42 protein-coding genes (1 of these 42 running past the window's edge) are annotated in these 57,671 nt (G+C 56.7%); 13 read left to right on the top strand and 29 right to left on the bottom strand.

All coding sequences use genetic code 11. The features are described from left to right. On the top strand, nucleotides 1-6,933 hold the 3' portion of the coding sequence (locus HNQ64_RS18455) for a GEVED domain-containing protein (RefSeq protein WP_184211425.1). Its footprint begins 5,472 nt before the window's first position; the window shows 6,933 of its 12,405 coding nt (coding positions 5,473-12,405); its start codon lies beyond the left edge, outside the window; it ends in the stop codon at nucleotides 6,931-6,933. Between the two features lie 18 nt (nucleotides 6,934-6,951). On the opposite strand, the gene HNQ64_RS18450 is transcribed toward HNQ64_RS18455, so the two are convergent. The 3 genes from HNQ64_RS18450 to HNQ64_RS18440 form a co-directional block, all read right to left on the bottom strand. Further along, nucleotides 6,952-7,908: an FAD:protein FMN transferase gene (locus HNQ64_RS18450; protein ID WP_184211423.1), complete on the bottom strand. Its 957-nt coding sequence runs from the start codon at nucleotides 7,906-7,908 to the stop codon at nucleotides 6,952-6,954. A gap of 13 nt (nucleotides 7,909-7,921) precedes the next feature. Next, nucleotides 7,922-9,193 carry an adenylosuccinate synthase gene (locus tag HNQ64_RS18445; RefSeq protein WP_184211778.1) on the bottom strand — a complete coding sequence of 424 codons (1,272 nt, stop codon included), beginning with the start codon at nucleotides 9,191-9,193 and terminating at the stop codon, nucleotides 7,922-7,924. Between the two features lie 123 nt (nucleotides 9,194-9,316). Continuing rightward, complete coding sequence (locus HNQ64_RS18440; RefSeq protein WP_184211421.1) at nucleotides 9,317-9,811, bottom strand: FHA domain-containing protein; 495 nt, start codon at nucleotides 9,809-9,811, stop codon at nucleotides 9,317-9,319. 107 nt (nucleotides 9,812-9,918) lie between these two features. Here HNQ64_RS18440 and HNQ64_RS24360 point away from each other — a divergent pair, with 107 nt between their 5' ends. Next, nucleotides 9,919-10,923 carry an SAM-dependent methyltransferase gene (locus tag HNQ64_RS24360; RefSeq protein WP_184211419.1) on the top strand — a complete coding sequence of 335 codons (1,005 nt, stop codon included), beginning with the start codon at nucleotides 9,919-9,921 and terminating at the stop codon, nucleotides 10,921-10,923. Nucleotides 10,924-10,975: 52 nt separating this feature from the next. Here the strand turns inward: HNQ64_RS24360 and HNQ64_RS18430 are convergent, their stop codons facing one another. From HNQ64_RS18430 to HNQ64_RS18395, 8 genes are all read right to left on the bottom strand, one after another. Next, nucleotides 10,976-12,271, bottom strand: coding sequence for a DUF1501 domain-containing protein (locus HNQ64_RS18430; protein WP_184211417.1), 1,296 nt, complete (start codon nucleotides 12,269-12,271; stop codon nucleotides 10,976-10,978). A gap of 97 nt (nucleotides 12,272-12,368) precedes the next feature. Then, nucleotides 12,369-12,986, bottom strand: coding sequence for a hypothetical protein (locus tag HNQ64_RS18425; RefSeq protein ID WP_184211415.1), 618 nt, complete (start codon nucleotides 12,984-12,986; stop codon nucleotides 12,369-12,371). An 11-nt stretch (nucleotides 12,987-12,997) separates the two neighbouring features. Further along, on the bottom strand, nucleotides 12,998-13,354 hold the full coding sequence (locus HNQ64_RS18420) for a hypothetical protein (protein ID WP_184211413.1): 357 nt from the start codon (nucleotides 13,352-13,354) through the stop codon (nucleotides 12,998-13,000). A 97-nt stretch (nucleotides 13,355-13,451) separates the two neighbouring features. Next, the gene (locus HNQ64_RS18415; RefSeq protein ID WP_184211411.1) at nucleotides 13,452-13,940 is read right to left on the bottom strand and encodes a hypothetical protein; all 489 of its coding nucleotides are present in this window, start codon (nucleotides 13,938-13,940) and stop codon (nucleotides 13,452-13,454) included. A 26-nt stretch (nucleotides 13,941-13,966) separates the two neighbouring features. Further along, nucleotides 13,967-14,719 (bottom strand): metallophosphoesterase, encoded by a 753-nt coding sequence (locus tag HNQ64_RS18410; RefSeq protein WP_184211410.1) that lies wholly within the window; start codon nucleotides 14,717-14,719, stop codon nucleotides 13,967-13,969. A gap of 378 nt (nucleotides 14,720-15,097) precedes the next feature. Next, on the bottom strand, nucleotides 15,098-16,312 hold the full coding sequence (locus HNQ64_RS18405; protein ID WP_184211408.1) for a PepSY-associated TM helix domain-containing protein: 1,215 nt from the start codon (nucleotides 16,310-16,312) through the stop codon (nucleotides 15,098-15,100). A gap of 79 nt (nucleotides 16,313-16,391) precedes the next feature. Further along, the gene (locus HNQ64_RS18400) at nucleotides 16,392-17,084 is read right to left on the bottom strand and encodes a Fe2+-dependent dioxygenase (RefSeq protein WP_184211406.1); all 693 of its coding nucleotides are present in this window, start codon (nucleotides 17,082-17,084) and stop codon (nucleotides 16,392-16,394) included. Nucleotides 17,085-17,166: 82 nt separating this feature from the next. Beyond that, nucleotides 17,167-19,437, bottom strand: coding sequence for a TonB-dependent receptor (locus HNQ64_RS18395; protein WP_184211404.1), 2,271 nt, complete (start codon nucleotides 19,435-19,437; stop codon nucleotides 17,167-17,169). A 355-nt stretch (nucleotides 19,438-19,792) separates the two neighbouring features. Between HNQ64_RS18395 and HNQ64_RS18390 the strand changes: the two genes are divergently transcribed. Together HNQ64_RS18390 and HNQ64_RS18385 are read left to right on the top strand one after the other, a co-directional pair. Further along, complete coding sequence (locus HNQ64_RS18390; protein WP_184211402.1) at nucleotides 19,793-21,592, top strand: PEP-CTERM sorting domain-containing protein; 1,800 nt, start codon at nucleotides 19,793-19,795, stop codon at nucleotides 21,590-21,592. Between the two features lie 37 nt (nucleotides 21,593-21,629). After that, the gene (locus tag HNQ64_RS18385) at nucleotides 21,630-22,901 is read left to right on the top strand and encodes a phospholipase D-like domain-containing protein (protein ID WP_184211395.1); all 1,272 of its coding nucleotides are present in this window, start codon (nucleotides 21,630-21,632) and stop codon (nucleotides 22,899-22,901) included. Between the two features lie 6 nt (nucleotides 22,902-22,907). On the opposite strand, the gene HNQ64_RS18380 is transcribed toward HNQ64_RS18385, so the two are convergent. Together HNQ64_RS18380 and HNQ64_RS18375 are read right to left on the bottom strand one after the other, a co-directional pair. Then, nucleotides 22,908-24,929: a cation:proton antiporter domain-containing protein gene (locus HNQ64_RS18380; RefSeq protein ID WP_184211393.1), complete on the bottom strand. Its 2,022-nt coding sequence runs from the start codon at nucleotides 24,927-24,929 to the stop codon at nucleotides 22,908-22,910. Between the two features lie 120 nt (nucleotides 24,930-25,049). Further along, nucleotides 25,050-26,099, bottom strand: coding sequence for a hypothetical protein (locus tag HNQ64_RS18375; RefSeq protein ID WP_184211391.1), 1,050 nt, complete (start codon nucleotides 26,097-26,099; stop codon nucleotides 25,050-25,052). A 105-nt stretch (nucleotides 26,100-26,204) separates the two neighbouring features. Here HNQ64_RS18375 and HNQ64_RS18370 point away from each other — a divergent pair, with 105 nt between their 5' ends. The 4 genes from HNQ64_RS18370 to HNQ64_RS18355 all read left to right on the top strand — a co-directional run bounded on the left by HNQ64_RS18370 (nucleotide 26,205) and on the right by HNQ64_RS18355 (nucleotide 28,875). Next, entirely contained in the window at nucleotides 26,205-27,080 is an 876-nt protein-coding gene (locus HNQ64_RS18370; RefSeq protein WP_184211389.1) for an energy transducer TonB, read from the top strand. A gap of 83 nt (nucleotides 27,081-27,163) precedes the next feature. Next, a complete protein-coding gene (locus HNQ64_RS18365; RefSeq protein ID WP_184211387.1) occupies nucleotides 27,164-27,814 on the top strand; it encodes a MotA/TolQ/ExbB proton channel family protein in 651 nt (216 codons plus the stop codon). A gap of 72 nt (nucleotides 27,815-27,886) precedes the next feature. Continuing rightward, a complete protein-coding gene (locus tag HNQ64_RS18360) occupies nucleotides 27,887-28,330 on the top strand; it encodes a biopolymer transporter ExbD (protein WP_184211385.1) in 444 nt (147 codons plus the stop codon). After that, entirely contained in the window at nucleotides 28,327-28,875 is a 549-nt protein-coding gene (locus tag HNQ64_RS18355) for a hypothetical protein (RefSeq protein WP_184211383.1), read from the top strand. The genes HNQ64_RS18360 and HNQ64_RS18355 overlap by 4 nt, the downstream gene beginning before the upstream one ends. Before the next feature lie 51 nt (nucleotides 28,876-28,926). Here HNQ64_RS18355 and HNQ64_RS18350 read toward each other — a convergent pair whose 3' ends face one another. The 5 genes from HNQ64_RS18350 to HNQ64_RS18330 all read right to left on the bottom strand — a co-directional run bounded on the left by HNQ64_RS18350 (nucleotide 28,927) and on the right by HNQ64_RS18330 (nucleotide 37,804). After that, the gene (locus HNQ64_RS18350) at nucleotides 28,927-31,428 is read right to left on the bottom strand and encodes a protein kinase domain-containing protein (protein ID WP_184211381.1); all 2,502 of its coding nucleotides are present in this window, start codon (nucleotides 31,426-31,428) and stop codon (nucleotides 28,927-28,929) included. A 115-nt stretch (nucleotides 31,429-31,543) separates the two neighbouring features. Next, a complete protein-coding gene (locus tag HNQ64_RS18345) occupies nucleotides 31,544-32,623 on the bottom strand; it encodes an ABC transporter ATP-binding protein (protein WP_184211379.1) in 1,080 nt (359 codons plus the stop codon). Between the two features lie 104 nt (nucleotides 32,624-32,727). Next, nucleotides 32,728-32,913 (bottom strand): hypothetical protein, encoded by a 186-nt coding sequence (locus tag HNQ64_RS18340; RefSeq protein ID WP_184211378.1) that lies wholly within the window; start codon nucleotides 32,911-32,913, stop codon nucleotides 32,728-32,730. A gap of 22 nt (nucleotides 32,914-32,935) precedes the next feature. Beyond that, nucleotides 32,936-34,882 carry a biosynthetic arginine decarboxylase gene (speA, locus tag HNQ64_RS18335; protein ID WP_184211376.1) on the bottom strand — a complete coding sequence of 649 codons (1,947 nt, stop codon included), beginning with the start codon at nucleotides 34,880-34,882 and terminating at the stop codon, nucleotides 32,936-32,938. A 186-nt stretch (nucleotides 34,883-35,068) separates the two neighbouring features. After that, the gene (locus tag HNQ64_RS18330) at nucleotides 35,069-37,804 is read right to left on the bottom strand and encodes a PVC-type heme-binding CxxCH protein (RefSeq protein ID WP_221305496.1); all 2,736 of its coding nucleotides are present in this window, start codon (nucleotides 37,802-37,804) and stop codon (nucleotides 35,069-35,071) included. Nucleotides 37,805-37,950: 146 nt separating this feature from the next. Between HNQ64_RS18330 and dnaB the strand changes: the two genes are divergently transcribed. Continuing rightward, on the top strand, nucleotides 37,951-39,486 hold the full coding sequence (gene dnaB, locus HNQ64_RS18325) for a replicative DNA helicase (protein ID WP_184211374.1): 1,536 nt from the start codon (nucleotides 37,951-37,953) through the stop codon (nucleotides 39,484-39,486). Nucleotides 39,487-39,572: 86 nt separating this feature from the next. On the opposite strand, the gene HNQ64_RS18320 is transcribed toward dnaB, so the two are convergent. After that, nucleotides 39,573-40,070, bottom strand: a complete 498-nt coding sequence (locus HNQ64_RS18320; RefSeq protein WP_184211372.1) for a hypothetical protein — start codon at nucleotides 40,068-40,070, stop codon at nucleotides 39,573-39,575. Nucleotides 40,071-40,158: 88 nt separating this feature from the next. Continuing rightward, a complete protein-coding gene (locus tag HNQ64_RS18315) occupies nucleotides 40,159-40,860 on the bottom strand; it encodes a YwaF family protein (RefSeq protein WP_184211370.1) in 702 nt (233 codons plus the stop codon). Between the two features lie 220 nt (nucleotides 40,861-41,080). Here HNQ64_RS18315 and HNQ64_RS18310 point away from each other — a divergent pair, with 220 nt between their 5' ends. From HNQ64_RS18310 to HNQ64_RS18295, 4 genes are all read left to right on the top strand, one after another. After that, on the top strand, nucleotides 41,081-42,919 hold the full coding sequence (locus tag HNQ64_RS18310) for a DUF3592 domain-containing protein (protein WP_184211368.1): 1,839 nt from the start codon (nucleotides 41,081-41,083) through the stop codon (nucleotides 42,917-42,919). A 32-nt stretch (nucleotides 42,920-42,951) separates the two neighbouring features. Beyond that, nucleotides 42,952-44,112 (top strand): M20 family metallopeptidase, encoded by a 1,161-nt coding sequence (locus HNQ64_RS18305; RefSeq protein ID WP_184211366.1) that lies wholly within the window; start codon nucleotides 42,952-42,954, stop codon nucleotides 44,110-44,112. A gap of 110 nt (nucleotides 44,113-44,222) precedes the next feature. Then, nucleotides 44,223-44,615: a hypothetical protein gene (locus tag HNQ64_RS18300; RefSeq protein ID WP_184211364.1), complete on the top strand. Its 393-nt coding sequence runs from the start codon at nucleotides 44,223-44,225 to the stop codon at nucleotides 44,613-44,615. Between the two features lie 226 nt (nucleotides 44,616-44,841). Continuing rightward, on the top strand, nucleotides 44,842-45,309 hold the full coding sequence (locus HNQ64_RS18295) for a 3D domain-containing protein (RefSeq protein ID WP_184211362.1): 468 nt from the start codon (nucleotides 44,842-44,844) through the stop codon (nucleotides 45,307-45,309). Between the two features lie 173 nt (nucleotides 45,310-45,482). Here the strand turns inward: HNQ64_RS18295 and HNQ64_RS18290 are convergent, their stop codons facing one another. From HNQ64_RS18290 to HNQ64_RS18250, 9 genes are all read right to left on the bottom strand, one after another. Beyond that, on the bottom strand, nucleotides 45,483-46,289 hold the full coding sequence (locus HNQ64_RS18290; protein ID WP_184211360.1) for a ThuA domain-containing protein: 807 nt from the start codon (nucleotides 46,287-46,289) through the stop codon (nucleotides 45,483-45,485). Nucleotides 46,290-46,346: 57 nt separating this feature from the next. After that, entirely contained in the window at nucleotides 46,347-47,642 is a 1,296-nt protein-coding gene (locus HNQ64_RS18285; protein WP_184211358.1) for an RsmB/NOP family class I SAM-dependent RNA methyltransferase, read from the bottom strand. A 150-nt stretch (nucleotides 47,643-47,792) separates the two neighbouring features. Next, entirely contained in the window at nucleotides 47,793-48,845 is a 1,053-nt protein-coding gene (locus tag HNQ64_RS18280) for an Mrp/NBP35 family ATP-binding protein (protein WP_184211356.1), read from the bottom strand. Between the two features lie 193 nt (nucleotides 48,846-49,038). Then, nucleotides 49,039-50,796, bottom strand: coding sequence for a phosphoenolpyruvate--protein phosphotransferase (gene ptsP / locus HNQ64_RS18275; RefSeq protein ID WP_184211354.1), 1,758 nt, complete (start codon nucleotides 50,794-50,796; stop codon nucleotides 49,039-49,041). A gap of 64 nt (nucleotides 50,797-50,860) precedes the next feature. Beyond that, a complete protein-coding gene (locus tag HNQ64_RS18270) occupies nucleotides 50,861-52,279 on the bottom strand; it encodes an aldehyde dehydrogenase family protein (RefSeq protein ID WP_184211352.1) in 1,419 nt (472 codons plus the stop codon). Nucleotides 52,280-52,291: 12 nt separating this feature from the next. Continuing rightward, complete coding sequence (locus tag HNQ64_RS18265) at nucleotides 52,292-53,350, bottom strand: zinc-binding dehydrogenase (RefSeq protein WP_184211350.1); 1,059 nt, start codon at nucleotides 53,348-53,350, stop codon at nucleotides 52,292-52,294. Continuing rightward, nucleotides 53,347-54,624 carry an MFS transporter gene (locus HNQ64_RS18260; protein ID WP_184211348.1) on the bottom strand — a complete coding sequence of 426 codons (1,278 nt, stop codon included), beginning with the start codon at nucleotides 54,622-54,624 and terminating at the stop codon, nucleotides 53,347-53,349. The genes HNQ64_RS18265 and HNQ64_RS18260 overlap by 4 nt, the downstream gene beginning before the upstream one ends. Next, nucleotides 54,621-55,868 carry a phosphonoacetate hydrolase gene (gene phnA, locus HNQ64_RS18255; RefSeq protein WP_184211346.1) on the bottom strand — a complete coding sequence of 416 codons (1,248 nt, stop codon included), beginning with the start codon at nucleotides 55,866-55,868 and terminating at the stop codon, nucleotides 54,621-54,623. The genes HNQ64_RS18260 and phnA overlap by 4 nt, the downstream gene beginning before the upstream one ends. Nucleotides 55,869-55,874: 6 nt before the next feature. Beyond that, complete coding sequence (locus HNQ64_RS18250; RefSeq protein ID WP_184211344.1) at nucleotides 55,875-57,032, bottom strand: alkaline phosphatase D family protein; 1,158 nt, start codon at nucleotides 57,030-57,032, stop codon at nucleotides 55,875-55,877. Nucleotides 57,033-57,671: the final 639 nt, after the last annotated feature.

Genomic DNA, 57,671 nt, shown 5'->3' with positions numbered 1-57,671 from the left:
ACGAATTCCAGCCTGGCAAGCAACACCGTGGATGGGGTGCAGAACCTGAGTCTAACGATCCCAGCTAATGCAGTCACAGGCACTGCGATAGGGGCGCGATTCCGCATTTCACAACTGGCCAGTCCTGGCACGGGCGGCGCTGGGGGGACGGGTGAGGTGGAAGACTATGTCGTCACGATTGATGCGCCTACGACCGATTTTGGGGATTTCTCTTTGTTTGGTTCGGCCAGCAGCAATCGCCTGGCGGGACTGCGTCTTGGTGCGGTGATTGATACCGAGTATTCGGCCACGGTGAATGCGGCTGCTACCGGTGATGATAGCACCGGGGCCGATGATGAAGACGGGGTGGCGTTTTCTTCCATGATCGCGGGGGCTCCTGCGGTCATGACAGCCACGGTGACGAATACGACAGGTGCAGTGGCCTACATCAATGCATGGATTGATTTTAATGGCAATGGGGTGGTGACAGATGCCGGAGAACAGGTGATCACCAATGCAGTGGTGAACGCAGGCGTGACGGATGCTGTGATGAATTTAAACTACAGCGTGCCAGCGACGAGTCTGACGGGGGTCAATCTAGGATCGCGAGTGCGATTGACGGATGTGTCGGGCGCGGTTTCTGTAGGAAGCGTCGGCAACGGCGAGGTGGAGGATGGGGTGGTGATGGTAGCTGCGCCAACGACTGATTTTGGGGACTACAGTGGTTTTGCGGATGCTTCTCAGGGGGTAAGTCCAAGCCTGAGAATGGGACTAACCATTGATGCTGAATTTGCCTCCACTCGCGATGGCACGGCGACTGGAGATGATGTCACCGGCGCAGACGATGAGGATGGTGTCACACTGCCTGCTTTCACGGCTGGAGGACCTGTGGCTGCTAGCGTGCTGGTGACGAATACGACGGGCGCGCTGGGCTACCTGAATGCGTGGGTGGACTTTAACAACAATGGTCTTTTGACCGATCCTGGTGAGCAGGTGGCGAGTAACATCAATGTGGTGACTGGAACGAGCAATGGAACGATTCCCATCAACTTCACGGTGCCTGCCAATGCGATTACCGGGGTAAAGGTAGGGGTGCGTTTTCGTCTCTCGGCACCACTTTCGCCGGGGCCCGTGGGAGCCAACTTGGCCGTGGGGGAACTGGAGGACTATGCCGTCACGATTGCACCTCCCACGACTGATTTTGGAGACTATGCCAGCTTTTTACCCGCGAGCAGCACGGTCGAGACAACTTTGAAAATGGGAGCTCTCGTGGACGCGGAATTCGCTGGCAGCACGAATGCTGCGGCCACGGGCGATGACACGACGGGCAGTGATGATGAAGATGGGGTTACGCTGCCTGCTATAGCGGCGGGGGGGACCTACACCATCCCAGTCGTCATCACGAATAATCGTGGGTCCAGTGCGTTTCTAAATGCCTGGGCGGACTTCAATAACAACGGTTCTTTGACGGATGCGGGGGAACAAATTGCAACTAATGTGGTGGTGGCAAATGGCAGCAATAATGTGACCTTTAATTTGACTGGCACGGTGCCGCTCAGTGCTACCACGGGCGTCAATGTGGGGCTTCGGTTCCGCCTCACTTCCGTCAGTTCACCAAATGCGGTTGGCACTGCAGGGGCCGGGGAGGTGGAGGACTATGTGTCTAACATCATCGCGCCGACGCATGATTTTGGTGACTGGAGTGGGCTGGGCGATGCCTCGAATGGCATGAGTAATAATTTGAAGTTAGGGGCACTGGTGGATGCTGAAATCGTCTCCAACCGGAATGCCACAGCGACGGGGGATGACACGGTGGGGGTGGATGATGAAGATGGAGTGGTGCTACCCTCCATGACCGCAGGTGAGACGGTGGTAATTCCATTGACCGTTACCAATACGACTGGATCTGGTGCTTTCCTGAATGCGTGGATTGATCTGAATAACAATGGGGTGCTGACGGATGCCGGAGAGCAATTTCTGGTGAACCGCGCGGTGGTTACGGGCAGCAACGGCAGTGTGATCAATCTGAACCTAGCTATCCCACCCACGGCTGCCACAGGAACGCCATTGGGACTGCGGTTCCGCCTGACGACTACGGCCTCGCCGGGTGTCACCGGGAGCGCGGGTGGTGTGGGCGAAGTGGAAGATTATGTCGTGACGATCCAGGCTCCGACGACTGATTTTGGAGATTACTCCGGGCTTGCATCCGCAGTCAGCACCCGAGATACAAACTTGCGGTTAGGCGCTTTGACCGATGCTGAGTTTTTAGTGATCAGCAATGCGGCTGCGAATGCGGACGACCTTGCTGGTGAGGATGATGAAGATGGTGCGATTATCCCGCTCCTGATGGCTGGTGCTCCAGCGACGATTCCCGTGCAAGTGACCAATAACCGTGGTGTGCCCGCTTATTTGAATGCCTGGATTGATTACAATGCCGATCAGGATGTGCTGGATGCGGGTGAGCAAATCGCGACTAACATTGTGATCCCCACAGGCACGACAAATGCCATTCAAAATCTGACTTTCACCGTGCCAGCAGGTGCTGTGACGACCACGACGCTCGGGGTGAGATTCCGCCTGACGGATGTGCAAAGCCCGGCTCCCGTTGGGGCCGCTGGTGTGGGGGAGGTGGAAGATTATGTCGTGCTGATCTCAGTGCCACCGTCTGACTTTGGCGACTGGAGCGGTGCTGGGGATGCCTTTTCCACCGTCAATGAAGGTTTGCGACTGGGTTACCTGACGGATACGGAATATGTCTCGACGCTGAATGCCACTGCGACTGGGGATGACAATACGGGCGCGGATGATGAAGATGGGGCAACGCTGCCTGCCTTTGTGGCGGGTGCGCCTGCGACGATTCCCGTCGTGGTGACGAATCTTTTCCGAGATAACGCCTACCTGAATGTGTGGATGGACTTCAACAACAACGGCAATTTTACCGATGCGGGGGAGCAGGTGGCGACCAATGTGCTGTTTGTGACTGGGCAGTCGAACATCACCCACAATGTGGCACTGACCGTGCCTGCCACAGCGGTGACAGGCTCGACGATTGGGATCCGAGTCCGCCTGACGGATGTTTCAAATGCGGCGAGCACGGGTGCGGCTGGCTTTGGTGAGGTGGAGGATTACACCACCACCATCGCAGTGCCGACGACTGACTTTGGTGACTGGGACGGAGCAGCAGATGCGTCTAGCATCGCCAGTAGCAACCTGCGTCTGGGTGCGTTAGCGGATACAGAGTATGTTTCCACACGAAATTCAGCCGCCACAGGTGATGATGCGACAGGCAGTGATGATGAAGATGGGGTGACGGTGCCTAGCAGTTTAAATCAGGGGGCCAGTGGCACGATCACGGCCATGTTGACCAACAATCTTGGTGCCAGCGCTTATCTAAATGCGTGGGTGGACTTCAATGGCAACGGCAGCTTTGCCGATGCGGGGGAACAAATCGCCACGAATACCCTGATCTCTACGGGCTCCAATGGGTTGGTTCGTAACTTAGATTTCACGACGCCTGCGGCCGCCAAACCAGGACTGCGCGGTGTGCGTGTGCGATTGACCAATGTACAGAATCCTGGCCCAACGGGAGCCGCAGGGACGGGTGAAGTGGAAGATACGTTGGTTAGGGTGAACTGCCCCACTTTGACCATGACTCCGGCTACCTTGGCCGTGCCTGTGGTGGGCATGACGTATGAGCAAGGCATCTCGATTACCGGAGGTGCGGCCCCTTACACTTTCAATCTCATGCTGGGTGCCCTTCCTGCGGGCATCACCTTGAGTCCTGCGGGTGTCCTGCAAGGAAAAGCCACGAACACGACTCCTGCCAGTTTCACGCTGCTGGCTACCGATGCCAATGGTTGCCTGTTGACTCGGGAATATTCTCTGGCTCCTGTCTGCCCTGCAATTGTGGTGGGGCCCACGACTTTGCCAGCGCCAGTGGTGGGCAGCGCCTACAGTCAATCCATCACGGCAACAGGTGGCACGGCAGGCTACACGTTTGCTCTTGCCAGTGGGACGCTGCCAACGGGGCTGGCCCTTGCTACGGACACGGGATTGATCTCAGGGACAACCACACAGGCGGGTGCCGTGTCTTTCGTGGTGCGGGTGACAGATCTCTATGGATGTGTCGCCACTCAAAGTTATACGGTCACTCCCACGTGCCCGGCGATCACGCTCACTCCTTCTTCCCTGCCCGCACCTGTAACAGGGGTGTTTTATAATCAAAGCGTGAGTGCTTCCGGCGGTGTGGCTGGTTATACCTATACCTTGAGTTCTGGGGCCCTGCCTCAAGGGCTAAGTTTGGGGAACGGCGGCGTCATCAGTGGAACGCCAGTTTCGATAAGCTCTTCGACCTTTATTGTTAGGGTGGTGGATTCACGTGGCTGCACAGGCACTCGCGCTTTTGCGCTCACTCCTGTTTGTCCGGCAGTCGTCGTTCAAACGACGAGCCTACCTTTGGGGTATCTGGGGACTGCCTACAATGTCACGTTGAGTGCTGGTTCAGGGACGGCACCTTATCAGTGGTCGGTTACTTCGGGCTCTCTGCCAGCAGGGCTAACTTTGAGCCCTGAAGGGCTGCTCTCAGGTGTGCCGACGGCTCAAACAGGCAGCACTTTCACAGTGCAGGCCCGAGACGCGAATGGCTGTGTTGCCACGAGGTCGCTTTCCTTTGTCATGGGCGGGCTTTCGTTGGGGAATCGTGTGTGGCTGGATAACAATAATAATGGTCTGCTGGAAGCTGGCGAAAATGGCGTGCCGGGGGCTACTGTGCAGTTATTTAGACCAGGGACGGACAATGCGATCGGCGGCACGGGTGGTGCTGCGGATACGCAGGTAGGATCAAGCCTGACCACGCTGGCCAATGGAGCCTACAGTTTTACGAATCTCCCTCCTGGAAACTACTATGTGAAAGTCACCCCACCTGTGGGATACACTCACAGTGGTGGGGTGCCTGCCACATCTGATAACAATGTGGATGGTAACAATGACGGTGCACAGCCTGGGGGAGTGGGCACGGCTTTATTCAGCCCTATCATCGCGCTGCAACCTGGAAGCGAATCTGTGGCCGATGGGGATCTGGACGCGGATACCAACTACACGGTGGACTTTGGTCTATGGGCTCCCTTGGCTATCGGTAACCGTGTATTCATGGACATCAATGGTGATGGCCGGATGAATCCAAATGAAGGTATCGAATACGCCTACGTGCAGATCTTTAAAGCAGGGGCAGACGTGAATGTGGACGAAGCGGTAAGTGCGACCATCTCTGATGAAGGTGGCCGTTACTTGCTGACGGATTTAAATCCCGGTTCTTACTTCCTGCATCTGGCCGCTATTCAGTTTGAATACGGTGGAGTCTTGCAGTGGGCCACGCCCTTGTCAGAGGTCAGTTCCGGGGATGATAATTTGGGGCAGAAGCTGCTCTACAATAACTCGCCCGTGACCAATGGCGCGAGCACAGCCGTTTTCACCATCGTGCCAGGGCAACTCGCAGCGGGCACGGCTGAATCAGGGGCGGACGGCATGGCGGATGATGAAGGCCTGGATGCGAATACGGATCTCACCTTTGACCTTGGGTTGGAGTGTCTAGATTGCTCGAGCTTTAATTTGGCAATGCGTGAAAGCGCCCCTCCACCCGTGGAGACGGTTGTCTTGGAGACGGACCTTTCTGCTGGCGTAACAACCTTTGCCTCATGGGAGGAAGTTTATGGTCTGGGTGACCAAGGTGGACCGATGGACAATCCAGACGCTGACCTCTACCCCAATCTTCTGGAGTATGCGCTGGGTACAGACCCTGCCAGCGGTGCGAGTGGTGCAGGTCGGTTTAAACTGGAAACTCAGCCTGCGACGGGGGCTGTGGATGTGGTGGTGACACTGCCGATGTCCGGGCGGCGTGACATAAAGCTGACTCTGGAGGTGAGTGAAGATGCAAAGACTTGGTCGGCGGTAGGTGTTTCTCCCGAAGGCTCGTTTAATTCACAAGGTGAACAAACCCTTCGTTATGCTCAGGTGGATAACCGTTTATTTGCCGGAGCTGCCAGAGGCTTGGTTCGTTTGAAGGTTTCTTTGGATGCGAATCTGGATGGGCAAGCGGAAGCTGCTGCAGTGACGCCTGGGTGGATGTTCAGTCGTGAAACTTTGGGGAAAGGCACTCGCAGTTTCTCCATGCCGCTTCAGCAGCCGGAGTTGTATGCAGGGCTTGTCAATGAGGCCGTGGGGGATCGCAGCCTGCGCTTAAAAACACTTTCAGGAATTGCCCTAGAAGCTGCTGCTGTACTGGAAGTTCTGGATGGCCCTCATGGGGGGGATCAGTTTGCCGTGACGCAGGTTGATGGGGACCGGGTGACGGTGGCGGCTCCCTTGCCTGCGGGGATGCAGGGCGCTCGGGTGGCCCTGCGTGCTGTGTGGAGTCTGGATGCGTTGCTGCCCGTGGATCTTTTTGCTCAAGGCAGCTCTGTGGACACCACAGATCGAGTTCTGAGGTATGATGCCGTCAGTCATGATTTTGTGCCTGTTCTACCAGGCGCGGCAGGCTGGACCGAAGCTCTGGGACAAACCGTGACGCTGGGCCACGATGAAGCTGTGCTGGTGCAGGTGCGCGCCCAGGACGTGAGTGTGGTGGTGGCGGGACAAGTGCCTGTCATAACCTCAGCTCTCAGGCCTGAATCTGGGGCTCGATTCATCGGCTCTCAGCGCGTGGTGGATACAACTCTGGTGGAGTTGGGACTGACCGCTGATGCTGGGTTCCCAATGGCAGCAGAGCCGGCGGTTGCAACTCGGATACGGTTATTGATGTCAGACGCTGACCGTGCGCAGTCGGGTTACGATAACCTCTATCTTCAGATGTCTCCGACAGGAGCCTCGTGGCTGCGCGAGGGCGATACCGCCGCTGCGGACCTGGGCCAGGAAAAACTGTTGGAGCCTTTCCGTGGCTTCTTCCTAGTGCAGCCTTAAGTCGGTCTTTCTAAAAGCTCACTTGGACTGCGGTTGGGCAAAACGAACTTCCACGCCTGGGATCGTCTTGGCTAGAGCGGTGCCTTTTTCAGGGCCTAGTACACACATGGCAGTGGCGAGTGCATCGGTGGTGGTGCAATCATCGGCAATGACGGAGCAGGCGATGCTTTGAGTTAGGCCAAGTCCTGTCTTCAAAGACAGGATGTGGGAATATCGGATACCTTCGATTTCGATGAATTGATAAAGGTCACCCGAAGTGGAAACCGCGCGATTCGCTAGCGTGATGGAAGTGAGATCATCCTCACCTTCACGCCGTTTGAAAGTGCGCAGTTTAATTTCCCATCCGGGTTTGCCGGGAGGTGCATCCCCCACAGCGGTATCGCCACCGGCGATGACGACTGCGCGCCCAAGGCCGTACTGACGCAGAACACGAAGGCAGTCATCGGCAGCGTAGCCTTTGGCAATGCCGCCGAGGTCTAAGAGTGTACCGGGTTTGAGGGTGATTTGCTGCTTGGGCGGGTCAATCTGGATGCGTCGCCAATCGGTGGCCGCAATCGCAGCCTGGAGGCGAGGTGTGGGGGGCAGCTTTCCTTGCCTACGGGTGCGGCGCCAGAGCTGGGTGAGGTGGCCACAGGTTGGGTCAAAGGCACCGTCTGTGAGTTTCGCGAAATCAACGGAGCGTTCCAGGAGCTCCAGCATCGGTGGGCTAACTTTCACGGGATAAACGGCCTCCGGTGCACAAAGGCGCATGAGCTCGCTGGTGGGATCGTAGTCGGTAAAAATCTGGTTCAGTTCCGCGATGCGGGCGAAGCAGGCCGTCGTGGCTTTTTCAGCCTGCTCGCGACTTTCAGCATAACAAGAGATGCGAAAAGTGGTGGCCATCCCCGGGCCGCTGAAGTCAAAACGCTGCGGCGTGGCAGCGGATAATGAAAGCGCCCCGAATGCCAGGAAGCAGACGGGGCGCAGAAGATTCATGACCGAGGTACCGTTAGGCCACCAGAGTCTGGTCACGGGAAGGGCCGACGCCGAGGAGGCTGACGCGGGCACCGGTCAGTTCTTCGAGACGCTTGAGGTAGGCCTTAGCCAGTTCTGGCAGGTCTGCGAAGTTTTTGATCTGGCTGAGATCCTGTTTCCAACCCTGGTGGGTTTCGTAAACGGGCTCGCAGGCTTCGATGTCTTCGATGGTGCTCGGCGGGTAGTGGATGGTCTCACCGCGCAGCTTGTAGGCGGTGCAGATCTGGATGGTATCCAGACCGTCCAGGCCGTCCAGGTTTGTGATGGCCAGTTCGTCAGCACCATTGATCATGACGGCATAGCGCACCAGCACGGCATCCAGCCAGCCGCAACGGCGAGCACGGCCGGTGGTGGCACCGTACTCACGACCCATGTTGTGCAGCATGTCACCGATGTCTTCATTCTCTGTGATGAAGGGACCGGAGCCGACACGGGTGGTGTAGGCTTTTGCCACAGCGACGACTTTGTCAATCATGCGGGGAGGCACGCCGGAACCTGTGCAAGCACCTCCTGAGGTGGTGTTGGAACTGGTGACGAAGGGATAGGTGCCGTGGTCAATGTCTAGGTATGTGCCTTGGGCACCTTCAAAGAGCAGGCTCTTGCCAGCGCGGATGGCCTCGTGGCAATAGACGGCGGTGTTGGTGATGTGCGGGGCCAGCACTTTGGCGGCAGCCAGCACGGCGGTGATGGTTTCTTCCACCGGCACCTCTGCCACGCCGACGGCGCGGAAGGTCTCGTTGTGCATGAGGATGCGGCTGCGCAGTTCTTTTTCGAGCTGCTCTGGGCGAGTCAGGAGGATGGCGCGCAGACCACCGCGCTCTACTTTGTCCGCATAAGCCGGGCCGATGCCGCGACCGGTGGTGCCGATTTTTTTGTCACCCAGTTTTGCTTCGCGTGCCTGATCCAGACCTTTGTGATAAGGCAGGACGAGGTGAGCGGTCTCACTGATCTTGAGATTTTCCGGAGTGATCTTGACGCCTTGCGCCCGGAGTTTGGCCATCTCTTCCAGCAGGCCGAGGATGTCCATGACCACACCGTTGCCGATGACGCACATCTTATCTTCCCAGAGGATGCCGCTGGGGATGAGGTGCAGGATGTACTTGGTGCCGTTGTTGATGACGGTATGGCCGGCGTTGTTCCCGCCTGCGGCGCGTACGACGACATCTGTGTGTTCTGTGAGGTAATCAACGATCTTACCTTTTCCTTCATCGCCCCACTGGGCACCGACAACAATGGTATTGGACATTACTTGAGCTTCTTCGCGGCGCATGGAGGCCGCATCCTTGTTTGGTTGTTTATGACAAAAATCCATGTTGGCGGCAGGTCATGCCGCCAGGGATCGCGATGGAGCGATCACCGGACCGAGGATTTAGGCGGTCATCTGAGTAAATGAGAATGCGGCATAAGCGCAGACCAGGAGGGCCAATGCACCGAGGCCGAAGAGGGGACCGTAACCGTTGCTCTTCGGTTTGCCTTTAGGGCCGAAGCCTGTGCGGCGATTACGATCAATAGGGGCTGCGCCATAACCACTGCTGGACATGGTGCGGGTGGGGGCGCTGTAGGCAGGGGCTTCTTCGAAATCCCCGATGAAAACGCAATCCACGTGGCCAAGGGTAAAGCTGCCACCGTGGCCGAGTTCCAGGCGTTCCACGCGCTCACCGCCGATTTTGGTGCCATTGGTGGAACCGAGGTCGGTAAAGACCCAGGCATCCCCTTCGATGGCGACTTCACCATGATGGCTGGAAACCGAGTCATGAGAGATGACGATCTGATTGTCATCTGCGCGGCCCAGCGTCATACGCTCAGCGGTCAGCTCAACTTCGCCAGTGGTGCCTTCGGGGGTGGTGTACTGAATTTTTGCCATAGCGTGGGAGGATTTAGCAGGCTAGCGCCCGACTGGCAAGCCGCAATCCTCACCCAGGGCTGGGGGATTTTGTCGCGCAGGGGAGCGGAGTGTGCCAATAAGGGGTCGTGATACCCCCGACCTTTGTTTTTGCCACCTGCCGTCCTGGCGCTGAAGCTGCCCTCAAAAGAGAGGTGGCTACCCGTCATGGAGGCCTGCTGACCCCGGCCTTCATGAGGCCGCAGCTCATTACTTGGAAGGTGCAGGGAGAGTTGCCAGGGCATTTTCGCCTCGGGGCTTGGTTGGCTCAGGTCTCTGGGTTTTCCCTGGGGATGGCAAAAACTCCGCAGGAAGTGGCGGAGCGTGCTGCCGTGGTCAATGCGGCGGTTTTAAATGTAATTCCCCGCGAGGTTTCTGAAGAGGGTGCTGATCCTGAAACCTGGGCCCGGGTAGATGCCACGGGGGTGGAAGTGCGGGGTCTGCTGGATTTATCCCCGAAGAGGCTGCCGAACCCTGGAGATACCGTGGTGAGTGTAATCATGGGAGCTGAGGGCGAACCCATGCTGGTGGGCTACCACCGCCATCAGCCAGGCGATCTGGCCGATCCTGTCGCGCTTCTGCGTCTATCTTTACCTCCGGAGGCACCCTCACGAGCGTGGATGAAAATGGAGCAGGCGCTGGATTGGTTAGGCATCCAAAAAGATATTCAAGGGCGGACGGTGCTGGAGCTGGGCTCCGCACCCGGTGGCGCTTCTCACTCGCTTTTGTCTCGAGGAGCCACGGTGTTTGGGGTAGATACGGGGGCGATGGATGCCCGGGTATTGGCGCATCCTGCCTTTCATCATCTCAAGGTCGCTGCCGGGGATCTGAGGCCTGGTATGGTGCCAGATCAGGTGGACCTGCTGGTTTCCGACATGAATCTGGAGCCGCGTGTGGTCTGCCAATACGTGGAGAAATTTGCCTCCCGCCTTCGCCCCTTGGGGCTCATTTTGACTCTGAAAATCAACTCGGCCAAAGTCGAGGCTGAGTTGCCGGACCTCATCCACCGCATCCGCGACTGGGCTCCGGGTCCGGTCTATGTGCGGCAGCTCCCAGCCAATCGCCAGGAAGTGACCCTCGTTTCCTGGCAATAAAAAGCCCCGGGCATGTCTGGACACACCTGGGGCTGAAGTCAGAGGCTCGAAATCAGCCGAAAAGCTGGGTTAGAGGTTTGCCCTTGTCGGCAATGGTGAAGGGACGCTTCGTTGAGGAATAAAGCACCTGATCCAACGGCAGGCCTAGGGCATAACCGATGGTGGCGTTCAGGTCCGGGATGGTGGTGGATCCATCCACCACTTTATCCCCTCTCTCATCGGTGGCTCCATAGACTTGGCCGCCACGGATGCCGCCCCCAGCTAGCACGCAACTAAACCCGGCAGGGTGGTGGTCGCGGCCATCGTTGGCATTGACTTCAGGCGTGCGGCCAAATTCGGTAGCCAGCACAATGAGGGTGTCATTCAGCATGCCTCGGGCCTCAAGATCGCTGATGAGGGTGCTCATGGCGGAGTCCAGCTCGTCGCAGAGTTCCGGCACGCGGGTGAAGTTGGCATTGTGGGTATCCCAGTTGCCAAAGCTGACCTCTACGTGACGCACGCCATGCTCCACCAGACGGCGGGCCAGCAGACAGCCCTGGCCGAAACGGTCGCGTCCGTATTTTTCGCGGAGGGCATCAGGCTCGGCATCCAGGTCGAAGGCTTTCAGCTCTTCGCTCTTCATCATTTTCACCGCATCATCATACATGTCGCTGTAGGCGCGCACGTTTTTAACGTCGTAGGTGGCGGCGAATTTTTTATCGAGCTGTTTGGCGATGCTCAGGCGGCTGGCGAAACGCTCCTCGGTGAACCATTCGTTAGGCCGTACGTTGGAGATGCCGCTTTCCGGATCATTGATCATCAGTGGGGCAAAGCGGGATTCAAAGAAGCCTGCGCCGGGATGGCGGCTGTCATTGCCGATCATCACACTGCCGGGGAGCGTGGGATTGCCACGGTCCTGGAATTTCTGCAGCCACGCGCCCATGGAAGGGTGGCGGATGCTGCTGCGCAGCGTGTAGCTGGTGTGCATGAAGTAGTTACCCTGCTCATGCGCACCCTGGGTGGAGTTCATGCCGCGGATGACGGCCAGCTTGTCCGCCTGACGGGCCAGGAGGGGGATGTTCTCACTGAGGCGCATGCCATCCACCTTGGTATCCAGCGTTTTGGTGAGGCCCATGACGTCGCCGTTGTCAGGCTTTGGATCCCAGGTGTCCAGGTGGCTCATCCCTCCCGTCATGTAGAGGTAGATGACACTGCGCGCCGTGGGCACCTGCTTCAGCGGGCTGGTATTTTCCCCTGGGATGGCAAAGGCCTTGCCGCCGAGCTGGCTCAGCGCGGTGACGCCTAGAAAGGACTGCGCCGCGCCGGCGATGAACTGGCGACGGCCAAAGGGGGTAGAGGTGGGATTCATGAGGGGAGCAGGGGTAACTTGGCTTTCTACCGCCGAAACGAAGCCACATAATTCGACCTTGCAGAAATTTTCCGGCATTTCCCAGCGGCGGACCCGCTCAAGCCGTGCGGCGCACGATCCTCAGCGAGTAGATGCCGGAGGTTTTTTCTGACAGGCGTCTCGGTTCTTTCTCCGTCTCGGTCGGATCGTAGATGAGGTAATCCTGGCCTTCCTTGCTCACCACGATGACCCAATGGGGGATGCCCATGGGCAGGAAGAACTTCACCACCGAATACTGTCCGGCTTCCAGCGCACGATCCATCGCTTCATGAGAAGGGCTGCTGAGGACATTCACCTCGATGCGTTGGTCAAAAATCTTGGCGATGGCAGACCATACCAACCAGCCTTGGTCCGTGTAGCCTCCGTTTTCGGCCAGGGCCCGATTCAGGGTGGAGGGATCGGTTGTTTCTCCCAGATACTGGGCGGCACTGGCCACGCTGCACATCGCGCAGCCCACGCTCTTGATCGTTTCGGAAGTGCGGCCCAGTTTTTCAGCGCCCCAGCGCGGATCATTTTGCCGAAAGTGTGGGGCCTCGGCTGGCAAGCGAATGGACAGAGTCCGCCCTCCTTGGGCTGCAATGTGTGAGGCAGATCGTGTCTTCCACCACACATAGCCCCACAGCCCGGCACCACCGACGAGGAGGGTTAGAAGAGCGATGATGATGAGGCGTTTCATGGGCTTGATGGCTAGGGTTTGTCCATGATCACAACTTTGCCTGTTTTGAAATAGTCTGCCAGCATTTGGTTAGGTCTGATCCAATGCCCGCCTCTGCCATCCTTCTTCCGGATCAAAGAGCGGGATTCGGGGAGTGGTTGTCCCAATCTAGCAGCGGCCTCAATGTGTGGTAATTGAGAGAAGTCGATCTCCACAAGTTCCCGAAGCTGTGGGAAACTGATGCCACTGCGAGGTGTTGAGTTGGATTGCTCATACCACGGTGCCAAGTCGTCCCATGAGGCGGGCAGGCGTCCAGACAGATGATGCGCTGTCATGATCAGTTCAATGGCCGCCCACTCACCATACATGTGTTTGAGCCTAGACGGCATCTTACTGGAGATGTAAAATGCGAGCCCAAGGAGTACAACGAGAAGGAGGCATGCAGTCCGACGCAAAGTGTTCTTGAAAAGGAACGGCATAGCCTAACTATATCGATTTTATTCCTCGTGCCTCAAACTCTTCAGGGGTTAAGAGCTTATCCAGGATTGGATGTTTGAGACGCCAGTATTGATGGCAACCTACCAGACCTGACCAAGCATATCCTGTCTCGTAACGAACAGGAAATGAAAACCCTTTGCTTGATTCAAAAATACCAAGAGTACTTTTTACACAACCTGTCTGGTATAAGGTATGAAGACTTTTCTGGGGAGTGCCCCAATCGATTCGATCAATGGAATCGGCCGGTACTTCCCATGTCTGACCGGCAGTCGTGGCGACCATTCGCTTGGTTGTCCAGACATACCAGTCGCCTTCAGGAAAGCTGGCGCTGACAATAGGCTGTTCGGTTTCATCAAGATGGATTTGAATATCAGGGGGCAGGACTTCAATAACGGTTGCGCACCACAATTCCCTCTTCTTCGCACATTTGCGGATTCGATGTGCCGCATAGAAGGCTATTTTAGCATCTGGGGGCATAGCTAGAGATTGAAGAAGGATTTTTATCAGTGCATCTCGACAATGAGCCTTGGAATGAAGTTTTTATTCGGTTCATTGGGGTAGGCTTGGGGATTGGCAATCACACGGGTCTCACCGATGAAGTAGTCGCTATTATGATGGATGTGACCGTGGACCCAGAGGGCTGGCTGATGTTTTTCGATGAAGCTGTCCAGATGAGAGGCATAAGCGCAACTCACGAGTTCGCTGCGGCGATGTTCGGGCAATGACAAGGCCGATGGTGCGTGGTGAGTGACGATGATGCAGCGGCGGGGATCGTGGGTGGAAAGGAAGGTTTCCATGCGTTGCACGGAATCCACATGGATGGCGCGGGTGTCTCTGGGGGAGAGTTTGCGGTAGCCTTGCTGAGCGGTGCGGATGCGTTTGTAGTCGTTCATCCGGTCGCCTGCTTCGACGGCACCTTCCGTCCATTCACCCTGCAGGGCCATGTCTGTCCAGAGGGTGCAGCCATAGATGTGCCATCCGGCTACCTCAAAGGCATCGTTTTCCAACACATGAATGTTTGAGCCCGCCGTCTGCTCCTTCAGGCGTTCGGTCACTCGGGGAAGTTTCTCACCGTAGAACTCGTGGTTGCCGCAGACATACGCGGTGGGTGTGTCGCCCGTGAATTCACGAATCCAGGGCAGCGCGTTCTGCTTTGTGGCGATGTCTCCGGCGAGGAGGATCAGGTCACAATCCTCACGAGGAATTTCGGTGGCTCCGAATTCCTGATGGAGATCGCTGAGGATGCGGATGCGCATGAGAGATGTTGGCTTTTCAGCAGACGATGATCGGCAAGGAGCAAGGAACTACCGATCTCCATATTCAAGATGAATTCAGTTGCCTGAGGACTCTCGTTTTGCTTGTCCAACTCGGGCGGGAATGTAGGCCGGATGTGTTCGGCGTGATTCGGGCCGCTATTGCTCAGTTGTCTTCGCCGAATTATCCGGCTTTCTTTGAAGACACGAAGTCTTTCTTGGGAGCATTTGTGCTGTAGCCGTTGACGTCAGGGAGGAGGCGGCCATCAAAGAAAGCCGGATAGTTCGGCGAAGCTGGCGACAGAGCTGCGCGAGATCCAATTGCGCCGAACACATCCGGCCTACGATTCAGCAGGGGCAGGCAGGAGTGCCCGCATCACTTTAGGTGGCGGAGGCTTTCGTCTTCCGTCCGAAGAAGCGTCTCCAAGCCAGGGCGAAACCGGTCCAGACGAGGAGGGCGGCTGCGAGGGTGCAGAGGGCGGCGATGGTTTGGCCCAGGAAGCCGAAGAGTTCGCCGGTGTGGAGATAACGTGAGTACATGCGCAGGCGGCGGCCCAGGTTTTGCCGGGTGATGTCATCGGGACTTGGAAGAAGTTTTTGTTGGGCGGTATCTAGATTCAGCATCGTGCGTAGATGCACCTGCCCACGGCCACCACGATCCACCATGACAGGGAAGGGATCGCCCGGTTTTTGCGGCATGCGCAGACTGAGGCTGGCCCAACCAGGAGTTTGTTCACGTGCCTGTTGCAAAAGTGGCGCGAGGCCGGTGAGCGAAACGGGGGCACTGGCCATTGGGGGCCTGCCTTCACCACGAGGACCTCCTTCACCACGAGGACTGCCCTTGGCCATGTCGCTGGGGGCTGCGCCTGGGCCGCCTGCTGGGCGGGTGCGGGGTGGTGGGGGCTCGTTGCCAGTGGCGCGGAAGAGGAGGTTGTTGGCCCAGGTGTAGGACATGATCAATCCGGTGAGGATGATGAAGAGCATGGGGATGGCGCTCCAGAAACCGAGGACGTTGTGCCAGTTCCAATCGCGGGCGCGGCCTTTGAGTTTGCGGTTAAAAAGGAGAACGGCGCGCACGTTGGTCCAGCGCCAGTGGCGCGGCCACCAGAGGTAAATACCGCTGGCCAGCAGGATGCCAAAAACGAGCGTGCCCGCACCTGTGATGGCCTTGCCGACTTCGCGTGGCAAGCCGGTGCCCGTGAGGAAGCGGTGCCAGTCGGTGGCGGCATGGAAAAAGTCATGCCAGGCATGGTTGCCCTCACCCAAAAACTCGCCGGTGTAGGGGTTGGCAAAATAGGTGCCTTCGCGACCCATGCTGAGGGTGACTGGTAGGGCGGGATCGGCCTTCCAGGTGATGCCACTGGGTTTCAGATCTGGCTTGGTCTCCTGAACTTTGGCCAGCAGGGTTTCGATGTCGAGATGAGTGGCTGTGGCGATAGGTGGGGGCACTCGCAGATCTCGGTTGGCCCAGTCCATGAGCTGGACTTCATAGGCGATGAGAAGGCCGGAGATGGCAATGGACAGAATGACGATGCCAGCAAGGATGCCGCTGATTAGGTGAGCCCAGAAGATGGAACGATGAAACGTGAGATGCATGGGGAAAACAGGCGAAGGGAAACCTGGGGTGTGCGGCTTGGTCGCAGATTATTTTGGAAAGGTGTGGGTTTGGACAAATTCACATCTCTGCCCATTGGCGGAGCAGATTGTGATACACGCCCGTGAGCTGAACGCTGGTCTTTTCGGCCACTGGATTTCCGGCAAGCTCCTGGGCGAGACGCTGGATGGAAAGATCCAGGTCAAACAGGAGTGATCTTTGGCCATTGTCACGGATCATGCTTTGCAGCCAGAAAAACGAGCACACACGTGCGCCTCGAGTGACGGGAGTGACGTGGTGCAGGCTGGTGGAAGGATAGAGGACCATGTGGCCTGCGGGTAGCTTCACGGTCTTCACTCCATAGAGGTCTTCGATGCATAGTTCGCCGCCTTCATACTCTTCGGGATCTGAAAAAAAGAGGGTGGCGCTGAGGTCCGTGCGGATACGCACGGGGGAATGGGGAAGTTGGCGGATGGCATTGTCCACATGCGTGCCGAAGGATTGCCCACCGGCATAGCGATTGAACATGGGCGGCAGGATGCGCAAAGGCAGGGCCGCAGCGACGAATAGCGGATTTTGTGAGAGAGCGGCTAGGATCATGTCTCCCAGCTCCCTCGCCACGGGGCTGCTTTCAGGGAGCTGCATGTTGTCCTTGGCCTTGGCGGACTGGTAGCCCGTGGTGGTCTTGCCATCCACCCAGTCCGTGGCATCGAGCAATTGCCGGGCATGGGCGGTCTGGTCTGGCGTGAGGACGTCTGGGATGGTGAGGAGCATGAGGGGGAGACGGGAAGAGGCCGGGGGCAAAGCACGCATTCGCGTGTCCATACCCCCGGCCTAGTTGCACGGCAGAGAAGGTTTAGAACTTGTAGCTGGCCGTGAGGGCTGCGGAGCGGCCTGCACCGGGGACAAAGTGGCCACCACCGACGCGGTCAATGTAGCGCTCGTCTGCGAGGTTATAGACATTCAGACGGACGTTGAACTTATCATTGACCTGGTAGTTCAGCATGGCGTCGCAGGTCCAGTAACCTGGGGCTGTGCGGGAGGTGTTGGAGTTGCCGTTCTGTCGGTCACCCACATACTGAGCACCAAAACCGACCTGCACACGGAAGGGCAGATTGTAGGTGGTCCAGATGTTGAAGGAATGGTCGGGAGTGTTACCGAGGGATTGACCCAGTTCAGCAACAACTGCGGAGTCGCGCACTTCGCTTTCCATGTAGGCGTATCCGGCAAAGACCTGCCAATCTTTGGTGATGTTGCCAGCAAGGCCGAATTCCACTCCCTGAACGACTTGGTCGCCTGCCAGCACGGTGCCCAGGATGGGGTCGTTGGTGCGGGCGTTGGTCTTCTCGGAGCGGAAGAGGGCTGCGGTCAGGGAGAGGCGCTCGTCAAACAGGTCCCACTTGGTGCCTAGTTCGTAGCTGCGGTTTTCCTCAGGATTCAAATCTGCCACCGCCGCCGTCAGGCCCAGTCCGACGTTGGTGTCGATGGATGGGTTGAAGGAAGTACCGTAGGAGAAGTAAATGCTGCCGTATTCGACAGGCTTCACCACAATGCCAGCCTTCCAGCTGATGAGGTCATCGGAGCCGCTGAAGCCAGCACTGCCGCCAGGATTGCGGGATTCATACTCCAGATGGTCGTAGCGGAGACCTCCGTTCAGTTCTACATATTTGGCGATGGAGATCGTGTCGAAGGCGTAGAGGGAGAAGGTGTCGAGGTGAGACTCGGCACCGCCAGGGAGAACAGGACGACCTGTGTAAACGCCGTCATTAAGACCTGGATTAAAAATGTCCGAACGGCCTGCGGCATCTGCGCGCGCAGCATTGGCATTGACTTGACGCTCCCAGGTGAGTTCCATGCCGGTAACGAGGGCGTGCTTCAGGATGCCAGTATCAAACTCAGCCGTGAAATTGGTCTGGTTGGACAGGATTTCCTGTGTCTGCTCACGGGCCTGCATCTGGCGATTCAGGGCGCTTGTATATTGGTTGCCGACGGTAGCCGGGTCATTGATAAACTGGCCTGGGTTAGCTGGGTCCGGAATTTGAGCCGTGGGCACAGTGTCAAAGAACCGAGGAGCCGTAATGACCGAGTTGCGGTAGACGCGGCCATAACGGAGCACGTTACGCAGCTTCAGCTTGTCCGAAAAGTCGTGTTCCAAAATGCCGGTGATGATGTCACTCTGGACGTCTTCGAAGTCGGTGTTTTCACGACCATAAAAGTTGTCGAAGCTGACAGGTGGCGCTTTGTCTTTGTAGTTGTTCAGGCGCGTGCCGCTGCCACTGAAGGTCCCATTGGCAGGCACCCACGGGATACCGTAGTCTGGAATGTTGTTTTCAGACAGGTGCTGGTAATTGATATAGGCACGGGTTTCCGTGCCGAGACCAAAAGCCAAAGAGGCGGCAAGGCCGTAACGCTCCTGGTTCACGACGTCGCGCCCTGGAGTGTCAGCACTGTGGTACATGCCGTTCACGCGGAGGGCCATGTGGTCAGAGATCGGCTGGTTGTAGTCCGCCGTTGTCCGGTAGAGATTGTCTGTGCCGAAAGACTGGGAGACACTGCCGCCTTGCTCTTGGTTGGCCAGCTTGCTGGTGAGGTTGATGGAGCCACCGGTTGATCCGCGGCCATTGGAGGAAGATGAAGGGCCCTTGGTTACTTCCACCTGCTCGGTATTGAAGGGATCGCGATTGTAGGAGCCTGTATCGCGCACACCGTCTTGGTAAAGGTCACCACGGGAAGTGAAACCGCGGATGCTGAGGTTGTCGCCTGAAAGACCGCCGCCGCCTTCACCCGCCTGCATGGAGATGCCAGGGGTGTTGCGAAGGACATCGCGGAGGCTGAATGCGCCTCGGTCTTCGATCACTGCCTTGGGAATCACGGTGATGGTCTGGGGAACATCGCGCAGCGGCTCCGTGTATTTGGGAGATTGGAGGCGCTCGGGTTTATAAACTTTTTCGCTGGTGGTGGTGACGACGATTTCGGGCAGTTCGTCTGTGGGTTCACCTTCTGTGGCCGGATTGACAGCAGGAGTGGGGGCGGCTGTTTGGGCTGCGAGGCTGCCTAGAAGGCCCAAGGTGGAAGTCCAAGCGAAGCCGTGAGGCAAAGTGCGGAAGGGGGAGTGAGTGAGTTTCATGGATTCGGGAACGGCGTCTCTTGGGTGGAAACGGATATGAGTATCAGTCGCAATAGTGACTAGTGCGAATAAGTCTCAGCATCAATACAGTCAAGAGGCTTTTTGAGATTTCGTCTCCTTAGGACAAAAAGTGAGCAAGAGAGGCCAGCAGCGAGGGAAGGCCAGATGAAACGAGGCTGCGTGCTGAGAGAGGCGGTGTTGATACTTCTGTGCCGTGAAAGCTCCAGAGTCGTGGGCATGGCATATCCGATGCTTGAGGAATGATTATCCCCCCGGAGCGCCCTTTCCAAAACAGACCTGTGCTGTGACGGAGAGTCCACGGCCTCATGCCAACGGGGGGAACCAACGCCCCCCTATGAAAATCCGAATCCTTCTTTATCGTTGTCTGCTCAGCATTTTGGTTTATGCGGGCTTCTCTCTCCAGGCCATGGCCCAGACGGCCACGTGGAATTCGACTGGAACGGGTCTGTGGACCGAGACCACAAAGTGGAGTTGGACAGGGACAGTGCCGGGGACAGCTCTGCCAGATGCGGCGACTTCCATTCTCCTCAGTAATGGCGGGACGATTTCATTGAAGGATACGACGCAGTCTATCCTGGGCCTAACCATGAATAATGGAAGGCTGGAGATCACGAAGGACACCTCGGGGGGGATTTTGGGGGTGGGAGGGGCTATTGTGTTTGGCAGCAATGCTGGGACGAACAGCTTTATCACGGTGGATGGCCTGGGCAGTGAAATGAATAAGACAGGCGCTACGCAGTTTCATTTAGGAAGCTCTGGCACGGCGACTTTGACGGTGAGCAATCAGGGAAAGGTAACCTCCTCGGGAACCATTCACGTGGGGTTAGGAAACAGTGCAGGGATCGGCACGGGGATCCTGAATGTGAACTCCCAAGGGCAACTCATCACGAGCACGACTTTTATTTTGGGGTATCGGGGCAATGGCACGATGAATGTGGAATCTGGAGGATTTGTGAAATCACCCAACGGCTACATTGCAGGTTACGGGCAGGACGCCAATCGCGTGCAGGGGACGGCGGCGGTGAAGGTGAGCGGGACGGGTAGTAAATGGGAAGTCGGCCCTCTTTTTGTGGGGCACACAGGGACAGGATCCCTGGTGGTGGAGGACAATGGCCTGGTGGCTAGCAGCAGCACGACGGCGATCGGCTTTTACAATGCGGGGACTGCGACGGGGGCCACCGGGCCACCAGCGCCCACGAAGTATGGCACAGGGACCGTCACGGTGCGCACGGGGGGGCAGTGGCAGAGTACGGGGGCAGTGAGCATCGGCACCACAGGCGGGACGGGGACCCTGAATGTGGCCAGTCAGGGGCGAGTGAATGTCGGCGGAGGGGCTGGGGCGATCACTGTAGGCTCGACAGGGGTGATGAACATCGGCGGGAATCCGCTGCTGGATGCCTCGCCTTTAGCCCCTGGGCTAATTTTTGCCGCTACGATCACGGGAGGTGGCTTTTACGACACGGCGCTGAACTTTTTTCACAATGATATCACTGGAGATTATCACCTGACAAAGACCGGCCTCTCGACCGGGGAGCACGTGGCTTTGGCCAGCACACTGAATGTGAATGTACTAGCGGGGACGACGACGCTCAGCGGCACGAACGCTGGCCTAACGGGTACGGTCACCATCGGCGGCCTGGCAGGGACTTCGGCACGGCTGGTGACTAAACATGCGCAGTCACTGGGCATCGGCCAGATTGTGGTCAAGGACAATGGGACGCTGGAGATCGGGCAGAATGTGACGACCGCCCAGATGAACAATCTCATGCTAGAAGGCGGCAGTGCGCTGAGTCTGAAAGCACACGCCACGGGCGGCGAGTTTGCGCCTCGGCTAAACCTCAGCGGTTGGTTGGAAACGCTGGTGAATGAGGGGGAAAAGATCACGCTGTATCTCAGTGGGACCTCCGCGATCACAAACCCCGAGCTCTATGATTGGACCTTTCTACGGGCGCAGCAGGGCATCTATGCGGATGTGACCAATCTCTTTGAGGTGGTTTCTGACGTGCCCGGCTTTTATGTCTTCCAGCGTGAAGACACGCTGGTGCTCGGCATGAATGCACTGGTGCCTGAACCGGGGCGGGTATTTCTCTGCGGGCTGGGGCTAGCGGGGCTGGGGCTACGTCGTCGGCGTTAGTGGGTGTTTTTTCAGCATGTTGGCCCTCGTCGTCCAGATGTCTGCGTGCATAGTGGCGGCGATGGTTTGCAGACAGTTCTTCCTTGCCCTTCTTTGCCTGCCGGCGCTCAGTTCCTGTGTGGCGGTCGGGTTTCAACGTGTTTCAAAAACACCCGCCCCCGTAAAGTCCGCGCCTTTTGCTGAGGAACTGGCGCGTGTGGGAAAGACCTCATGGACGAATGGCAACGCCATCCGAACGCTGGAAAATGGCGGTAACTATTATCCCGCCATGCTGCGGTCCATGCGCGAAGCCAGGGAGACGATCACTTTTGAATCTTATGTGTGCGTGGACAGTGAGCCGACACGGCTGTTTAGCCAGATGTTTGCCGAACGTGCCCGGGCTGGTGTGAAGGTGCATGTTATTTTGGATGCGTTTGGCTGCTCCAAGTATGGGGAGGGGAATCTACAAGCCATGCGGGATGCGGGGGTGCAACTGCATCTCTACCGTCCGATGAACGTGCTGTGGCCGTGGAAGTTCATCCACCGCACTCACCGCCGGGTTCTCGTGGCTGATGGCAAGGTGGGTTACATGGGTGGGGCAGGCTGGGCCTACTGCTGGGATAGCCATGCAGAAAATGTGAACCGCTGGCGTGATACGCAGTATGAACTGCGCGGGCCCGTGGTGGCGCAATTGCAGGATAACTTCAATGACAACTGGGAGGAGATGACCGGACAGCGCCTGACGGGCCCTGCCTACTACCCAGCGCTGGTAGCAGAGGGGAAGCTGAAGGCTCAAATGGTGCCGGGCTCTCCCGAAAAACAGGGGGACACACTGGGGAGTTCTTACTTGCTGGCTTTCCGGTCTGCGCAGGAGTCCATCGTCATTGCTCATGCTTACTTCATTCCGAATCGGCCTTTGCTTGAGGCTTTACTCCAAGCGCGGAAGCGGGGTGTGAAAGTGCAGGTCATCATCCCAGGAGAGCACATTGATTTTCCGGCCTCACGCTCAGTGAATACCCGCTACTTGCGCACGCTGTTGGCTGCCGGGGCGGAGTTGTATGAATTTCAGCCCACAATGACGCATGGTAAGCTGGTCATTGTGGATGGTCATCTAAGCATGGCTGGTTCTGCCAATTTGGATCAGCGCTCCTTTTTCATCAACGATGAGAATAACCTGAATGTTCTCGATGATGGATTCAGTGCCCGACAACGAGACATGGTGGAGCGGGACCTGCAGCGCAGCAAAAAATTGGGGCGAGAGGATTTAAACTTGTCGTTAGGCCGACGTTTGCAAGGCGCGTTCTGCCGGTTGTTCGAATACCAGATGTGAGGGGGCTTATTGCAAGGCCAGTTTGGCGCGTTCGATCTGCCCCGCGTTGCCGATGAGTAGGATGGAGTCGCCCACCCGGATCTCTTCGGAGATGTCTGGATTGATGATGTTTTCCCCCTGGCGTTCGATACCCACAATGCTGGCACCGGTGCGGGTACGCAGTTGTAGTTCAGAGATAACTTTGCCCACGGCGGGGGAATCCTGAGCGATGCTGAGATTGAGCAACTCCGCTTGCTGAAGCAAGGTGGGCAACGGGGGGCTCTCCCCATGTTCATGGGGCAAGGGGGCTTCGTTCAGCGTTTCATAAAGGGCAAATTGGGCCTTGGTATGCACCTGCACAAACGTGCGCCAAAGGAGGAAGGTCAAACCGACGAGGACGAGGGCGAGAACGATGAGGAGATTCCGTGAGGGTAAAAGCGTGGAGCTGAGCACCAAGATGATGAGAAATAAACCCGCGCACCCAGCAATGAAAACGATGGTGGAAATGATGCCCCTGAGCGGCACGGTGTTCTCTTTAGCCGCAGCACTGGTCACGCTCATTTCACTGACCAGCATGCCAAAAGCCTGCCATTTCCGCACGATGGCAATGAGCATGGGCAGGCTCAGGATCATGGCTCCCAGCCAAAGCATGCCTTTGATGCCATCATAGCCCCCTGGAGCATCGGGCCAGGCTTTTTCAACGTGCTCTTTCATAAACGCAGCCGTGATGAAGACGCCTGCGATAAGGATGATGTTGAGCAGGATTTGCCACCCCCATTTACGCAGGAAACCTGCTGCGGATTGTTTGCCACCGCCGGTGCCGAGTTTACCCACCCAGTTGGTGTAGGCATCCAGGGAATTCATGAGTCCTTTTGGGGTGATGAAGGTGAGGCCTTTCACCGCTGCATCTGAGCTGCGGATGAGGTATGGCGTGAGCAGGGTGGTGAGGGCGGAGACAGCCACTGCGGTGGGATAAAGAAAGTCACTGGTGACTTTGAGTGAAAGGCCCAGGGCCGCTATGATGAAAGAAAATTCACCAATCTGCGCCAATCCCATGCCCACTCTCATGGAAGTTTTCATGTCATTGCCAGAAACGAATGTCCCCAGACCGCAACTGAGCACTTTGCCCACCACCACGACGGCGGTGATGATGAGAATGGCGGCCCATTGATCTTTGAGCACTTGCGGATCAATGAGCAGACCGATGGAGACAAAGAATACGGCGCTGAAAAGATCCCTCACAGGGTGCATGAGCTTTTCAATATGAGCGATGTGCCGGGCCTCTGCAATGATGGCCCCGATGATGAAGGCCCCCAGAGCGACGCTGTAACCTAGCTTCACTGCCAGTAAGGAAACGCCAAAGCAAAGGCCGATGACCGTCACAAGGAGCATTTCATCGCTCTTGAACTTAGCTACCCAATTCAGCAACCGAGGCACCAAAATGAGTCCCAAGATAAGCAGCACGCCCAAAAACGTGCTCAGCTTTCCTACCGTGAGAGCGACCTCTCCTAGCGCAAGTGAGCCTGTGGTGGCAAACCCGGAGAGCATGGCGATCATGAGGATGGCGAGAATGTCCTCAACGATGAGGATGCCGAAGATCATCTGGGCAAAACGCTCCTTGGTTTTACCAATTTCCTCCAGGGCCTTGATGATAATGGTGGTGGAGGAAATGGACAAAATGGCGCCGAGGAACACGCTATCCATGGTGCCCCAGCCAAACGCTTGGCCGAGCTGATAACCTGCCCAGATCATGAGCACGATCTCTGCTGAGGCCGCGATCAAAGCCGTAGCGCCCACTTTGGTGAGCTTCTTCAAACTGAACTCCAGGCCTAACGAGAACATGAGAAAGATGACTCCCAGTTCAGACAAGGTCTCGATGGTGTGTTTATCCTCAATCAGGGCATAAGGCGGCGTGTGCGGCCCGATGATGACACCTGCGAGAATGTAGCCCAAAACGACGGGCTGCTTCATCTGCCGGAACAAAATGGTGACCACTGCCGCTATGATCATGACGACGGCCAGGTCCTGGAGAAAGATGATGTGATGCATGGAGTTTAGCTCAATGGGGATAGGGTTCACTCGTGTCTGACACACCAGGCGACCAGACGACCTTTCTTACCTGCACACTGTTGGGGGAGGGGTCAACCCTAGATGTCCCCATCTGAGCTTTTAAGCGTCTGCCGTTGCTGCGATGCCCAGCTTTACGCTGGCATCACTCAGAGATTGCAAGGTTAGAATGAGCCGATCTAGGCGTGCTGGTGTACAGCCTGAGAGACTCTCTTGCTGGATTTGAAGCGCGGCTAGCGTGATGGATTCGCGTGCAGCCTGTGTCATGGCTGTAGAAGATTGGGCAGAGTTTAGTCCATCATCGAGAAACTCGGCGAGGAAGTGGGGCTGAAAGGCACGGTAGATTCGACAGCCGAAGTGGAAGATCTCTTCTCGAAGGTGAATGAATCTTGTTTCATGACTGGTTAGGCGCATGATGTCTTCCACAGCATCGGTGGCCTCATGGATCCAGTTGTCCGCCTGGGTTGCATCGACTGGGGGTGTTTCTAGCAAATGGGCCAGGGCACGGCAGAGTGTGTGACGGGCTTTGATGCCGATCTCTGCCGCTGTGGAGTCAGTATTTTCACCCGGAAGGCAGTGGTGCAGGGCGCGGCGGGCGGAGGCGGCCGCGAGTGCCCAATCGGGGGCTGCTTGACGCAGGAGGGTGCTGGCGCGGTTCATCCAGGCGGCGGCTTGCACCTGTTGGTAGTCGGCACGCGGGCTATCTTCATGACACTGCATGACCTGAATCGCCGTATCAAAGTGGCGTATAGCTAATTCCAGTGAGGACTCATCCTCGAAGGCTTGAAGAGTGAGGCCACGATTCATCCAGGCGAGGCTGAGCCGCCAACGGAATAGGGGATTTGTTTCCAGGGGAAGCTGATGAAGATGGGCGATGGCGATATCGTAACTGCGCAGGGCTTCTTGGATGCGCGCAGGACCTCCCAGACGGGTGAGCACATCAGCTCGGTTCATCCAGCCAGCGGTTAAACCCCAGCGATAGAGCGGATGGGAATCTAGGGGCAGAAACTGACGGAGCGAGATGGCCTGCTCAAAACACGCCTGAGCCTCTAGCAGGGCATCTCTATCCCCCCTTTCCAGCAGGTCGATGCCGTGCAAGGTCCATTGGTTGGCCTCGGCGTGGGCTTGATCTGGGATAGAGGGCGGAGGCATGAGCGCAATTTAAAGTGTTATTTTGTGAGAATGGGTCGCAATAGCTTCTTGACGGCGACTGATCAATAGCCATTGTCGCAAACGTATCTCAATTTCATTCCGCCCATGTCCAACCTGGCCTACCTCTCAACTCCGACCGCGATGAGTCTGCCTACTCAGTCTAATGTGGGCGGGCGAGCGCGTGTTGCAGGTAGTTGGCAGGTGCGGCGTTCTGAAGAAAGTCTATTTGGGCTTTCTTGGTTGGTGGCTATTGCAGGCACGTTCTTGCTCATTGGCATGGTCGGCCTGCTGAAGTTTCGTGGTTTTGAGCCCATCACTTTTTCGGGAAGAGCGGGTTTGGGTGCGGTGGATAATTTATCCACAGATATGTCCATGGCTGACCTGCCTGCTACAGAAGAAAGTCTGAATGAAAACCCCACGGATGTCCCTGTGGATGAAACGCTGGAAGTACCCGAACCAGTTGAGATCCCTCTGGAGATGCAGGATCTGCCCGAGATGACGGATGCTTTGGTGACGGAGGATGTGTTTACAGTTCCCGCAGCACCCAAGATCGAGGTGGCCATTAAACCTGTGGATCCGGTGACGCCGAAGCCCAAACCCAAACCGAAGGCGGTGGCTGCCAGACCGCGCAGCAGCCGGGCTAGCAGCACCGTGACCACGGCGGGGGGAACGGAAGGCAGCGGTGGTGGAAATGGTGGCGCTGGCCGCATCGGCTCTGGTTCTGGCAGGGGGAATAAACGTCCTCAACCTCCGTATCCCTCGGGGGCCAGAAGTCGAAAGGTAGAAGGTAAACTGATGTTCAGCCTCAAAGTGAGTCCTTCTGGAAAAGTGGAATACGCAGCCGTGATCTCCAGTAGCTGCATCAATGGTGGATTCACCGCTGCGGAGCAGAGTCAGATCGCTTCATGGATTTGTCGGAATTGGCTCATCCCAGGTCAAATTGGCTCCGTCAACCAACCAGTTACTTTTGCGATTAAGTGACCAAGATTCTCTGAAGAGATCTTTCTCAGGCTTTGGTCGTCCGTGAGATGGATCCGAGTCGTTTAGTTTTCCCCTCCAAATCAATGCTCCCGCACCTCCCCCTCGCCAACGTCGTTATCAAACTCATCCATGATGGCGGCCCCATCATGTATCCCATCTTGGTGGTGGGGATCTTTGCTGTCTGTGTGTTGGTAGAGCGCATTTTCTGGTGGCTGCGTTTCAGCGCCCAACGCAACAGTAAACAATTGGAGAACGTCTATGCGACTTTGGAGTCGGGGGATTTGGCCAAGGCCATCGCGCTTTCTGCCCAAACGAATGATCCTGTGGTGCGCATGGTTCACCATGGACTGAAGCATCAGCACAGCTCGATGCAGGGTGCTTTGGAAGTGGCTGCAGGTCATGAATTGCAGGCCGCAGGTCGCTTCCTTGGGGCGATGGATACGGTGGTCACACTGGGACCGCTGCTGGGGCTGTTAGGCACTGTGACGGGAATCATGGGGTCGTTTTCCTCCATCGGAGATTCGGAACTGGCTGTGGAAAAAGTGACGGGAGGGATTGGCGAAGCTCTGATCGCCACAGCGGCGGGGCTGGGCATCGCAATCGCCACCTTGGTGCCGATGAATTATTTCCACAGTCGTCTCGCGAAACTCCAGTTTGAGCTGGAAGCTGCGGCGAACAATGTGCTCATCCTGGCGGCTCAACACGGTTTTGATCAGGTGACCAAGAAGTCCTGATCGAGAATCATTCATGCTGTGGCCCCACGGTTCCTCCGGTCATTGTTTGCCTAACTTACTCTTTGTTTTCTCGTGAAAATTCATTCTCCCATTGCTCATAAAAAGACACGGCTGGAGATCATCCCTCTGATTGACGTGATGTTCTTCCTGCTGGCTTCTTTCATGATGGTGAGCCTCACCATGACCAAGCAGCAAACCATCAAGGTGAATCTGCCCATGGCCGTGGCCACCCAGTCTGACCTGAAGCCGGACATGATTAATTTAGGGGTCAATCCCAAAGGAGATGTGTTTCTGGACACCATGCAGATCTCCATGCCGGATCTCGAAGTGCGACTGAAGGATCGCTTTAGAAAAGACCCAAATACGCCAGTTTACATCAGTGGCGATGCGGATACCCGCCACGCTGACATGGTGAAGACTCTGGATGCTGTGCGCCGTGCTGGATTTAGCAAAGTAGCTTTCAATGTCAAACCTACAGGCACTGCACCTGTGGTGGCGCCTTCACCTGCGAAATGAAGACCTTCCTCTATTGGTTACTGGTCCTGATCGTCCTGGGGCTCTGCGGGATTTGTGCCGCCCAGTGGCAGCGCGAGTTTAAGTTGCATCGTCGCATTGACGAACTCACTGAGATGCTGATTGCTGAGAATAAATTGCGCACCGAATTTGAAGAAAAAGCTCAGCGTTTTGAGCAAGAGATCTCTCGCATCAGCCATCTCAGAACCGAAATCGAAGCTGCCCTCTTAGACGCGACGGAAAAGGTACAAATGCTGACGGAAGATCAAAAAGGGCGTGGCTACAGCCTTGCCCTGTGGATGAAGGAAGCTGCTTTGCTAAAGTCGGAGGTGGATGCCTATAAACAACTGGCGGGCAAAGGCACAGATGCGATCAAAGAACGCAATACCGAAGTCAGCGCTCAGAATGAAGCGATCGAGAAAGCCAATGCCAATCTTCGACTGCTGGTGGGGGAACGAGATGACCTGATCAACAAACTGAATGCTCGCACCAAGGAGTTCAATGAGTTGGTCGAGAAGTACAACAAGCTGGCCAAAGAGAGGTCTTAAGTTCGCGCTTTCTTGGGCTGCTCTCCGTGTTTGAGAGTGGCCGCAGATTCTTTAAAGCGCCTTCATGGTCAGGCGTTGGACGCGGAAAAGGTCTCCTTCAGGTGGCAGTGTTTTCGGCCGCAGTTGCAGGCGGTAGATGCCAGGTTGGTCCACTTGGATACTGCCGACGACAAAGCCTTTATAATCGGTTTTGCTGCCCGTATTGACCACCGCGGTCAGGAGTGTCTGGCCTGCAAGCAACACTTCGTACGTACCCAATGGGTCTCGATCATGCGCCTGATAAATGGCGATTTCATAGGTTCCATTGGCGGGTAATTCGACCAGCCATGAAGCCCAGTCATCATTTTGCGTCCAGTTGACGAGTGCGTCCTGATCCAGGGTTAAGGTGCCATCGGAACGATGGTCGGCTTTATCAGCGGGAAGGGAGGTGGCACTTTTCCCAGGAGTAACCTGCACCACGCGGCTGAGGCGTGTGCGGAAGGTCTGGCCTAATTCACGCGCCTCTCGGGTGAGCTCAGGGTCCGTTTCATCCCGAAACGTTTCAAAGAAGGTCGCGGTGCCGGGGGCCATGATGCGGCTCAATACATTGAGCACGTAGCTTTTTTCATCGCTGCCATTGGCATTGCTGTAGAGACTCTGTGCATGCAGAAAGAGATTTTGCTGAGAACTGGGGCCTGGTTTGCTGACAAGTTCACGTGCAGCGAGGAGCAGAAAGATTCGACAGGTGGGGTCTGGCTCTAGCGGCAGCCGGGTAGTGATGGCGGCCAGTGGTTCGTGCGTGGGGTATTTTGACAAGACGGTGATGGCGGCTAGGCGCACGTTTTGAGCCGGGTCGGCAATGGCTTCCTTGACGAGATCCATGACACCTTCACCACCGACGCGGGTCAGCACATTGAAAAGCAAGACGCGTGATTCTCCCTTGGCAATACTGCGATAGGTTTTCAAAACATGCTGGGCTGCGAGAGGGCGGTCCTCGGCATTTTCAATGGCGGATACGAGTTGGGTTTCGACCATTTCATGATCGCGGGTAGGGCTGCTGAGGGCCAGGGGCAGGAGTTGAGGCAGCTCAGCAGCGGAGGTGACACGCCCCAGAGCGATCCAGGCAGCAAGGCGGACTTCGCGACGTGAATCTTCGGTGAGTGGGAGAATGACCGCGAACGCGCCAGGGCTGCGCCGACGGCCGATGACTTCCACCATTTTTGCGGCGGCTGAATGATCTCGACGCTGGCTCAAATGCTCCAAAATGAGATCGTCAATGTAGCTTCCACCTGTGAGACGTGTGAGTGTCTGCGCAGCTTGGTCACGAGTCGCGTTTGTATCCAGGAACTCTAGAAGGATCTTCACATCCAGGTCGGATCCTTGGGGCTGGGGACTGGCCGTGAGCTCGTTAAAACGCTGTTCACGTTCACCACGGCCCGTGAATTTAAAGTAGCTGACGATGGCCAACTGAAGCCCAAGAATGACCACAAAAGCGGCGAGGATGAAGTGCAATCCTAGCTTTCGTTTTGCGGCGGGTTTCCCTGGCAGCGGGGTGACGCTTTTTTGAGTGGTGGGCGTTTGATAGGGCTTTCGGATGGGAGATGGGACTGGTGCTTCTGGAGCATCCTCCTCTTGCACGGCCATGAGCTGGGTGCCCGTGTCGGCTTCGGGCTGATCTTCCTCATCTTCGGCCACTAAGACGGCAGGGACTTCCTCCTCTTCCAAAATCATAACTGAAGGAGTTTCTGACTCTAGCAGACTGGCGGTCTGTACCTGGAGATGGGGGCCTAAGTGGTGAAAGCTGGTCAATGCCTGGGCGGCACTGGTGGGTCGCCCCGCAGGTTGCACAGAAAGGAGTTGATGCACCCAAGTGCAAAGCTCGTCACTCAGGTCTGGGCGCAGCGCGGAGAGCGCCTCGTGTGGAGGGTACAAATGGGCCGTGATGACGTGGATCTTTTCCTCGCCAGGGAAGGCCAGCTTGCCTGTGAGGGCCTGATAATAGATGCAGCCGAGAGCATAGAGATCTGTCCGCACATCCACATGACCACTGCCAAATTGCTCTGGGGCCATGTAGTGGATGGAGCCGATCATGGAATCTTGCTGAGCTCCACTGAGAGGCGCGGCCTGCGAGAGACCGAAGTCAATGATCTTACTTTCAAAATGGCCGTCACGATGCCACGGCAGCAAGATATTCTCGGGCTTTAGATCACGATGGATGATACCCGCCTCATGAGCGACACGGATGGCCTCAAGGGTTTGATGAACGAGGGTTTTAAAATGGGGCAAGGAAAGAGGTCCCTGGCTGAGGCGATGTTCGAGTGATTCTCCTTTGATCAGTTCCATGATCAAGAAAGCGCCCTCTTCGTCGCTGCCGTATTCATGGATGGTCACGATGCCTGGATGACGCACGGCATACAAAGCTCGGGCCTCCCGCAGTAGGGCTTCTGGGTGGTGGCCATCGCTACGCAGGCGCTTGATGGCGACGTCACGATTCTGAATTTTATCCCAGGCCTGCAGGATGCTGCCGGTGCCGCCTGTGGCGAGCGTGGAAATGATTTGGTAACGGTCGTTCATGATGCGGGAGCAGACTGACTGCCGTAAAGGAAGGAAAGGTCCAAGGAGGACTTCCCTATAGAGGACATTAACGCTGTGAATCGGGCAGATTATGCTCCGTCAAGTGACCTCATGGTCATTCATCTTTCAGCATGACGAGGTCATGCGGCTGAGCGACAGCGCGGACTACATCAGCGGAAGGCGTGCGAATTTCTCGAGGATTGGTCTCGCAGACTTTGATTTTCGGACCTCCATCAATCTGTAGCGCGTACTGGACTGTGGATCCTAGGTAGGTCGTGTCTGTAATGCGCCCCGCGAAATGATTCGGCGAGTCCACGAGATGGCCAAAAGTGAGTGACTCAGGTCGGATGGAGAGGAGCACTTTTTCACCATGATGTGGGTGCCAGTCTGGTGAATTCAACCGGGCACGTAGCGTGCTAAACGCGGTCTTTACCTCATACAGACCACTCGCGGCATGGGCCTGAACCGTGCCAGAAATGAAATTGGTTTCCCCGATGAACTCCGCCACCATGGGGGAGGCGGGATGGCGATAGACCTCCTCAGGCGTGCCTAGCTGTGCAATGCGGCCTCCGTCCATGATGGCGAGGCGGTCTGCCATGCTGAGGGCCTCATCCCGGTCATGGGTGACATAGATACCAGTGAGGCCGAACTCTTTGCAAATACGGCGGATCTCCGAACGCATTTCATGCCGCAGCTTGGCATCCAGATTTGAAAGAGGCTCATCCAAGAGTAGACAGCGGGGCCGAATGACGAGGGCACGGGCCAGAGCGACACGCTGCTGCTGCCCGCCGGAAAGCTGCGCGATGCGACGGGTGCCGAGGCCACTGAGTTGCACTAGATCGAGTGCATCTGCCACGCGCTGTTCGATCTCAGGGCGCGGGCGTTTTCTTTCCTCAAGACCGAAGGCCACGTTTTGGGCGACATTCAGGTGAGGCCAGAGGGCATAGCTTTGAAACATCATGCCCGTGCCACGCTTATGGGCGGGAAGGCGAGTGACATCCTCTTCATCCAAAAAAATCTGGCCGCTGTCAGGCTGATAAAATCCGGCAATGTGACGCAGCAGTGTGGTCTTCCCACATCCGCTGGGACCAAGAAGAAAGAATAATTCACCCTCGCCGATCTCCAAGTTCACTCGGTCAAGGACCGTCAGAGAGCCGAAGCTTTTGGTAAGATCGCGAATGGAGATGTGGACCATGCGGACGATGATTTACGCCATGGCGCAGAAAGAGGCAAGCCAGGGAATAGGCTTGCCCGAATCTGATCCCGTTGAAGGGCATATAAATGCCCCTCGTGAACCCATTAACGGAAGTAACGATCCTTAAAATTCTCCCGTGTTTTGACCGCAGGAATGTCTCCCACGGGCTCGGTGCCATCGGCTGGTTGATCACTTTGCAGACTGCGTTCCCGTGCTTGCATCTGAGCACGTGGAAAACTGATGCAGGAGGCAAGAAGGGATGCGGCTAGGAGGAGTAGGAGACTGCGCATAAAAAGCCAGGAGAACTAAAAATTAGGTTTCGAAATACGTGTAGCCACGCAGACCTGCATCGTAAGCACCCATGATCTCACGGCGCTCAGTAGCTGTGATGCGTTTGGAGACAACTGCGCTTTCGGCCAAGTTGCGAAAACGGGTGGCGAGGTCTTTCGGATCGTATTCAACGTAGCTTAGCACTTCGGAGACGCTGTCGCCTTCCTGCTCACGGCGGTACTTCAGCTTGCCGTTTTCGATGCTGACGCTCACCACGTTGGTGTCGCCTAACAAATTGTGCAAATCACCCAGGGTTTCCTGGTAGGCACCGACGAGGAAGATACCCAGCATGTAGTCCTCACCTTTTTCAAAGTCTGGATCGTGCAGCGGCAGGCTGCCGCAGATTTCTCCGCCGTGGGCGAATTTATCAATCTTGCCGTCACTGTCGCAGGTGATGTCGGAAAGCACTGCATTGCGTGTCGGCTTTTCCTTGAGACGATGGATCGGCATGACCGGGAAGATCTGGTCAATGGCCCAAAGGTCAGGAAGGCTCTGGAAGACGCTGAAGTTACCGTAATAGTAATCCGTCATGACGGTGCTCATGCGCTCCATTTGGCTGCCATCGTGGCCCACAGACTCCAGCTTGCCGGAGATCCAGCTCATGATGGACCAGTACATTTCCTCACCCTGAGAGCGCTCGCGCAGGCCGACTTTGCCGTAGTTGAATTCGGTGCGCAGCTTGTCGCGGTAATAGACGGCGTCGTTGTAGATCTCCTGCACGCGGTCACGTGTTAGTTTGGAGACATCCTTGCCGAATTCCTCGCGCAGTTCGGCGAGGTTATGGAGAAGTTGGGGAGAGTCTTTGTGTAGCTCGATCTTGCCACGGCCCGGCTCAAAGCGGTTTACATCCAGGATATTGATGACCAGGACGGAATAGTACGCGACGACAGCGCGACCAGATTCCGTGATGATGTCCGGATGCGGCACGCCTGCTTCGGCAGTGACCTCGGTGATGGCTTCGATGACGTCGGCACAGTATTCCTTGGTGCCGTAGTTGCTGGAGGCTGAGGTAGCGCCCTTAAAGCCGTCATAACTGATGGCGAGGCCGCCGCCCAGATCCAGAATGCCCATGCGGGCACCTTCTTTGACCAGACCGCAATAGACGCGGGTGGCTTCGGTCACCGCCTGGCGGATGGCGCGAATGTTCGGGATCTGAGAGCCCTGGTGGTAATGCAGCATGCGCAGGCAGTCGAGCATGCCCTGGTCACGAAGGTGATCCACCACGCCCATGAGCTGGCTAATGTTCAGACCAAAGACGCTGGCGTCGCCGCCGGAGCCGCTCCAGTAGCCGGCGCTTTCTGCGCTGAGGCGGAAACGAACGCCGAGAGTCGGGCGCACCCCCATCTTTTTGGAGCGTTCCAGGATCAGGGCCAGCTCGCTGGGCATTTCCAGCACCAGGATGACCTGCAGGCCCATTTTTTGGGCATTCAGGGCGAGGTCAATGAACTCTTCATCCTTGTAACCATTGCAAACGATGTAGGCTTCAGGATCGTGCATGTAGGCCAGGGCTGCGATGAGCTCTGGCTTGCTGCCGGCTTCGAGTCCGTAGTGATACTTGCGACCGTAGCGTGTGATCTCTTCGATGACTTCCTGCTGCTGGTTCACCTTGATGGGATAAACACCGCGATACAGGCCCTGGTACTTGGCTTCCTTGATGGCGGAGTGAAAACCTTCATTGAGTTCGTCAATGCGCCAGCGCAGCAGATCGCCAAAGCGGATCAGCACCGGGAGCTGGGTGCCGCGTTCGCGCAGGCCCTTGACGATTTCAGACAAAGAAACCGGCTTCGGTTTCTTGCCATCCTTTAAGTTAACGACGACTTCGCCTTTGGGAGAGACATCGAAGTAACCATGACCCCATTCACGAATGCCGTAAAGGTCGGCGCTGTCGTTGATGGTCCAAGGGGCGGTTTTAGGGGGGCGGCGTTCCATGTAAGTCTGAGCGCGCGATTATGGGGGCAATCTGACGGATGAAAAGTGAAACTCTTGGGGGAATGGGAATCCTTTCTGCCTTCTGGAGGTGCAGGCGCTGCCTGAATCAACGTCTGTAGAAATGAAAACGGGTGAGAAATGCGGCCTCTAAGACTGCGATTTCCCACCCGTTGGAGCTGTGATTAACTACTCCGCCTGGCGCATGTAGGCGACGATGTCGGCCACGTCCTGGGCGGTGAGGCCGAGCTGGGTGCCGCTGAGCATGAGGGAGCGGTCCATTTTCTTTTTGCTGGCGATGCGGCTTTTCGGTACAAACTGCGTCTGGCCTCCCATGCTGCGGACGATGAGCACATCGCCTTCGGTCAGGACCATACCGTGGATTTTGATGCCGTCCTTGGTGACAATCTCCACACCGTCAAAGCCGTGGGCGATGTCTTTGCTGGGCTCCAGAATGGCCTGGGCGATGATGTCGGTCGGCTGGCTAAGACCCCATCCCTGCAAGCTGGGGCCGAATTCGACGCCCTGGTGGTTGATCTGGTGGCACATCACGCAGCGGACGACGAGGGAGGAGCCGTTTTTGGCATTGCCCTTAAGTTTCGTCACATCTTCAAGTTTCACGAGGCTAGGGGTAGCTGGGGGAATCTCGATGGTGACGAGCTTGGCGGCTTCAGGATCGAAGATGCCCTGGGCTTTGAGTTCGCCTGCGATGTTGTAGTCTTTCCAGTCGTTGGTGCTGCGGTTGATCAGCCACCACATGGCATCACCATGGATGGGAGATTCTTTGTCCTTCGCCACGGCCAGCATGGCCTGGGCGGCACTGGCATCCTGGGTGAAGGCGAGGGTGTCGAGAGCGAGCTTGCGCTGCTGGGGGCTGAGCTTGGCAGAAACGGCACGGGCCTTCACGGATTCAACGGCGGCAGCGGGGTGCAGACGCCAGGTTGCCTGGGCGAAGGCATCCGTCCATTCTTCGGCTGGGGTGCCATTGCTGGCTTTTTTCAGGGCGGCCCACACTTCGGCTTCCTTGCCCGTGCAGCCGATACCCCAGGCTTCCAGGTAGGAGCGGTCTTTGCCGCTGTAACGCTTGGCCAGTTCCACCAGGATATTGCCACTCTGAGCAAACGGCACATCGCGCATGGCGACGGAGACTTCGCGACGGACGGCGGCAGAGCCATCGGCTGCCATGCTGTTGAAAAGATCCATCAGATCTCCACCAGCGGCACGGAGTGCGCGGAGGGCAACGAGGCGCTTGTTTTCGTCATCGGACTCCAACCAGGGGCGGATGCGCAGGCTAGCGTTTTCACCCATTTGGGCCAGCAGCCAAATGGCACGGGCTGCGAGATAGGGGTTCTTATCTTCAGCCAAGGCTGCGACGGCGGCTACGGCCTTGTCTCCCTGTTCCTTGAGCTTCACAAAACCGGTGTGGCGGACGTTGTTAGCCGGGGATTTCAGCGCAGCGATCTGTCCTTCGATACTGTCGAAGTTGATCTTCGCGGTCTGGGGTTTGCTGCCTTTCGGCGCGATGCGGTAGATGGTGCCGCTGCAGGTTTCGTCCGTGTCCTGGTGACCGCCGGTGCGTTTGTCGAACCAGTCGCTCACGTAGATAGCACCGTCTGCGCCGACACAGACATCGCTGGGGCGGAAGAGGGTGTGGCTTTCGTCAGACATGTTGTCCTTGCCGCCGACGAAATCACTGCCTTTGAAGACGCCCGTAGTGTTCGTGGTGCAGAAGTCAAAACGCTCCAGTTTGAAGCCTGCGCCATCGGGTTTCGGCAGGTAACCAAAGACCACATTGCGGCCGGTTTCGCAGCTCAGCAGCAGGCCCTTCCATTTGTCGCCCAGGGCACCGTTTTCATAAAAACACATGCCGGTAGGGGCACCGCCGCCATAGACATCGCCCGCAGGGATGCTGCCGGGATCATCTTGACGCCATTCGGCCACGGGAATGGTCTGGCCGGGGCGTTTGTCGGCACGCCACTGGCGCTTGCCATCGGGGGAGAAGAAACCAAAACTGCCGCCTTCGATGAGGTGACTGACGCGGCAGGCCGGTGGATCGTCATTATCATTCAGGAACATATCCCCGAAGGAGTTGCGCACGCCTTCGTAGCTGTTGCGGTAGTTGTAACCCAGGATACGGGCATTGTGGCCGCTGGGATCAATGCTGGCGGTGAAGCCCCCGGCATACACGTGACCGTCGTCGCTCTTTTGGCCGACATACGAGTTGTTTAGATAACCGCTGCCGATGCGGAAGGTATTGCCGCTTTTGTCGCTGAACTGGGCGCCACAGTTACCGTTGCTAAAGTACCAACGGCCATCGGGCCCGGCATAGACGGAGTGCAGGCTGTGATCATGCTGGGCCTGCTCAAAGCCACTCAGAAGAACTTCCCGTTTGTCCACCGTGGGATCAAATTTCAGGTCCCGGTTCACGTCGGTATAGACGATCATGTTCGGGGTATTGGAGACGACGATGACGTTGTCAAACACGGCCACGCCCAGGGGGCACTCCAGCTCTTTCTCACGCACAAAGACGTGGGACTCATCGGCCTTGCCATCGCCATTGGTGTCTTGCAGCACGCGGATGGCATCCCCCTCACGGCTGCGGCCACTGTGGCGGCGGTAATTCACACCTTCAGCTACCCAGATGCGGCCTGCGTGGTCCACGTCCATATTGGCCGGGTTAAAAAGCATCGGCGAGGTGGCCCACACGGAGATCTCCAGGCCCTCGGGCACTTTGAACATGCTGGTATCCAGGTGTTGAGGAGTCACCTTGGCAGGATCAAAGGCGGGCGTATCGGCACTCGGCGTGAAGGCCGGTTTAGCCGCGACGAATTCCTTTTCTTTCTTGGCAGGCTTGTCGGGCTTGGCTGCTAAGACGCTCGCCGTCAGTCCGGCGAGGAGGGCAAGGGCAGTGGATGGTCGGAGCATGGGGGCGTAGGGAACGGGAAAAAGAATCTGCATCTTACGCAGAGTGATACCTTCGTGACCAGTCAGGAGTTTTTCACAAATCGAAGAAAGTTATACACAGCTGCTGTGATTGCATTGCCCACACCTTTCTCCATGGTTGCGGGGACATGGCAGAATCCGTTTCCAACCTTGTCCAGGCCGCCGCAGCTCCAGGAGAAATCCCTGATAAAGCTGCCGCCAAACCGCAGGCCAATCCCTTTGGTCGCAAGCGCAATGAGATCCCGACGGCTGAGGAACTGCTGGCGAACATCAACCGTGCGCTGCCTTTCAGTGATGAGGCTGAAAAGGGGGTTATCTCCAGCCTGTTGCAGGACCCGAACGAGCGGCTGAGCGAAAGCCGTGTTACCTTACCTGCCGCTGCTTTTTATCACGAAGCGAACCGCACGGTTTATGAAATGCTCTTGTCCTTCTATGACAAGAACCTGCCGGTGGATCCGGTGATGGTGACGAACGCCCTGCGCGACCAGGGGCTGCTGGACCGCGTGGGTGGCCCGGCGATGATCACGGAGTTGTTTAGCTTTGTGCCAGTGCCTTCGCACTACAGCTACTACAAAAAGATCGTACAGGACAAGCACGTGCTGCGTCAGATGATCCATGCCTGCTCCCTCAATATTGAGGCGTCTTATGAGCATGGGAAAAATGACCTGGAGGCAGACATCAACACCCTCATTGACCACAGTGAGCAGCGGGTGCTGGCCGTGCGTGAAGCCACCAATGGCAAGAGCGACGGCGTAAAGTCTCTGTCCGCTCATGTGGCGGAGGCGATCGACTCCATTCAATACATGCTAGAGCACCCAGGACAGTTGCGCGGGCTTTCCACTGGCTACAGCAAGCTGGACCAGATGAGCAGCGGCCTGCAAGGGGGAGAAATGTTCGTTATCGCAGCCCGTCCTTCCATGGGTAAGACCTCCCTGGCCATGAACCTGGTGGAACATGTGGCGGTGGACTGTGACAAGGCCTGCGCAGTTTTCAGTCTGGAAATGAGTGCGACCATGCTGGTGCGTCGTCTCCTGGTCTCCCGTGCACAGCTTTCCATGCAGGATCTCTCGCGGGGTCTTATGTCTCGCGCACAAATGGATGCACTGACCAAGGCGACTCGTGAACTGCAGAAGGCCAACATCTTAATTGATGACACGCCCGGTCTGGATGTGCTGGAAATGCGCGCGAAGGCACGCCGCATGAAGAAGCAGCACAACATCCAGATGATCATGATTGACTATCTACAGCTCATGACTTCGAGCAGCCGACGAGCTCAGGATAACCGCCAGATCGAAATTGCCGAAATCTCCGCCGGGATCAAAGGCATCGCCAAAGAGCTGAATGTTCCCATCATCGTCTTGGCCCAGCTCAACCGTGCGGTAGAGTCCCGTAAAGGGCAGCGCCCAGTGCTTTCAGACCTTCGTGAGTCCGGCTCCATCGAGCAGGATGCCGACATGGTGGGCCTGCTCAGTCGTGAAGACTATGCCGGGGGCAAGATGGAAGTGGGCACCGAGGAAGAGGAGGAGCGTAAAAAAGGCCAGGCCGTGCTGATTCTGGCCAAAAACCGTAACGGTCCTACGGATGATGTTCCTCTGCGATTCATTGACTACGCTATGCGCTTCGTGGAGCGTTTCCCTGAAGAGAATGAGGCAGAGTCTCCGTAGAGAGAGGCTCGATTGGGTAGATCCAACGAGGCATAAAAAAACGGCCCTTCAGGACTGAAGGGCCGTGATGATTAACACAGAAGCGGTTAGGCCAGTTTGATGGCTTCGGTCTTCTCCATGGCAGCCGTTAGGCCAGCCCAGCCTTCGGTGCGCTGAAGCTGGAACATGTGAAGATAAAGGGCCACCTGCTGCGGTGGGTAAACGGCCAGGAGAGCATGGATGCCTTCGGTGGCTTTTTCCTCGGAGATTTCTTCCGGCAGTTCATCCACTTGGCCTTTGCCATCGTGCTGGATGCCAACGGCATCCAGGAAGGTGATGAGCATGGCGCCCTGGGACTTCAGCAGCCAGATTTGCAGGATCTGCTCGGCGACTGGGTCGTTGGTCTTCATGTAGAGCTGGCTCAGCAGCCACTCGGCCTGCTGGGCGCGGGATTTTTCCAGGATGAACTGAGGGCGCAGCTTGCGGGCCTGAGTCAGGGACTGGATGACGGCACGGTAGGCCGGGCGCTCGTCGGATTGCAGATAGGTGAGGATCTGCTGGCGGAGTTCGGGTCCGATGGCCTGGAGGATTTGTTGGGCTTTCATGCGCCTGGGTTCAGATAAGGGGTTGGAATTGGGCGTGGTTGCTACCACGCTGGCCGGGGGGAGGCAACAGGCAATGTCACGCCCTAGGTCACGCAATTTTTTTTGCTCTCAGCTTCCGGGTTACAAAAAAGGGTGCGTAAAGGAGGCTGTAAAAAACCGCACACAATAGTACGAGGCTGCCGATGTACCACGGCCAGGGGCCGAGCACATCCATCAGGCTCGCCTGTTCTGGCTTGTGGCATAGAAAAGCAAAATTACTGTTTAAGGTCGCATTGATCACGCCCACGATGAGCGCATAAAACAAGGTGAGGCCAACCATGCGGGGCACTGCCCAAGCACGAGGGGAGCAGCGCAGGGATGTGACCATGTGCAATGCTGTGACTACCACGCCGCCGTGTAAGAAAAAGAAAACGATGAATCGAGGTTCGGGAAAATCCACTTTGAGATTGGGCGTGATGAGGCCCTGCAAGGTGCCTGCAAGGCCAAAGAAATACACGATTTCGGCGGCTAATCGGTTGTGAGTGAGAAGGGCAATGCCACCAGCAATGCCGGCGACATCACAGAAATGCAAAGGTAGTCCGGTATCCCAAAGCAGAGTCCCGGCCTGCCAGTGGAAATAGGCAGTCCCAGGCCAATTCAGTAGCAGGAGGATGCCCAGGAGACGTTCAGCCAATGTGGCGCTAGGTGGGTGAAATCGCCGCAGGCAGGTCAATACAATGAGGGCCACTAGGCAAAGACCGAGAACGGTGAGATGGCTGGGGCCAAAAGCATGAAAAGCAGGGGGAGGCATGCGCAGGAAAGGGGAATACAGAGCAGGGTGTAAACCACAGTTGGGAATTCGTCGAGGTCATCATCTCCTCGGTATGAGTCCTCTCTCTGAGAACGGTGCCCTTTGATCGGAGTGGAAGAAGAGTCGAAAATTACAATCGCCATTCTTTCCCCATCTCCAATAACATCACCCACTTAACAGGAGAAGGCTGACCACCTTCAGATTTCATCTTCATCTCCCTATGGCCTTACGTCCCAAAGCTGCTGGCAATGCCTTCCTGATGTTTCTGGGGCTGCCTTTCATTTTGGCGGGCCTGGCAGTGGGGGTTTTTTATGGGGGTATGTTGTGGGACTGGTACCAGGCCCGGGCGTGGGTGGAGGTGCCTTGTATTCTAGAAAGCAGTACTTTGCGTGATCACATGGAGCGGCGCAGCTCGGGCTCCACCCGTGACACGCTGATGAACGAAGCGGTGGCCAGCTACCGCTACACATATTTGAATCGCCAGTATCAAGGGGATCGAGTCTCCTTCAGCCTGGGGGCTGATAACTTTGGCGATTTCCAAGAGCGTGTCTCCAATGTGCTCATGGAAGCGCGCAATTCAGGCGGTGCTTTTCGTTGCTTTGTGAGTGTGGTGCGGCCTGAGGAGTCTGTGCTGTTTCGTGAAGCTCGGTGGACGCTGTTGCTTTTTACCAGCGTGTTTCCGCTGCTGTTCCCTCTGGTGGGGGCAAACTTTTTTTGGACGGGACTGAAAGCGAGGAGAGAGCGTGCCCGCCTGCATGGACTGCAGAGCCGATATCCTGGCCAACCCTGGCGGTGGAAACCGGAGTGGGCGGAGGACTGGATCCAGCCCCAAAATCGTTCGTTGCCCTGGGTGTGGACTGCGGTCACGGGATGGATGTTTTTAGTCTGGGGGCCAATGCTGTATGCACTGATGGTGGACAGTGATGTGACGTGGGCAAATCCAGTGAGCCTGATCGGTTGTCTTCCGGCAATCCCCCTGGGCGTGTGTGGCGTGCTGACACTGCGCACCTGGTGGCAGCATGAGAGGCCAGTGCCTCAGGTGCATGTGGAGCCTCTGCCGATTCTGACGGGCGGCCCACTTTTTGCCGAAGTGGCTTTGCCTTTGAAGGAGAGGAACCTACCCTTACAAAGCGTGCTGGAGGCGCAGCTTTCCTGTTATAAAGAATCGAAGGTGTGGGACCACCGGAGAAACACAAGCATACAGCGGGAGCTTCGCTGGAAGGATACACAAAGCGTGCAGATGCTCTCCGCTATCCATGAGGAACGGGGCTCTCGCGTGACCGTGGCATTTGATATTCCGGCTTCCATCCCCGCTGAGGACCAGCAGCCGATCGGCACCGCAGAGTTTGATTTTGTCTCCTGGGTCTGGGAATTGGAATTGAACTGGGATGGGCAAAAATGGAGCTATGACATGCCTGTGTATGCTCCCAATCAACCTTTGGTTGCGCATTCTCCTGAAGCTCAAGCGGCAGCCCAAGGACAGCGGGAGGTCCAAGAAGCTCAGAGTGCGGCGTTTAGGTTGTGGCAGATGCAAAATCTGGATGCCGATGAACTGCAAATGCACTTGGCGAAGCGGCACATTGATTTTACTTTTGAAGGCGAAAGTAAAGTGTCGCTTAGTTTCGACCTGCCTCTGCGCCGATTTGCGAAGGCGCGAGGATTGCCGATTTTTTTCACTTTCATCTGGGTCAGCATCGCAGTCGGCATGGCGCGTTCTGATTTACCCCTCATCTTTCCGCTTCTCTGGGGTGGCACTTCGCTCTTACTTTTGTGGCTGCTGACGGCTCTTTTTAAATCCCGCACGCTGCACCTGGATGACCAAGTGATGAAGATCGCCTGGAAGCTAGGCCCTTACGCTCAAAACCTGCGTGTTCATCGCGAGGAGATTGTTCGGTTTCGAGTTTCCAATGCAGGACTTCGTGTAAACGGTGAGCGCTATACTGCCGTGTATTTGACGCGACAAGGCGGGGATAAAATCGTTATTTTGGACGGTCTTCCTGGTGAAAGGGTGGCAGAGAGTCTGGTGCTACTGCTGGAACAGTGGCGGAAGCAGGCTTGAATAGGTAAAGGGTCTGTGGCTTGCTGAAGGCCATGAAAGCCGTACGACCTGCAAACGTGATCGAACTGTGTCAGGCCCTGGTCCGCATCCCTTCCGTGAATCCAGACGGGGACCCAGGCTGTCCGGTGGAGCAGACCGGGGAGGCTGCCTGTGCAAAATACGTGGCGGAATTCCTCACGGACAGTGGTGCAGAGGCAGTGCTGGAGGAAGTGGAATCTGGACGGCCGAATGTGATCGGGCGCTTTCCTTCGAATCCTTCGCAGGACGGGAAGCCTAAACCGCGCATTGTTTTTGCTCCACATACGGACACCGTCAGCGTGGGCGGCATGACTGTGCCCCCATTTGGCGGAGAGGTGCGTGAAGGCCGCCTGTGGGGACGTGGGGCGAGTGATACCAAGGGCCCGATGGCGGCGATGCTCTGGGCCCTGCATGAAATGCGTGAGGAGATCCCAGATCTGCCCGTGGAAGTTCATTTCGCGGGCTTCATGTCGGAAGAATCCGCTCAGTTGGGTTCTCAGCACTTTGCCAAGACGCATGGCCCGTATGATTTTGCAATCATTGGTGAGCCCACCAGTTTAAAGACGGTCCATAAACACAAAGGCTGTCTGTGGGCGGACATTCACACCACGGGTGTGGCTGTGCACGGCTCCATCCCTGAACAGGGTGTCAATGCCATCGTGAAAATGGCCTCTTTGATACAGGCGCTGGATACAGACTTTCGCCAAAAGCTAAAGGATATAGGGGGGGAAGATCGCTGGTTGGGGCATAGCACGATCAGCCTGGGAATGATTCGTGGCGGCACGAGGTCTAATATCGTCGCAGACCACTGCGTGCTGCGGGTGGATATGCGCACCACGCCTGGGCTCTCGCGTGCAGGCGGCGCGTTGAAGATATTAACGGAGTTTGTCGCAGATCATGATGCTACGGCTCGGGTAGCGGCGCTCCCGGAAACTTTTCCGCTGGATACCAATGAGCAAAATCCCTTTGTGCAGCGTCTGGTGGACTGCGGAGCGGAGGTGACTGGGGCACCTTGGTTCTGTGATGCCGCCTTTTTAGCGGCTGCGGGGACGCCTTCTGTGGCTATCGGTCCGGGGAGCATCGTTCAAGCACATACGAAGGATGAATTCATCGCGACGGCAGATCTGGAATCTGGGGCTGACTTCTTTGTGAAATTTTTGAAGAGCTGGGCCTAACCATGAGGGGTAAACTTCTGTCGCCAGCCATTGCACATATTTTGTTAACCGTGGTGGTGGCAATGCAGGTTAGTTGTATTTCTCCAAAGAGATCGTCTGTGCGGGAGCGAGTGGATGCCTCTTTTTTTCATCCGGCCCAGCCTCCTTCGAAAGGAACTCAAAAGTGGAATCCACTCTGGTGGTTAGGCAATGCGGATGATCCTGTGCCGCCTGAGTGGTATCGTCCAGGGCAGGGTTTGCGTGGCCCGTTGTGGCAGTTAAGAAACCCTCTTCATAACTTCACATTTTATGTCATTGGTGTTCATGACAAGGATTTTGTTAGGCGTGGGAAAGAGCCTGGGGCGGTGTTTCGGCGTGGGGGTGGGTGGAATTGGGCGGTCATTGAGCATGGCTATTTGAGGTTGCCCTTTGTGAGCTATGAAGGGAGTCGTGTGCGCTTCTATGCGCTCTGGCGGGAGAAGGGAAATTTTGGTCTGAAGTTGCAGCGAAAGAAGAAGGAATAACAATGAGTGTGTAGTTGGGATAACGGAATGTTATAAAAATGTTCAAAAAATTGTGAATAACTTTTTTGCCGAACATGAAGTATGGTTGCTGTGATAATTACATGGTTGACAGGATGGTGATGGACGGCATGGTAGCCGTCCCTTCAGCGGGCAACCAACCCAACGAAGCGCGACTTAACAACCCAACTACGATTTGACACGATCCATCCTTCTTTGCCTGACAGCTATGTGCGCTCAATCCCTCGCGGGAGAAGTCAAGCTTCCAGCCACAACGCCAGCAGGCACAACAGGGCAGATCCTTCCAGGTATCCGCACCACCGCCTACACGCACAGTGAGGGGGACCATATCAAATACGGCGCTCGCACAGCGGCTGGCACGAGCCTTAAATATGGGCAATTGCGCAGTGCCGCAGCAGATTGGTCCGTTTACCCCGTAGGCACGGTCTTTCAGATCGAGGGTGATAATGCGCTCTACATCGTGGATGATTACGGTTCTGCCTTGGTGGGAACTCGCACGATCGATCTGTACAAGCCAAGCGCTACTTCGATGCGTTCTTGGGGCGTGCGGAAAGTGAGCATTCGTATCCTCAAGTGGGGCTCTTATGCTAAGAGTTTAGCCATCTTAAAGCCACGCCAATCCAAAGCCTCTCATGTGCGTGAGATGGTCTCTCGTCTGGTATCTCGTCCAGCCTAACGGAGAGTGTGATTTTTTAAACTGCGATTAGGCGTGATGCTTGATCGCAGTTTTTTTATGTTTGCTGGGGAGAGCAAGAGCTTCCGTTCGTGACAGCTTCACCAGGTTGCGGATACAAAAAATCCCACGGAGGTGAACCCGTGGGATTTAGAAAAGTGGCGTTCTGAGAGGGGTTACTTCTGTTTCGCTTCGTAACCTGCCACAGGCTTGCCGTCTTCACTGAGCTTGCCGCAGGACCAAAGGAGGCCACGGGCGACGAGATCAAGAAAGACGGGGTCACTCATCGTTTCATTGTTGTGGCCCATGGTGGTGCCAAAGACTTTAGATTTACCGTAACTGTTGACCCACACCAGGAAGTGGTCTTTTTGGGTATCTTCGCCAAAGGCTTTAGCAAGTGGGACGAAGTTTTCCCAAAGTTTGTCGTTCTTGTAGAGCTCGTCTTTTTTATCGAGCCATTCACTCGGGAAGCCTTTCATGACGGGGTGCTCAGGAGCGACGTTCTTGACCAGCAGATCGCGATTCTTCTCATGGCTCATGGAAGTCTGGCCCAGGCACTTGCGCCATTCGTCGGTCTGGGCAGCGCGGTAGCTGTGGGTGGAGCAATGCAGCATCACGGCTGGCACACCGTCGTGGTGGGCTTTCGCGATGCGGTTGACAAATTCTACGTCGGTCACGCCGCCGAAGCATTCGTTGTGCAAGACCACATCGTAGCCTTTCGCCCAGTCTTCTTTCTCGTAGATGCTGATCTTGTGCATCTTGTCCTTTTTACCTTCGGGGCCTTCTTCATGGACGACGGTGAATTCGACATTCGCGCGAGCGCTGAGGCCTTCGGCGAGGATCATCTTTTGGTTTTCGTAGTCGTGACAGCAGCCGCCGGTGACCATCAGCACCTTCAGGGGGGGCGAGGAGGCAGGATCTGCAGCTAGGGTAAACGCAGCGACGACGCCGAGCGCGAGGAGCGGGAGAAGGAGTGCTTTCATGGTGGGAACAATTAAACGCAGCAGAAGATAAATTCTGGAAGAAAACCGCGAGTGAGATCAAGCTTCCTGCGCAGGAGCCTCAACCGGAGTTTCCTGAGCTTCGACGACGGCAGGCGGCGTGGGCGCAGCCGGTTTGCGTAGCAGGCGTGCGGCGTAAAAGCCATCATGACCGGTTTCAGCAGGATTGATTTTCAGTTCTTCCTCGAGGGTCCATTGGTCGCCATGGGCTGCGAGGAATTTTTGAACTTGCAGCTCATTTTCTCCCGGAAGGATGGAGCAGGTGGCATAGACCATTTTGCCTCCAGGTTTCACCAGGGCGCTGTATCGGGTCAAAATGTCCTGTTGCTCGATGATGAGGCGATCAATTTCCTCGTTGCTGAGTTTCCATTTGGCATCGGGATTCCGGCGTAAGACGCCGAGGCCGGAGCAGGGGACATCCAGCAAGAGGCGGTCGGCATAACCCGCGAGGCGTTTCAGCGTCTTGGTGCCTTCGATGACGCGGGTTTCTGCCACGTCCACACCCGCACGTGCAGCACGGCGGCGGAGCTCGGTGAGTTTCCAGTCATGTACATCGAGGGCGATGATTTTACCCTTATTTTGCATGAGGGCACCGAGGTGCAAAGTTTTGCCTCCCGCACCTGCGCAGGCGTCCACCACTTTCATTCCAGGCTCGACCTGAAGGAAAGGGGCCACGCATTGAGAAGACGCATCTTGGACTTCAAACATGCCTTCTTTAAAAGCAGCCATGCCAAAAACATTGTACCGCTGGCGCATGTGAAGTGCGGTGGGGATTTCCTTCAGGGTCTCGGTGGTGAATCCATCCTGGGCCAAGCGTGTTTTGAGACTGCGACGTTCCGTCTTCAGGGTGTTGACGCGCAAATAGACATCGGCAGGCTTGTTTAGGGTTTCACGGATGGCTGGCCAGGCTGCGCCGAGTTCGCGACTCAGGCGGCTTTCCATCCAGTCTGGGATGGAGTGGCGCAGGGCTGGGGAAACTTCTTGTTTAGAGCGTTCGATGATGGCTCCGCGGCGGACGCCATTCACTTCATCGAAGAAAGGCAGTTCGTTTTCTGCCATGATCCAGTAAGCGCTCCAGACGTGCCAGAGCTTTTCTGGAGTGAGGAGTTCAGGATGGTTGTGCTCCGAATCTGGCAGACCAGCGAGGTGCCAGTACCAGCGCCAGTGCCGGACGATTTCGTAAATGGCCTCTGCGAAAAGCCGGCGGTCGCGGCTGCCCCATTTGGGGTGTTTTTTGAAGGCGAACTCCACCACCTTGTCGGCGTAGCGGCGGTCCACAAAGACGTCCCGCAGGGAGCTGATAATCTGGGCGATGAGGTGGTAGTGCAGTTTCACAGGTAGGACCGCTCCGTTCGCCTCGGAAGGGGCGATGTGCAAGCCGTCCGTGGGGCATCGGCCATCGGAACCGCAAAATCGTGCTCTTCAAGTTGCTGCTAGATAAACCTGGGGGCCCCTTGCTCAGGCCCCCAGGTGAACTCCACAGAATTAAGCAGGAACGACACTGCGGACCTGAGTGGCGATGCCCAGGAAGGCAGCGGAAGCGGCCGAGCCTGTCACATCTTCGAGGGCGATGGGATGCCCTTCATCGCCAGCTTCGCGCACCGTCATTTCAATCGGGATCTGGCCCAGCAAAGGCACGCTGAGGCGCTTCGCTTCGTGCTCACCGCCACCTTTGCCAAAAATGTGGTAGATCTGGCCATCGCTGGGGCAGACGAAGTAGCTCATGTTCTCGATGATGCCGAGGATGGGCACATTCACTTTCTGGAACATGGAGACGGCTTTTCGGGCATCAATGAGCGCCACTTCCTGAGGGGTGGTGACGATGACAGCCCCGTCCAACGCCACGGTCTGCACGATGGTGAGCTGGATGTCCCCTGTGCCGGGGGGGAGATCAATGATGAGGTAGTCGAGATTGTCCCAGGCGCACTGGCGGAGGAACTGCTGGGTGTATTTCGTGGCGATGGGGCCGCGCACGATGACCGCAGCGTCATCTTCCAGCAGGAAGCCCATGCTCATCAGTTGGATACCGTATTTTTCAATGGGGACGATCTGCTGCTCCTCATTCTGAAACGGGCGCTCGGTGGTGCCAAACATGTGGGCAATGCTGGGGCCGTAGAGGTCACAATCGCACAGACCCACGCGGGCACCGGTTTTGGCCAGAGCGATAGCGAGATTAGAGGCGACGGTGCTTTTACCCACGCCACCTTTGCCGGAACCGACGGCGATGACTTTTTTTACCCCAGGGATGGAAGACTTTGGCAGACGATCCGCCGAGCCAGCCACGGGATTGGGCGGCTCCTTGATGTCGAAGTTCAGCTTCGCTTCGGTCACGCCGGGCAGCTTTTGCAAAACGTCCACCGCTTGTTCGTGGATGAGGCGCGGGATATTGGGATCGCGCGTGGCGACGGAGATTTCGACGGTCACCTTGCCGCCCTCAATCGTGATGTCTTTGACGAGGCCAAAGGAAATGATGTCGCGGCTAAAACCTGGGTAACGAACTTGGGCCAGCGCCTGGCGGATGTCGGAGTCGGTGGGCATATCGGGGGTTGGGATACGCTTCGCTAACGGCGGCGGAACAAAACTCAAGCGGGTTTCATTCGACCTGGCGACTCATATTGAGACATCCAAAAATTGTTTCGGTGACGTTATTATCTGTGAGACAACCAAAAACTCCCAAGTAAGAGGCGTAGGCTGGAAACAGCCTGCGCTTCTTCATTTGAGGGTAGGATTCTCAAAACAGATCTGAATACATTTCATGGGCCATATCGCGGCTCAGGCCCAGGATTTCCTTGGGGCAGCCGAGGTGGCGACAGGCGTCAATGATGGAGCGGCATTCAGAGGCATTCAGCTTGCGGATGGCGTGTTTAACCCGGGCGATTTGCCCCGTAGAGACGCTGATTTCGTCCAAGCCTAGACCGATCAATAGAGGCAGCACCTCCACATCCGCCGCCATTTCGCCGCAAATGCAAACGCGAATGCCAGCCCTGCGCGCGGCCTCCACTGTCAGCGCGATGAGACGTAAAACGGCGGGGTGAGTCGGGCTGTAGAGATCTGCCACACGTTCATTGAGGCGATCCACGGCCAAGGTGTATTGGACGAGGTCATTGGTGCCGAGGCTGAAGAAATCCACCTCCGTGGCGATGAGGTCCGCCGTGAGGGCCGCGCTGGGGATTTCGATCATGGCACCGATCTCCACCTGCTGGGGGGGCGGATAACCTTCGGCGCTGAGTTCGTTGGCGCATTCATCCAGCAATTCTTTAGCGGCACGCACTTCCCCCACATCGCTGACCATGGGGAACATGATGCCGATGGGGCCTTGGGCGGCTGCCCGGAGGAGGGCGCGAAGTTGGCGCTTAAACATGTCCCGACGGCCCAAGGATACGCGGATACCACGCCAGCCGAGGAACGGATTTGGCTCTTGCTCACTGGCGAGTTGTTCGTCCACCTTGTCCCCACCAATGTCCAAAGTGCGGAAGATGACCTGCCCTGGAGCGATGATTTTGACAGCGCGGGTGTAGTTGTCTGCGAGCCAGTCCTCAGTGCCTTCGGGGTCTTCTAGATAGAGGAATTCGGTGCGGAAGAGGCCTACATTCGCTGCGCCACTGTCCCGGATATCTCCCATCTCCTCCACGAACTCGGCATTTGCACAGACTTGGATAGCCATCCCATCCAGAGTGACGGAGGGCTGGTGCCGTGTCTCATGCAGGGCATCTTCACGCTTTTCTGCCTGCTGCTCGCGTGAGCGATATTTGGAAAGGGTAGCCGGGGTGGGGTTGAGGATCAGTGCCCCTTCATCACCATCCAGGAGGACGGGATCGCCCGAGTGCAGCTCGTCCGTGATGCCATGCAGACGCACTACGGCGGGCAGGCCAAGGGAGCGAGCGATGATGGCCGCATGGGAATTCCCACTGCCTGTTTCGATGGCAAAGCCGAGCACTTTGCTACGGTCCAACTGCACGGTGTCTGACGGGGTGAGATCATGTGCGACAATGATCACAGGATCATCGAACATGGGGTGCTGCAGGAGCTCGCCCCGCAGGTGGCGCATCACGCGGTGGGTGATGTCTTTGATGTCGAGAAAGCGTTCGCGTAGGTAGGAGTCGGCGAGGCCGCGCAGAGCATCCATGTGCTTGCACATCAGGCGGTAGTAGATCGCGTCCACGCAGATCAACTTCTCCCGAACTGTTTTTTCCACATGTTTCCGGATGGAAACGTCCTCTAGGATTAGAAGGTGGGTGTCAAAGATGTCCGCTTCAGCGCTGCGTTCTTCCGTGGAGACCATCTCCTTGAGTTCCTCAATCTCGCGATGAGTGGCATCCATGGCGATATGCCAGCGGGCGAGTTCGGCTTCTACTTCGTCGGCCGTGATTGGATCGGCATCGGGCTCATCGAAGTCTTCTCTCAGCACATGCACTACGGCATGCGCCACACCGGAGGAAACTGCGGTTCCCTGCCAAGTTCTCTCCTGTGTAAGCGCTTCCTGAGTCATCGGCCTCCAGATTGGCGGGGACTGGCGGATTTCGCAAATGAGAAACCCCGACTCCGTGAAACTCTTACCAAGGAAGAGAGAAGGTCTTCACCGTGGACATGAACTTGATGGCCTCAATGACGCCCTCTTTAATGCCCAGTCCGCTGTCCTTCACCCCGCCGAAGGGGGACAACTCCAGCCGGTACCCGGGGATTTCATTGATGTTCACGGTGCCAGCACGAATGCGTTTTACGGCCGTGAGGGCAGTCTCCAGGCTGCGGGTGACAACGGAAGAACTGAGTCCGTAAGGGGTGGAATTGGCCAGAGCAAGCGCGTCTTCCAAGTCACTCACTGGGAAAATGGGAGCGATGGGGCCGAAGCATTCGTTTTGGGCGATGTAAGAAGTACGCGACACATTGGCCAGGATGGTGGGCTGAAACTGTGCCCCTCTCCTTGTGCCTCCGGCCAAAAGCTGCGCGCCCGAGGCCAGCGCGTCCTGCACTGCTTTTTCTAGATTCATGGCCGAACGCTCATCAATCACCGTGCCCACACGAGTCGCCTCATCTGTGGGATCTCCGTACACATACTCGGAGGCCTTGGCGACGAATCGCTCCGTGAAATCCACCAGGACTGCCTGATGCACCAGGAGACGGCGGGCAGAGGTGCAGCGCTGGCCGCTGTTGCGAAAGCTGCCTTCGCAGGCCAGCAGCGCAGCGAGATCCAGGTCTGCATCTTCCAGCACCAGCATGGGAGAGTGCCCACCTAGCTCCAGGCATAATTTTTTGTAACCTGCCGTGGCGGCAATGTCTTTGCCCACGGCAGCGCTGCCTGTGAAGGTCACCAAGTCAATGCGCTCATCCTGAATCATCGGACGGGTAATAAGATCCAGATCTCCATGAATCACGCTGAGCATCCAGCCGGGCAGTCCGCTCGCATAAAGAACCTCTGCTAACCGTACGGCAGTGAGGGGCGTTTTTTCTGAAGGTTTGAGGATGATTGGAGCCCCTGCGGCGATGGCGGGTGCCAGTTTGTGTGCTACCTGATTGAGCGGGTGGTTGAAGGGGGTGATCGCAGCAATGAGGTTAAGGGGCTCTCGTGTGGTGAAAATCTTTCGCGCTTTGCCCCCAGGAGCAATGTCACAAGAGAAGACCTCACCATCATCTCTTAGAGCTTCCATGGCGGCAAAGCGAAAGACATCGCAGGCCCGTCCGACTTCATAACGCGTTTCACGCAGGCACAGGCCTGACTCGGCCGTGATGAGCTGGGCAAATTCTTCGGTCCGCTCCTGCAAAGCGCTCGCGGTTTGCTGAAGGATGACGCTTCTCTGATAACGATTGAGGGCCGGGCCAGCCCGCAGGCTGGTCTGAATCGCTTCTTCAAGCTGGGCCGGAGTGATGCGGGCGACACGGCCCACAAGTTCGTTGTTCCAGGGATTGAAGACTTCGAGGCGGTCCTCACTTTCAATAGGCCTGCCGGCGATGTAACTGGGGAGATCAAGTGACATAACAAGAAGTGTTTAAGGGGCGATGGCAACGCGCAACCAGCGGCGTTTCTCAGTAAGGGCAATGGCTTCGCCCAGAGCGGCAAGAGGCAAGGCAGGACTCACTAATTTTTCAAAAGGAAGGACTTCCTGCTGGGCGGCGAGAAATTCCAGGCCCGTGGTCAGATGCTGCGGCGCATAGTTGTGCACGCCCCGGATGGTGAGGCACTTTCTCAGCACGGCTTCCCCAGTCAGATCCAGCGCTGTTTCTGGATGCACCATGCCAGCCCAGACGTAGGTGCCACCCGGGCGCAGCAAGGCGATTCCGTCCGGGATCACTGCAGCAGACCCAGTGACCTCCAAGGCCAGATCTACCCCACCTCCAGATTCTTCGAGGATGCGTTTTTTCATGCCTTCATGGGCTTGGATGGCGATGCCACCAAACTCAGGCACCAGGGCTAGCCGCTCTTCCGAAAGGTCTGTACAAAAGACACGCTCGACCCCGCGATAACGCAGCCAAGCACAGGCGTAAAGACCGAGCAAGCCGCCCCCCTGCACGAGGGCTGTGCGGAGCGGGGAAGGGGATTTAAAAGGCGCTTCAAGCGCATTCACAATCGTTGCCAGTGCACAATTCGCCGGGGCTACCAGGGTATCTGGCAGGCTGTCCGGCACGGGCAAAACAAAAGTCCCGGCCCGCAAGACCATATGACTGGCATAGCAGCCGTTGAGACCTGAGCCATCCCGCAGTGCCGCATGCCCGTATTTAAAAAGCTGGGTGCATTTTTGCGGCAGACCCCATTGAGTGCAGGCAGGGCATTTCCCACAACTGTCGGCCAGGGTCCAGGTAACGCGCTGACCTTCGCTGAAACCGGGCCGCTCACTGGCCACGATGCGCCCAATCGCTTCATGTCCAAGCACGCAGGGAGTCGGTGCGCCACGGCGACCGGAGACCGTGTGAAGATCCGATCCGCAGACGGTGGCTAGGGTGATTTCCACCAGCATTTCTCCAGGATTCAATGCGTCCGGCAGTGGTAGGGTGCGGGATTCGAAAGGCAGGCCGGGGCCTTGGAAAAGCTGGATGCGGGCGTGATTCATCGGCGGATGAAGAGGGCTAAAAAGGCGCTGCAAAGGGCGAAGATGGCGACGATGGGAAAGACGAGAGCGGTGTTTTCCACACCCGGCGTAAAGGACCAAGGATTGTGCTGTACGCACCACCCCACCAGAGGTTCGCCCAGACCTGCCATGGCATAGGCAAAGCAGTTCATGATGCCTACCGCCGTGCCAGCACGTGCCCGGCCTAACAAATCAGGGGCCAAGGCCCAAAAGGCAGACTGGGGGCCATAGGCAAAAAAGCCGCATAAGAACAGCAGTGGAAGACCCAGACTATGCCCACGAGGCAGCACATACATGGCTGTGGCGGAGATCGCCGCCAGGAGCATGAAGGACGAGATGACCCCTGACCTGCGAGACTGGCAAAAACGGTCCGAGATCCAGCCACTCGCTACGGCACCCAAGGCCATGCCTAACGGCAGGGCCACACTGATCCACTTGCCAGCATGATCACTTTTAAAGTCCTCTCCCAAAAAGTGCACAGGTACCCAAATGAGCAGGCCGTAACGAACCGTGTTTTGAAAACCGATGGCCAGCCCTGCCAACAATAAACGCCCATTCGTCAAGGCCGTGGTATAGCGTTGCCAGGACGTTTCTTGGACGGCAGGTGTTTGCTCACCCGGAGTTCCGGCATCATCTTCAAAGTCGGCAAAGCCTATCTGGGAAGGCCGGTCACGGGCAAAGATCCAGACGACCATGCCGCCCACAAGCATCAAGATGACGGGCAGGCGAAAGATCCAGCGCCAGTCCAGCTTCAGCACATCCAGAATAACCAAGGATGTGACAAAGGAAAGGACTGAAGAAAGACCGGCGGCGAGAACGTAAAAACCAAAGGCTTTGCCTCGCTCATTTGCGCCGAACCAGTTTGCCACCAGTCGGCTGCCGGGTGCCCAGCCCATGCTTTGCGCCAGCCCGTTGAGCCCCCAAGCTGTGGCCATGCTTTTAAAGCCGAGTCCAAAACTCGTCAGCCAATTCAGAAGAAACGAAGCTCCCGCCCCCAGGGCCATCATGCGCCGACCGCCGAATCGATCTCCCAGATTGCCATTGATGGCCTGTCCTAGCGCATAACTCCACAGCATAGCAGCGCTGATCCAGCCCAGAGTTTCTTTGCTCAAACCCAGTTCCTTCTGGATGCCTGGAATGGCGAAACCAAAGGTCTGGCGTCCTGTGTAATAAAACAGGTAGCAGAACATCACCGCGCCCATCACCCGCCATTGGGCATGTTTGAACCTGGGATCGCTGTGGGGCGTGAGGCTCATGCTGTGTGAGTGCCGTTGCAGGTGATTTCGAAGATGTCGAAGTTCCTCACATCTGCTCTGGCTCGGCCTGAATAGGTGGCATTCAGGGGCTCGCTAAAAAGCAGCGGCACCATTTCCTCATACCGCCCGCCGTGACTGCGCAGCCCACCCTCGATGGCCTTTAAATCATGCCAGTCAGGGGAGCGGCCCAGCACCACATCCCGACCACTGGCCACCACGAGATCTCCCATGCGATCTTCGGGCAGTTCCATCAGGCGTGCCGCTGTGCTGCGGTCATGGCACTCGGTGATGCCCTTTCGCAGCGCCAGCCAGTGCTGAATGGCAGCGACGTCGGCTCCCTCCGGCACGTGGATTTGGGCAAAGGAACCGAGGGCTCCATGATGCACAACGTAGGGATCGGTGATCGGCAAAATGACGCGGAAACCAGGACCAAAAGCGGCCTCCAGTTCGGTTTCCAGATAGATCACATTCGGGGTTCCCTCAGCGGTCTGTTTATCATTCATCCCATGGTCTGCCGTCACCCCGACGATGGCCCCAAGAGCGATAAGCTTGCCGATCTCCTCATCAATCGCTGCGTAAAAATCCACCACTTCCGGTTCCTGCGGGGTGTGTTTGTGTTGCATGTAGTCCGTGGTCGAAAGATACAGGAAATCGGCCCGCCCAGCAGCCAGCAGAGCTGCCCCGGCGCGCAAAACATAGACACTGGCCTCACCGCTATAAATCTCCGGCTGGGGACCGCAAAGAGCCTCCACATCCGCGATGCCGTGCGTCTCCATCACGGCGGAGCGTGCTTTCTCCGTGGAGAAGGCAATGCCGCCTTCGGAGATGAGGCCCGAGGCAAAAATGTCTCGCAGCTTTTCCTTGGCGGTCACTACGGCCACTTTTCGGCCTGCGAGTTGCGCGTGACGGAAGATCGTTTCCGCACGCAGATATTGTGCGGAGTTCATCATTACTTCCTGACCCGTGATGTTATCGAAAAAGAAATTGCCGCCGATGCCATGCACGCTGGGGGGCACGCCCGTGACGATGCTGGAGTTGTTGACGTTGGTGAATGTGGGCATGGCTGCCCGGGCAAAACCACGCCAGCCTTGCAGGCTCAATTGGGCGAGATGGGGCATCCTGCCTTGGGCCAGGGCGACATCCAGGTATTCATCGGCTGAGCCATCTAGGCAGATGACGACGATGGGGCGTGCTGGTGGAGAGTAGGTGCGCCCGTTGACGGAGAAAGAGACAGCATTTGGCATAAGTGGTTAGGCTGGGGTGAGATCGGAAAGGCTCAGTTGGTAGGTAAAGACACGTTCACCGTCTTTGTTGACGAGTTCGGCACTCAAGCGGGGCGGCGTCACGTTCGAGTCAATGTCCATGATGAGAAACACGTGGGGTTCCACGGCGCTGCGAACGAGGTCAGGGTGATAAACATTCAGAGCGGCGATGGTGCTGCTGTGGATGGGGGAGGCGATGAACTGTATGAGGTCATAACCCACGGTTTTTTGGGTCGGATACTTCAGCACACGGCTAGCATGGATGTCCCCGCCGATGTAGATCACTCCAGGGATCTGGTGGTCGCCGATGAACTTTTCCAGCGCCTTGCGCTCATGTACATAGGTGCCCCAGTCATCCAGTTCCTTGTTTTCCTTGTCATCCCAGATCATGCCGCAGGCCAGTAGCTTGAAGGGAGCCGTGGAGGCCAGGAGTTTCTCCTGAAGCCATTGCCACTGCTTTTGGCCTAACAAAGTGGGTTTCGTGGGGCTGGCATAGGACGCTGCCGTCATGGAAAACCAGCGAGCATCCAGCATGAAAACCTCGACAGGGCCATAGCGAAAACAGGTGTAAATGCCCTCTTGACCATCACCAAAGGAGGCCTGAGGACGATAGCGCGTGTAGGCCAGACGGCTATTTTCCTTGCCTGGTAGCAGACCGCAGGTGTCATTGCCGCCAAAGTCATGATCGTCCCACGTCCACCAGCAAGGACGGCTTCGGAGCAACTCTTGGTATTCCGGCACGGCGGCGAACTCTTGGTGTCGGCGTGTCTGGATGGCTAAATCGGTGCTATCTATATAAGGAGTGTCTCCAATGAGTATCACGGCATCCACCTTCTCCTCGGCCATGCGCTTCCAAACTGCACGGCTACCCGCGTCTTCTCTGGCGCAAGAGCTGATGGCGAGGCGGACCTGGCTCGACCGATTTACCGCAGGTGCAGTTCTCAGGACTTGCTCCTTTGCTGCGGCCAATGGCCTATCTCCCGCAAGGATCCGGTATCGATATCGTGTGTCTGCTGCTAGTCCTTCAATCTTCCAGTGCAGGCAGAGATCGTGTTCAGGCTGGGCGTGAGCGATGACACTTATTGTCTCACCACCTGTTTCTGGGGTGATTTGCAGCACATACTCCCCAGATGTCTGCGCACGCATCCAGATAATACTCGCGTTTTCCTCGGTGTGTCCCACCAATGGCCCAAGCAGCGGAACAGATGGTGTGTCCAGAGGCGGGACTGAAAAAGCCGAACTCGCTCCCAAGGCCAAAGCCGATGAAAAAAACTCCCGACGTTTTAGCAGGGATTCAAGAGGACGAGGATGATCTGCCATGGAAAGTTAAACTATAGAGTCATAAAGTTTCTTTCAAGAAACAATGTTGGCACAATTCAAACTCGGAAGTGTGGGCAATCCCCGGAATTTAGGAAATCGTCTCCGCAGGGGGTGATTGGCGGGTCTGAAAGCCAATCAGAAGAGCCTTTAAAGTGAGGTCACCACAAAAAGAGGGGCTTTGCCTCCGCAGTGACACCGCATGGTTGGTCTGCTTCTAGGCTGATGTTAGGCTCAAATCTCTCATGGCGGCAGCCTTCATCCCTGGCGCGCAAGCGCCAGGGGTGACTATCAATATTGGTTAGGGGGTGGGGGTGGAGTGGGGAAGTTGGGGTGTTTTTTTGGGAAGAAAGGGAGTTGGGCGGGTGAGGAAGCGTTAAAAACGGTGATTTTGGGGGTAAAAGAGGGTTTTTGGGGATGGAGGAGTGAAAAAACCTTCAAAAAAGAGTAAAAAGGAGTTGCGGGGAA

It is taken from the genome of Prosthecobacter dejongeii (genome assembly GCF_014203045.1).
Taxonomy (GTDB): Bacteria; Verrucomicrobiota; Verrucomicrobiia; order Verrucomicrobiales; family Verrucomicrobiaceae; genus Prosthecobacter; species Prosthecobacter dejongeii.
Note: the sequence above shows the minus strand (reverse complement) of the source record. Positions and strands in the feature narration are given on the sequence as shown.

Bases quoted from the DNA above. Each gene is read 5' to 3' on its own strand.
- HNQ64_RS18250 (WP_184211344.1), bottom strand. From the start codon at position 57,032: ATGCGTGCGCAGACATCTGGGGAGTATGTGCTGCAAATCACCCCAGAA.
- HNQ64_RS18400 (WP_184211406.1), bottom strand. From the start codon at position 17,084: ATGCTCCTCACCATCCCAGACGTCCTCACGCCAGACCAGACCGCCCAT.
- HNQ64_RS18405 (WP_184211408.1), bottom strand. From the start codon at position 16,312: ATGCATCTCACGTTTCATCGTTCCATCTTCTGGGCTCACCTAATCAGC.
- HNQ64_RS18345 (WP_184211379.1), bottom strand. From the start codon at position 32,623: ATGGTCCACATCTCCATTCGCGATCTTACCAAAAGCTTCGGCTCTCTG.
- HNQ64_RS18270 (WP_184211352.1), bottom strand. From the start codon at position 52,279: ATGTCACTTGATCTCCCCAGTTACATCGCCGGCAGGCCTATTGAAAGT.
- phnA (WP_184211346.1), bottom strand. From the start codon at position 55,868: ATGCCAAATGCTGTCTCTTTCTCCGTCAACGGGCGCACCTACTCTCCA.
- HNQ64_RS18330 (WP_221305496.1), bottom strand. From the start codon at position 37,804: ATGCTCCGACCATCCACTGCCCTTGCCCTCCTCGCCGGACTGACGGCG.
- HNQ64_RS18380 (WP_184211393.1), bottom strand. From the start codon at position 24,929: ATGCATCACATCATCTTTCTCCAGGACCTGGCCGTCGTCATGATCATA.
- HNQ64_RS18370 (WP_184211389.1), top strand. From the start codon at position 26,205: ATGTCCAACCTGGCCTACCTCTCAACTCCGACCGCGATGAGTCTGCCT.
- HNQ64_RS18410 (WP_184211410.1), bottom strand. From the start codon at position 14,719: ATGCGCATCCGCATCCTCAGCGATCTCCATCAGGAATTCGGAGCCACC.
- HNQ64_RS18430 (WP_184211417.1), bottom strand. From the start codon at position 12,271: ATGAATCCCACCTCTACCCCCTTTGGCCGTCGCCAGTTCATCGCCGGC.
- HNQ64_RS18425 (WP_184211415.1), bottom strand. From the start codon at position 12,986: ATGAAACGCCTCATCATCATCGCTCTTCTAACCCTCCTCGTCGGTGGT.
- HNQ64_RS18445 (WP_184211778.1), bottom strand. From the start codon at position 9,193: ATGTCCAATACCATTGTTGTCGGTGCCCAGTGGGGCGATGAAGGAAAA.
- HNQ64_RS18390 (WP_184211402.1), top strand. From the start codon at position 19,793: ATGAAAATCCGAATCCTTCTTTATCGTTGTCTGCTCAGCATTTTGGTT.
- HNQ64_RS18280 (WP_184211356.1), bottom strand. From the start codon at position 48,845: ATGCCCACCGACTCCGACATCCGCCAGGCGCTGGCCCAAGTTCGTTAC.
- HNQ64_RS18395 (WP_184211404.1), bottom strand. From the start codon at position 19,437: ATGAAACTCACTCACTCCCCCTTCCGCACTTTGCCTCACGGCTTCGCT.
- HNQ64_RS18440 (WP_184211421.1), bottom strand. From the start codon at position 9,811: ATGGCAAAAATTCAGTACACCACCCCCGAAGGCACCACTGGCGAAGTT.
- HNQ64_RS18295 (WP_184211362.1), top strand. From the start codon at position 44,842: ATGTGCGCTCAATCCCTCGCGGGAGAAGTCAAGCTTCCAGCCACAACG.
- HNQ64_RS18420 (WP_184211413.1), bottom strand. From the start codon at position 13,354: ATGCCGTCTAGGCTCAAACACATGTATGGTGAGTGGGCGGCCATTGAA.
- HNQ64_RS18415 (WP_184211411.1), bottom strand. From the start codon at position 13,940: ATGCCCCCAGATGCTAAAATAGCCTTCTATGCGGCACATCGAATCCGC.
- ptsP (WP_184211354.1), bottom strand. From the start codon at position 50,796: ATGACTCAGGAAGCGCTTACACAGGAGAGAACTTGGCAGGGAACCGCA.
- HNQ64_RS18315 (WP_184211370.1), bottom strand. From the start codon at position 40,860: ATGCCTCCCCCTGCTTTTCATGCTTTTGGCCCCAGCCATCTCACCGTT.
- speA (WP_184211376.1), bottom strand. From the start codon at position 34,882: ATGGAACGCCGCCCCCCTAAAACCGCCCCTTGGACCATCAACGACAGC.
- HNQ64_RS18320 (WP_184211372.1), bottom strand. From the start codon at position 40,070: ATGAAAGCCCAACAAATCCTCCAGGCCATCGGACCCGAACTCCGCCAG.
- HNQ64_RS18290 (WP_184211360.1), bottom strand. From the start codon at position 46,289: ATGAAAGCACTCCTTCTCCCGCTCCTCGCGCTCGGCGTCGTCGCTGCG.
- HNQ64_RS18265 (WP_184211350.1), bottom strand. From the start codon at position 53,350: ATGAATCACGCCCGCATCCAGCTTTTCCAAGGCCCCGGCCTGCCTTTC.
- HNQ64_RS18310 (WP_184211368.1), top strand. From the start codon at position 41,081: ATGGCCTTACGTCCCAAAGCTGCTGGCAATGCCTTCCTGATGTTTCTG.
- HNQ64_RS18365 (WP_184211387.1), top strand. From the start codon at position 27,164: ATGCTCCCGCACCTCCCCCTCGCCAACGTCGTTATCAAACTCATCCAT.
- HNQ64_RS18450 (WP_184211423.1), bottom strand. From the start codon at position 7,908: ATGAATCTTCTGCGCCCCGTCTGCTTCCTGGCATTCGGGGCGCTTTCA.
- HNQ64_RS18260 (WP_184211348.1), bottom strand. From the start codon at position 54,624: ATGAGCCTCACGCCCCACAGCGATCCCAGGTTCAAACATGCCCAATGG.
- dnaB (WP_184211374.1), top strand. From the start codon at position 37,951: ATGGCAGAATCCGTTTCCAACCTTGTCCAGGCCGCCGCAGCTCCAGGA.
- HNQ64_RS18385 (WP_184211395.1), top strand. From the start codon at position 21,630: ATGTCTGCGTGCATAGTGGCGGCGATGGTTTGCAGACAGTTCTTCCTT.
- HNQ64_RS18305 (WP_184211366.1), top strand. From the start codon at position 42,952: ATGAAAGCCGTACGACCTGCAAACGTGATCGAACTGTGTCAGGCCCTG.
- HNQ64_RS18350 (WP_184211381.1), bottom strand. From the start codon at position 31,428: ATGAACGACCGTTACCAAATCATTTCCACGCTCGCCACAGGCGGCACC.
- HNQ64_RS18355 (WP_184211383.1), top strand. From the start codon at position 28,327: ATGAAGACCTTCCTCTATTGGTTACTGGTCCTGATCGTCCTGGGGCTC.
- HNQ64_RS18340 (WP_184211378.1), bottom strand. From the start codon at position 32,913: ATGCGCAGTCTCCTACTCCTCCTAGCCGCATCCCTTCTTGCCTCCTGC.
- HNQ64_RS18375 (WP_184211391.1), bottom strand. From the start codon at position 26,099: ATGCCTCCGCCCTCTATCCCAGATCAAGCCCACGCCGAGGCCAACCAA.